Below are 53,004 nucleotides of genomic sequence, written 5' to 3' on the forward strand. Positions count from 1 at the left end.
CGGATCAGCGTCTGCACCTCAGCTTCCTGGGCCGTATCCAGCAGGCGCTGTTCGTCGGGTTTGCGGCCGCGCGGCTTGCCGACCAGCCCTTTCGCGCCCTCAGCTGCAAAGCGCTGGCAGATGTTGATCACCCCGGTCCGGCTCAGCCCGACCTGCTCGGCAATCTCCCGAAAGGTCAGGCCGCGCTGACGAAGCCCGACCACCTGCCGCCGGCGCTCTTCCTGAGCCGCCGCGGGCAGCTTGCGCATGTCCACGTGCCTCATGCCCGCGAACTTGGATCCCCAGTCAATCAGATCAAGACAATGAGGGCCGCATCAATAGCCGAATGCCGTGGCTTTATCGATCCGAGGTACTGGCCTGCGCGGCACGCACGGCGCGGCGCAGTTTGGCGATGCCGACCCGGACATGGCCATTGCCGCAGAGCCGCAAGCCTTCGGCGGCCAGGCTGCGGGAGGGTTCCTGCGCCGCGGTAGGCATCCCGGCCAGGCGGGCGGCGAGGCTGCCGCAATACTCGATGGTGTCGGTGGTCACGCGCGGACCTGGCTCCGCCGACGCGGACATCGCCAGGACCAGGAGCAGCGCGGGTGGCGTGACGAGGCTTTGCATTATGCGCCAGCATGCGGCGCGCGGCCTCATCCGGCGATGGGCTGGGGATGACGCTTCGGTCATGGCAGCCTCAGGGCTTCGGCAGGCGCAGCACGACGCGAAGGCCGGCTGGGCTGCGACCGGGCGTGGCATCCTCGAGACGCAGCTCCCCAGCATGCAGATGGACCACCGCCTGGACCAGCGATAGGCCGAGGCCGGAACCAGGGGTCGCGCGGGCCTTGTCGGCGCGGAAGAAGCGCTGGCCCGCACGGGCGCGATCCTCCTGCGAGAGCCCAGGGCCGTCGTCGCTGACCGCGACCTCGATCGTCGCCGGCAGGGCATGGGCAACCAGCCGCACCGTGCCCCCGACGGGGGTGAATTTGATGGCATTGTCGAGAAGGTTGGCGATCGCCTGCAACACCAGGTCGCGGTCGCCCACAAGATCCAGCCGCTCCGGCAGATCCGTGACCAGCTGCTGCCCGCGCGCCTCGGCCGCCACCTCGTAGATCTCGGCGGCATCGGCCAGGACGGGAACGAGGTCGAAGGGAGCGAAGGCGGCCCGGCGGGCACCGGCCTCCGCCTCGGCGATGCGCAACAGGGCCTGGAAGATGCGGCTGATGCCGTCGAGATCGGCGATGCCCTGCTCGATGGCGGCGCGGAGCGTGGCCTCGTCCGGCGGGGCGCCGGGTCGCGCCCCCTCCGGCGCCTCGGAGAGCGCATCCTCCAGCTTGGCGCGGGCCCGGGCGATCGGCGTCCGGAGGTCATGGGCGATGGCGTCCGAGACGCCGCGCACGCCCTCCATCAGGGTGACGATGCGCTCCAGCATGATGTTGAGCGTCTGGGCCAGCCGGTCGAACTCGTCGCCGCGCCCGGAGAGCGCGACGCGCGAGGCGAGGTTGCCGCCGGCGATCGCCGCGGTGGTGGCGAAGACCGGGCGCATGCGCGTCTGCAAGGCATGGCGCAGCATCCAGGCACCGAGCAGGGCGAAGAGCACGACGGCGCCGGAGGCCCAGAGAACCCCCTCGGTCAGCAGGCGGCGCAGCTGCTCGCGCTCCGATTCGTCGCGGCCGACGATGAGGCGAAGGCCAGGCAGGTCGAGGCGATGCAGCCGTGCCTCGGCGGCGATGCCATCATGCAGGACGCGGGTGCGGAACCAGGAACCCTCGTCGGGAGGGGCGTTCGGCCAACGGTCGAGATTGCCGGCGAGGCGGCGGGTGCCTTCCGCCTCCATTAATAGGTAGATCGACTCGTTCTCCACATCGACGGCGAGCCGCTCCTCGATCGCCTCGGCGAGGCCCGTCGCGCCCGCCTCGCGCCAACGCTCGGCGAGCGCGATGGCATCGGCGCGGACGGCGGCATCGGTCTGTCGGTCGAGCGCGCCCGCCGTCGCCCACCATAGCACGGCGACGAGGGCGATGGCGGCGGAGGCGAACATCGCCGCGAAGAGCAGCGCGAAGCGGAAGCCGGCGCTGCGCAGCAACCGTGGCGGCCCGAGTGCGAGGCTCGGGGCGAGTCCTGGGGACAGCGCCTGCTCGCCGCGGCGATCGGCGGCCTGCTTCAGGGCTCGGCCCGGATCATGTAGCCGGCGTTGCGCACCGTATGGATCAGCGGCTTGTCGAAGCCCTTGTCGAGCTTCTGGCGCAGCCGCGAGACATGCACGTCGATGACGTTGGTCTGCGGATCGAAATGGTAGTCCCAGACCTTCTCGAGCAGCATGGTGCGCGTCACCACCTGGCCGACATGGCGCATAAGGTGCTCCAGCAGGCGGAATTCGCGCGGCTGCACGTCGATGCGCTTGCCCGCGCGCATCACCGTGCGGGAGAGCAGGTCGAGTTCCAGGTCGGCGACGCGGAGCTTGGTGGCGGGCGCATCGACCGAGGGGCGGCGGCCGAGCGCCTCGACCCGGGCCAGAAGCTCGGCGAAGGCGAAGGGCTTGGTCAGGTAGTCGTCGCCACCGGCCTTCAGCCCCTTCACCTTCTCATCCACCGCCGAGAGGGCGGAGAGGAAGAGCACGGGGGTGCGGTTGCCCTGGCTGCGCAGTGTCTCCACCAGCCGCACGCCGTCGACGCCGCCGGGCAGCATGCGGTCGAGCACCAGCATGTCGAATTGCTCGGATGCCGCGAGGAAGAGCCCGTCCCGCCCGTTCGTCGCGTGCTCGACGGTATGGCCGGCCTCCTGCAGCCCCTTCTTCACGAAACGGGCGACCTCGGCATCGTCCTCGACCAGCAGAATGCGCATGGCAGCGGGTGTCCTTGTGGATGCGGTATGTTACCCCTGACCCGGGCGGCGGCCAACCTGGACAGGCAGCTCGCGCTCCCGCCCCTCGCGCAGCACGGTCAGGCGGACGGTCTGGCCGGGCGCGACGGCGGCGACGGTGCGGACCAGGGCGCGCGAGGTCTCAACGCGGTCACCATTGATGGCGACGACGACATCGCCCTGGCGCAGTCCAGCGCGGCCGGCCGGGCTGGTGCGCTCGACCCCAGCGATGAGCACGCCGCGGCGGGCGGGACGGCCGTCCTCCGGCACCAGGTCCTGCACCGAGACGCCGAGCCAACCGCGCTCCACCCGCCCGTCGCGCCGCAGCTGCTCGATAACCGGCCGCGCCAGGTCGGAGGGGGTCGCGAACCCGATGCCGGCCGAAGCGCCGGAGGGCGAGTAGATCGCCGTATTGATGCCGATCACCTCGCCCTGGGCGTTGAACAGCGGCCCGCCCGAGTTGCCCGGATTGATCGCGGCATCGGTCTGGATGAAGTCGTCGAAGGGGCCGGCGCCGATTTCCCGCCCGCGCGCCGAGACGATGCCCGAGGTGACAGTGCCGCCGAGGCCGAAGGGATTGCCCGCCGCCAGCACCCAGGAGCCGACCCGCGTCGTCCCGGAACTGCCCCAGGACACGGCGGCGAGGCTGGCCGGCGGCTCCACCTTCAGCAGGGCGAGGTCGGTCAGCTCGTCGGAGCCGACGATCCGGGCGGTGAGCTCCGTGCCGTCCTGCAGCGAGACGACGACGCGGCTGGCATTGCCGATGACGTGGTTGTTGGTGACGATGAAGCCGGCCGGGTCGATGACGAAGCCGGAGCCGGCCCCCGAGACCTCCTGCCGGCGGTTGCGCAGCCGGTCGCGGAAGTAGCGCTCGAGCGGCGTGCCACGCAGCTCGGGCGGGAGCTGGGCGACCGTGGTCTCGCCGGTGACGGCGATGTTGACCACGGCAGGGAGGACGCGCTCGGCCAGGTCGGCGAAATCCGGCAGCAAGCCGCGCTGGGCGCTGGCCGGGTAGGGCGTGGTCGCGCAGCCGGTGAGCAGGGCGGCGAAGGCGAGGCCGGCATGGCGGCGCGTCAAGGTGGCGGACATCAGGGGGGCGCGGTCCTCGGGGGAAAGGGCGTGGCGGTACTCGGTCGGACCCGAGTTTGGGAAGATGGATGCGATCCTTCAACCTCCGGCCAGGTGAAGGTCGGTTCATCCGCCACGTCCGGGGCGGGGCGGGTCGGCTTCGGCGCTGGCCGGGTCCTCTGGCCAATTGTGCTTGGGGTAGCGGCCGCGCATCTCCTTCCGCACCTCCAGCCAGCCGCCGCGCCAGAACCCGGCGAGGTCCCCGGTGACGGCAACCGGCCGGCCAGCCGGGGATAGCAGCGCGACCTGGAGCGGGACGCGCCCCCCGGCCAGCGGCGGCAGGCGCGTCAGGCCGTAGAGGTGCTGGGGCCGTGCCTCTAGGGTCGGCGTCTCGCCAGTATAGTCGATGGCGGCGCTGCGCCCGGCCGGCAGTGCGAGCCGAGCGGGCAGCGCGGCACCGAGCCGCTGACGGCGCTCCCAGGGAAGATTCGCAAGCAACATGTCGGGGAGGTTCAGCGCGGCAAGTTCGGCCAGGCGGGAGCGGCCATGCAGATGCGGGGCAAGCCAATCCTGCACCGTGGCGATCAGGCTGGCGTCGGCGAGGTCGGGCCAGCCCTCGCCCTCGACCTGGCGCATCCAGCGGAGCCGGGCCTGGAGCTGGCGCGCAGCCGGCGTCCAGGGCAGGTCACGCAGGCCGCGCTCGGCAACCGCCTCGGCCAGCGCCGCCGCGACCAGCCCGGGATCCGGGTTGGGCAACGGCTGCTCCTCGAGCACCAGCGGGCCGAAGCGAAGGCGGCGCCGGGCCAGCACCGCGCCGGCCCGCGCATCGAAGGCGGCGCCTTCCTCGCGGCGAAAGCGGTCGGGGAAGCGGGCCTCCAGCACCGCGCGGTCGAGCCGGGCGGCCATGCGGATGCGTGCCTCGGTTCCCTGCAGTTCGAGATCGGCGACGGCGAGCAGCGGCGACTTCGCCAGCGGGTCGGTCGAGGCCAGGCGGGCGCCCTGACCCGAAGCCAGCCGGAAGGCGCCGGCCATGACGCCGCGCATGGCGGCGATGCGGTCGGGAAAGCCCGCGGCCAGCAGCGCGCCCGGATCGCCCTCGGGCAGGGCACTGCCATGCAGCCCGAGCCGGCGGCGATGCAGGGCGGCGGCGCGGCGGATGCGCTGGACGGTCGGGCGGTCGGCATTCGGGTGGTCGCCGCCGTGCAGCAGGTCGAGGCGGAGGGTGATGTCGCTCGGCGCCTCCCTTCCCCGGATCGGGTCCCGTTCCTCGAGGAGGGCAGCGAGGTCGGCAGCCAGCGCCCCTTCCCCCTCTCCCTCCGCGGCACCCAGCATGCGGGCCAGGCGGGGATGCGTGCCGAGCCGCGCCATCCGGCGGCCCATGGCGGTGATCCGTCCCTCGGCATCGAGCGCATCGAGGTCGCGGAGCAGCGCGCGGGCGGCCGCCAGTGCCCCGGTGGGCGGCGGGTCGAGCCAGGCAAGGTCGGCCGGCGCGGCGCCCCAGGCGGCGAGGTCGAGGGCGAGACCGGACAGCTCCTCCTCCAGGATCGCCGGCCGGTCCTGCGACGCCAGGCCGCGATGCAGCGCCTCCGACCAGAGGCGGATGGCCACACCCGGCGCGGTACGGCCGGCACGCCCGGCGCGCTGCTCGGCCGCAGCCTTGCTGATGCGCACCGTGACCAGCCGGGCGAGGCCGGTCGCCGGATCGAGGCGCGGGCTGCGCCGGAAGCCGCCATCGACGACGATGCGGACGCCGGGGACGGTCAGCGAGGTCTCGGCGATGGAGGTGGCGAGCACCACCTTGCGCCGCGGCCCGGGCGTCAGCGCCCAGTCCTGCTCGGCCGGCGGCAGCTCGCCATGGAGCGGCAGCACATCCGCCGCGATGCCGGAGAGGCGCTCCGCGGTGCGGCGGATTTCACCCCAGCCGGGAAGGAAGGCGAGCACGTCGCCCTCATGCTCGCGCAACGCGGTGCGGATGGCGCCCGCCACCGCCTCTGGCAGGTCGCGCGGGTCGGCAAGGTCGCGCGGCCGGTGCTCCACGGTAACGGGCCAGGCGCGGCCGAGCGATTCGATGGTCGGCGCGTCGCGCCGCTCAGGCACGCCGGGACCAGCGCCCATCAACCCAGCGAAGCCGGCGCCGTCGAGCGTCGCCGACATGGCGAGCAGCCGCAGCTCCGGGCGGAGGCCGCGCTGCAGGTCGAGGCAGAGGGCGAGCGCCAAGTCGGTATCGAGGTTGCGCTCATGCGCTTCATCGAAGAGCACGCCGGCGACGCCTTCGAGTCCCGGATCGGATTGCAGGCGGCGGACCAGCAGCCCCTCCGTCACCACCTCGACCCGCGTCGCCCCCGAGACGGCGCGGTCGAGCCGCGTCGAAAGGCCGACGGTGCCGCCGGGGGCTGACTCGCCCAGCAATTCGGCCATCCGGCGGGCGGCGGCGCGCGCGGCGACGCGGCGGGGCTCGAGGACCAGCAGCTTGCCGCCTGCGGCCCAGGGCTCATCGTGCAGGACAAGCGGGACAAGCGTGGTCTTGCCGGCACCGGGCGGGGCAATCAGCACGGCATTCGGCCCAGCCCGGAGCGCGGTGGTCAGCGCCGGCAAGGCCTCGGCGACAGGGAGGTCGAGGGGAAACATGCGAGCGGCATAAGGCCAAAGCGCGAGGTTTGACACCGGCGCGCGACAATTGCCCCAAGGCGCGACATGCGGATGCGACAGGCGGGCGCGAGAACAGCCTCACCTCTTCGCGTTCACGGCACTGGACGCAGGAGGCGGATGTCGATCCGCCGCGGGAGACACGTCCAGGGTGCGAAAAAGACTTTGCTCGCGGCTCCGTGAAGTGTATACCGTATCCCATCGCGCAAATGTGAGGATGGCCATGCAGACCAATCTCTCCTCTGGCAAGACCCGTCGCCTGCCCGCCGCCACCGCCGATGCCGCCGATACGCGCCGCCGCTCGCTGAGCGCGATGATCGCCCATAAGCGCCGCTGCCGCGATGCCGGCACACCGGACAGCGCGACCATCTCCAGCATGATCGATGCCTTCCTCGCCGCCGGCGGCGCGATCACCGCCTGCCCCCCTGCCTATGTCCTGCCGGTGCAGAACGGCGCCGGCCGCCAGGGCTGACCCACCCGGTCGGCCCGATCCCGGGCCGGACCTGCCACCCCGCCAACGGATCACGCCCCCATGTCCGAAATCATCGTCTTCCCGCTCGCCCGCCCGCCAGCCCCCGGGACGCCTCGCAGCGGCGAGGAGGTCGCCACGCTGGCGGATCGGCTGAGCAAGATCGAGCGCAGCGAGAGCGGGGACGAGACGATCATGGAGCTGCTGGTCGATGCCGAGCTCGCGGCGCTGGATGCGCTGGCTGCGGCCCAGGCTCGCAGCCATGCGGATGTCACCCTGAAGCTCGCCACCCTGCTGCGGCGGGTGGAAGCCGAGGCGGAAAGCCTCATGCCGGATGGCGAGGTGGCGCTGCTGCGCTCCGCGCTGCGCGACATGCGGCGGCTGGCCCGCCGCCCGGTGGCCGCCCGGGCCTGAGACAGCCTCGCCGCGGATTCGGCGGCGGGGGAGTGCATTTCAGCGATGGTTTGAGACCGGCCGGAGGCCGGGGGCGCTTCCGGCGTCCCCGGCCTTCTTTTATGGGGGCTTGCGGTCGGGGCGGCCCTTCCCCCTTTATCCCGCCATGCGGTGCTTCATTGCCCTTCTGCTCCTGCTGATCCTGCTGCCCGGCACCGGACGCTCGGCGGAAAGCGCGGCGCAGCGCTCGCCCCGCGCGGTGGCGACGCTGGTGGCGGACCGGGTGGCGGTGGCGCCGGGCGAGACGCTGCGGCTCGGCCTCAGGCTGAAGCTGGCGCCGGGCTGGCACACCTATTGGCGCAATGCCGGCGATGCGGGCTCGGCACCGGAGATCGCCCTCACCTTGCCCGAGGGGGCGACGGCGGGTGGCATCGAATGGCCGGCGCCGCGGCGCATCCCGACCGGGCCGCTGATGAGCTTCGGCTACGAGGATGAGGTGCTGCTGCCGCTCCGCGTCTCAGTCCCGGCCAACGCCACGGGCGAGTTCGCGGTGGAGGCGGAGGCGAATTGGCTGGTCTGCGCCGAGCTATGCATTCCGGAGGAGGGCCGGTTCCGGCTGAGCCTGCCGGTCACCGCTCCAGGCCGGCCGGACCAGGCGCTGGCGCCACTCTTCGCCGCGGCGGAAGCCGCGGTGCCACGGCCCTCGCCCTGGGTCGCGCGGGCAGCGCTCGAGGGCAGGCGCGGCAGCCTCACTCTCGAAGATGAAAGCCTGTCGCCGACTGCCCTCCGAGAGGCGGAATTCTTCCCCGACGAGCCGGGCCTGATCGAGAATGCGGCACCGCAGGTGCTGCGAATACGCAATGGGGCGCTGACCCTCTCCCTCACCCGGCCGGATGGGGCGCGGCTCCCGCAAAGCCTGACCGGTGTGGTCGCGCTCGTGGATGCGGCCGGGGTTCGCTCCGCCTATGCCGTGGCGGCGCCGGTCGGCGGGGCTGTCGAAGGCGAGACGCTGCCGCTCTGGCAGGTGCTGGGCTTCGCCCTGCTTGGCGGTTTTCTGCTGAACCTGATGCCCTGCGTCTTCCCCATCCTCGCCATGAAGGCGATGGCCCTCGCCCGCCTCTCCGGCGCGGCGCGGCGCGAGGTGCGCGTCCATGCGGCGAGCTACACGGCTGGCGTGCTCGCCTGCCTCCTCGCCCTGGCCGGGCTGCTGATCGGGCTGCGCTCGGCCGGCGTCGCGGCGGGATGGGGCTTCCAATTCACCGCGCCGGCCTTCGTCGCCGGGCTCGCCTGGCTGATGCTGGCGGTCGGGCTCAACCTCTCCGGCGTCTACGCGATCGGCGGGGCAGCGGGAGCCGGGGCCGGGCTCGCCGCGCGCGGCGGCCATGCGGGCAGCTTCTTCACCGGAGCACTCGCGGTCCTGGTGGCGACGCCCTGCACCGCCCCCTTCATGGCAGCGGCGGTCGGGGCAGCGCTCGCCCTGCCGCCGGCCGAGACGCTGCTGGTCTTCGCCGCGCTCGGCCTCGGGTTGGCGGCGCCCTATGCGCTGCTCGGGGTCTTCCCCGGCCTGGCTGCGCGGCTGCCGCGACCGGGCGGATGGATGGAGGCGCTGCGCCAGGGCCTTGCCTTCCCGATGTACGGGGCGGCGGCCTGGCTCGCCTGGGTGCTCGCACAGCAGTCCGGGCCGGATGGGCTGCTGCTGCTGCTCGGCGGCGCGGTGCTGATCGGCTTCGCCGCCTGGGCGCTCGGCTTGGCGCAGCGCGGCGGTGGGCGCATCGGCCGGGTACTGGCGGGCGCGGCGGCGATTGGCGCCCTCGCCCTGCTGCCGGGGCTGGCTGCGGCACCGCCGGCCTCAGCCAGCACCGAGGCACGCGGGGAGGCCTGGTCGGCGACGCGCGTCGCAGCGCTGCAAGCCGAGGGGCGGCCGGTCTTCGTCAATCTCACCGCAGCCTGGTGCATCACCTGCAAGGTCAACGAGCGGCTGGTGCTGCAAAGCGGCGCGGTGCAGGCCGCCTTTGCCGGGCGGAACCTCGCCTATTTGACCGGCGACTGGACCCAGGGCGATCCGGTGATCGGCGCCCTGCTGCGCGAGCATGGGCGGGAGGGCGTGCCGCTCTACCTGCTCTACCCGACCGGCGGCGGAGCACCGCTAGTACTGCCGCAGGTGCTGACCGAGGGCATCGTGCTGCGGGCGCTGGCCGAGGCGGGCTGACCGGGTCGGGTCCCTAAAGATCGAGTTCAGTGCCGAGGGCGGAGAGCAGGAAGCCGGCGAGCCGCGCATCCGTGCCCGGAGCACCGGTCAGCAGCGCACCGACCGGCAGATGACCGTCCATCCCCGCCCGCAGCGTGGCGATGGGGCCGCCGAGCGCGGTCAGCGGAATGACGAAGGAAGGGTCGCCGGTGGATTCCGAGCCGGGCGCCACGTCCGGTGCGGCGGGAAGCAGGAGCAGCTTCTCCGGTCCGAAGGCCGACCAGAAGGCGCGGCGATACCCATCCAGCCGGCCGAGCGCGGCGAGGTAGTCGGCCTCCGCGATGGCGAGTCCGGCCTCGATATCGGCGGCGATGCAGGGCGAGACCAACTCGCGCGGCGCGCGGGCATGGGTCCGCCCCAGCTCAGCCAGCAGGACGATGCGATGAGTCTCCAATAAGGCGGCGAAGGAGACGGGCGAAGCCACTTCCCGCACCGCCAGCCCGGCCCCCGCAAGCCGGTCGGCCAGGGCGGTGACGGCGGCGGCGGTACCGGAAGCGGACTTCTCGCGGATGAGGGGATCGTCGAGCAGCACGATGCCGGGCCGCACCGGCGGCGGCGCGCGAAGCCCGAGATGGTCGGCGGCATAGCCGGCGGCGCAGAGGGCGGCATCCTGCGCCGATCCGCCGAAGGCGCCCACCGTGTCGAAGGAGGGCGCCAGCGGCAGCACCCCCGTCCCGCCGATCGACAGGGTCGAGGGCTTGAAAGCGCCGACCCCGGTATAGGCGGCCGGGCGGTTCACACTGCCAGCCGTCTGGGTGCCGAGCGCCAGCGGCACTGTCCCCGCCGCTATCGCGGCGCCCGACCCAGCCGAGGAGCCGCCGGCCGTCCGCCCCAGGTCCCACGGATTCCGCGTCGGCGGCAGCGAGCTGTAATAGGCGTATTCCGTGGTGTGCAACTTGCCGAGCACCACCGCCCCGGCCGCGCGCAGATGGGCGACGACGGTGGCATCGGCCGTCGCCGGAGCCAGCGTCGCGCGGCTCGGGCTGTTGGCGCGGGTCGGCAGTCCGGCGACGTCGATCACGTCCTTCACCCCGACGGGGATGCCATGCAGCGGGCCGCGGACCACACCGGCGCGGCGCTCGGCATCGAGGGCACGGGTGGCGGCGAGGGCTTCCTCCGCCAGCACATGCACCCAGGCCTGCACCGCGCTATCCACTGCCGCGATGCGGGCAAGGCAGCGCTCCACCAGCGCCTCGGCGGTGAGGCGGCCGGCGGACATGGCGGCGGCCAGGTCGCGGATGCGTCCGGGGTCCTCGATGGTGGCGGTCATGCGGCCCTCCCTGCTCGGCATGGCGTTTGCAACTCCCGTGCCGCAGCATCGGCAAGGCGAGACCCATGAGCGACATCTATGCGGCACGCGGCTATGGCAGCCGGCCCATCGGCTTCGGCACCAGGATCGGCGTCGTCGTGGTGGATTTCCAGCGCGGCTTCACCGACCCTGCCTTTCCCATGGCGGGAGCACCCATGGTCGATGCCGCCGTCGCGACGACGGTACCACTGATGCGGGCGGCGAAGCGCGCTGGCCTGCCGGTCATCGCCTGCGTCAACGGCTATGACAGCGCCCGCGCCGCGCCGCACTGGAAGGCGGCGCCGGTCTTCGGCCTGCTGGCCGGCACGCCTTCGGTGGAACTCGATCCCCGCATCGCGGCGGCCGAGCCCGATGTGGTGCTGATGAAATCGGCGCCCTCGATCTTCTTCGCCACCCCCGCCGCCGCCATCCTGACCAGGGAGCGGGTCGATACCGTCATCGTCACCGGCTGCATCACCTCCGGCTGCGTGCGGGCCAGCGTGATCGATGCCTTCTCGCTCGGCTTCCGGGTGATGGTGCCGCGCGATTGCGTCGGCGATCATGACCAGGTGGCGCATGACCAGAACCTGAAGGATGTCGAGCGGCGTTATGCCGATATCATCGACGCGGCGACGGCAATCGGCGGGATCGAGCGCTGGGCGCGCATCAACGACAAGGGATAAGGGACATGGCCAAGGACATCCTCTGCGCCTTCAGCATTCATTGCGATGCCGTGGCGGGCTGGCTCGGCAGCTATATGGGCGAGGACAGCCCGGGCGACATCAGCCGCGGCGTCTTCGCGGCCGAGGTCGGCATGCCGCGGATCCTGCGGCTGTTCGAGCGCTTCGGCCTGAAGCAGAGCTGGTTCATCCCGGGCCATACCATCGAGAGCTTCCCCGAGCAGACCGATATGGTGGCGAAGGCGGGGCACGAGATCGGCCTGCATGGCTACAGCCATGAGAACCCGCTGGCCCTCAGCCGCCAGCAGGAGGAAGCGATCTTCGACAAGTGCATCGGGCTGATCGAGCGGCACTGGGGCCGCAAGCCGGTCGGCTATGTCGCACCCTGGTGGGAGGTGAGCGCGACCAGCATCGAGATCCTGGTCGAGCGCGGCATCGCCTACGACCACTCACTGATGCACCACGACTGCACGCCCTACTACGTCCGCACCGGCGATGGCTGGACGCCGATCGACTACACGCAGCCCGCCGAGCGCTGGATGAAGCCCTTCACCAAGGGCCAGACCACAGGCCTCGTCGAGATCCCGGCCTCCTGGTATCTCGACGACCTGCCGCCGATGATGTTCATCAAGAAGTTCCCGAACAGCCACGGCTATGTCTCGCCCCATGCGCTGGAGCAGATCTGGCGCGACCATTTCGACTTCATCTACCGCGAATACGACTACGCCGTGGTGCCGATGACCACCCACCCGGATGTCTCGGGCCGGCCGCAGGTGCTGATGATGCTGGAGCGCCTCATCGGCCACATGCTGAAGCACCCCGGCGTGCGCTTCGTCACGCTGGAGGAGATGGTGCAGGACTTCCGCCGGCGCTCGCCTCAGCCCGCCTGAGCGAGGAGGTGACGGGCGATGGCCAGCCATTCCTCCTCGAGCGTGCCGGCCGGCTTTACCCGGCCGGCGCGGCTGTACCAGTAGCCGGCATTGGCGAGGTCGCCTTCCTTCCTGTGCAGATACGCATGCACCCAAGCGCTGTCGGCGTCCTCGCCCGCCTGCGCCGCGGCATGGGCTGCCTCCCAGTCGGCTCGCGCATCCTCGGCCAGCGCGCGCAGCGGCCCGTCGAGCGGCGGCAACGCCTCGCCAGCCTGGGCCGCGCGCAGCAACTCCTCCGCCGTCATCCGAGCACCCGCTTCGCCGCCCGCCGCTTGGCGACGGAGACGCCGAGGAAAGCCAGCGCGATCACCAATACCGAGACACCGGTGACGACCGTGCCGAGCGCATAAATCTCCGGCGTCGTCACCGTGCTGGTGAGGCCCTGCAGTTCAAGCGGCAAGGTATTGGCATCGCCGATCGCCTGGCTGGTGCGGGCGATCTCGTCCCAGGACAGGGTGAAGCCGAAGAGCGCGACGCCCACCAGGCTCGGCGCCACCAGCGGCAGCACGACATGGCGGAAGACCTGCCAGGGCGAGGCGCCGAGATCGCGCGCCGCCTCCTCGAGGTCGTTAGGAAAACGGTTGAACACGGCGAACATGATGAGCAGGCCGAAGGGCAGCGTCCAGGTCAGATGCGCCCCCAGCCCGGATGTGAAGAGGCCCATCGCCGTGGTGTATCCCTCGTTGAGCCACTCGACCCCATGCTCCTCCGCGAAGGCTTTCACCCCGTCGTCCAGAAGCCGGAATTCGAGGGCGATGCCGAGCGAGACGACGATGGAGGGCACGATCAGGCTGGCAATGGTCAGGTTGAACAGCAGCCCCTGGCCCGGGAAGCGTCGGCGGAAGGCATAGCCGGCGAGCAGCGAGATCACCGTCGTCAGCACCATGACGACGAGGCCTAGCCAGAGGGAGCGCCGGAAGGAGGCCCAGATGTCGATGACGCCGGAGCCGCGCCAGAGCAGCTCGTACCAATGGGTCGAGACGCCGCGCAGCGGGAAGGTCAGCCCCCCTTCCGGCCCCTGGAAGGAAAGGACGAGGATGGTGAGCGTCGGCCCGTAGAGGAAGACGACGAAGAGCAGGAAGAAGGCCCCGAGCAGCCAGAAGGAGAGCGGGCGGCGGTCCTCGTCCATCACAGCTCCCGCCGGATATCGATGAGCCGGGTCATCACCGCGATCACCAGCAGCACCAGGCCGAGCAGCACCACCGCCTGGGCCGCGGCCGCCGGGAATTGCAGGTAGGACATCTGCACCTGGATCACCTTGCCGATGGAGGCGATCTGCTGCCCGCCCATCACGCCGATGGTCACGAAATCCCCCATCACCAGCACGATGACGAAGATGGAGCCGATGACGAGACCGGGCTTGGTCAGCGGGATGACGACATGCCAAAGCGTCTGCCAGCCGCTCGCTCCCGCATCCTGGGCCGCCTCCAGCAGGCGGCGGTCGATCCGCATCATGCTGTTGAAGACGGGGACGGTGACGAAGAGCGTGTAGAGGTGGACGAAGGCCAGCACGACGGAGAAGTCGGAGAAGAGCAGCCAGTCCTGCGGCTGGTCGACGAGGCCGGTCCCGACGAGGAACTGGTTCACCACCCCTTCCCGCCCCAGCAAGGGCAGCCAGGAGATCATGCGGATGACGTTGGAGGTGAGGAAAGGCGCCGTGCAGACGAGGAAGAGCACCATCCGCATCGTATCCGACCGGACATGGAAGGCGAGGAAATAGGAGATTGCGAAGCCGAAGAGCGTGGTGAAGGCCCATACCATGGCGCATAGCCGGAGCGTCGAGAGATAGGTGCGAAAGGTGGTGCAGAGCCCCTCCCCCATGTTCGAACAGCCCTCGAACATCTCGACATAGTTGCGCTGGGTGACATCCGGCACCAGCGAGTACTCCGTGTAGTTCCACAGGCTGACGACCGCGGTCGCCAGCAGCGGGAACACGAAGAACAGCAGCAGCACCAGCGCCAGCGGCGCCGCCTGGAGCAGCGGCGCCACCGGACGGCGGTCAGGCGGCGATGAACTCATTCCATTTCCTGACCATGTAGTCGTTCTCGTCCATAACGGCGTTCCAGCAGGCGACGGCGCCCATGCGCGCATCGAAGCTGCCGCCGTCGCGCACCGAGCCGGCCTTCTCCATCACCGTGCCGTCGGGCGCCTTGATGTCCTGCGCCGCCGGCTTGCCCATCATCCAGAAGTCCCACTCATAGGCTTCCATGCTTTTCTGCGCGGTCGAGAGCACGGCGGAGTAGTAGCCCTGCCGGTTGAGGAAGGCGCCGGCCCAGCCGGAGAGAAACCAGTTGATGAAGTCATAGGCGGCGTCGAGCTTGCGGCCCGACAGCGTCTTCGGCAGGCCGAAGCCCGCGGCCCAGGCACGGTAGCCCTCCTTCAGCGGCTGGTAGGTGCAGGGGATGCCGCGGCTGCGCACCGCCGTCACCGCCGGCGACCACATGGACTGGATGACGGTCTCACCCGAGGCCATCAGGTTGACGCTCTCGTTGAAATCCTTCCAGAAGGCACGGAACTGGCCGGCGCGCTTCGCCTCGGTCAGCACCCGCATGGTGAGATCGATCTCGGCGCGGGTCATGTTGCCCTTGTCGGCGTATTTGTGCCGGCCCATCGCCTCCACCGCCATCGCCGCATCCATGATGCCGATGGAGGGGATATTGAGGATGCTCGCCTTGCCCTTGAATTCCGGGTTCAGCAGTTCCGCCCAGCTTTCGATCGGCCGGCCCACACGGTCCGGGCGGATGCCGAGCGTATCGGCATTGTAGGTCGTCGGGATCAGCGTCAGCCATTGGGTCTGGCCGGTGGCGAAGGTCTTGGCGTCGCGTGCGGGCAGGTAGCTGACCTTGATCGGCGCCGTGCCCTGGTCGCCGATCTTCTTCCCCGCCACCTCGCCCTTGGTGAAGACAGTGCTGATCTCGTCGACCAGCTTGATGCGGGTGGCATCCATGCCCATCAGGTTGCCCGAGGGGATGATCTTCTTCAGCATCCAGTACTCGGCATCGAGGATGTCGAGGCTGTTCGGCTGCGTCACAGCGCGCCGCACCACATCGTCCGAGGTGACAGGGATGTATTCGAGCGTGATGCCGAGATCCTGCCTGACCTTCTCCTTGATGCCGGCATGCTGGTTCACCGCCGTGCCGACATAGCGGAGCGTCACCGCGCCCTGCGCATGCACCGCGGGAGCGGCAAGGCCGGCCGCGGCGAGGCCTGCCGCGCCTTGCAGAAGCTGGCGGCGGCCAGCACGAATGGGTTTGTCCATGCCTGGATTCTCCTTGTCCGTCATGTCCCGTCCGCCAGATAGCGGAGATCCTGCTCGTCCCAGCCGAGGCCGACCGCCTCGCCGGCCTTGAGCGGCCGTTCGCGCAGCGCGGCCTCGCCGACCAGCGCCTGCCATTCCTCACCGGCGGGGCCGGCCAGCGCCACGGCGAAGCCCGTGCCCGTATACTCGACGCCGCGCACCGTGGCCTGCACCACGCCCTCGCCGGCTGGCCGCAGCAGCGTCCGGTCCGTCCGCACCGCGACCAGCCCGTTGGCGGGCAGCGCGATCACGTTGTGCCCACCCATGAAGCGCGCGGCGAAGGCGGTGCGCGGCGCGTCGAACACCTCAAAGGGCGTGCCCTGCTGCTCGATCCGCCCGTCCTTCATCAGCACGACGAGGTCGGCCAGTGCCAGCGCCTCGTCCTGGCTGTGCGTCACATGGACGAAGGTGATGCCGAGTTCGCGCTGGAAGCGCTTCAACTCGGCCCGCACCCGGCCGCGGAGGAAAGGGTCGAGCGCCGAGAGCGGCTCGTCCAGCAGCAGCGCGGCGGGGTTGGTGACGAGCGCGCGGGCCAGCGCCACGCGCTGCTGCTGCCCGCCCGAGAGCTGCGCCGGCAACCGGTCCGCCAATGCCTCCAGCTCGACCAGGCGAAGCATCTCGCGCGCCCTGGCATGGCGCTCCGACTTGGCGACGCCGCGCATGCGCAGCGAGAAGGCGACGTTGTCGAGGCAGGAGAGATGCGGGAAGAGCGCATAGGACTGGAACATCATCGCCGTGCCGCGCTTGGCCGGCGGCAGGCCGCTCACCTCGTGATTGTCGAGCAGGATGTCGCCGCTGCTCTGCCGCTCGTGCCCCGCGAGCATCCGCAGGCTGGTTGTCTTGCCGCAGCCGGAGGGGCCGAGCAGGCAGCAATAGGTGCCGGGGGCGACCCTCAGGTCGAGCGAATCGACCGCGACCGAGCCGCCGAAGCGTTTGGTCACCTTGATGAACTCGATGGCGCCGCGGCTGGTTTGGCCGGTGCGGAGAAGCGTTGCGTCGGGCAGGCGAAGATCCCCCTCGCCCCGGAGCCTGCGGCAGAACGCCCCCCCGCTTCAAGCAGCCGCGAGGAGGATTCAGGCCGCAGCCAGACCGGATTTGCCCAAAGAGAGATCATTTCGCCCCTCTTCTGGGCTCGAATCAGCGGCCATTCGCCCTGGACGGGCTTCACGGTCAGATCCGGCGTGAGATACTCCGCCGCCTGCCACACTGCGGCGACCGGGACTTCGCCTGGATAGTCGTGGAATGGGCCGAAGTGGGTGACGGCCGGCATGGATGCTCCGCTTGTTCCCGCTTGCCAGCCGCAGTGCCGGGCCGTAATCCGCCCTGGTCATGACCTTTGCCTGCCGCGGCAGGGCGAACGGCAAGACCTCGGGCTTTGCCGGACACACCTCTCCATTGCAGGTCATCGTCATGCAGACGAACAAAGCGACGCAAGCAGTCTCGCCGTGACCACGCCCAATCCCGCCCATGCTGAACCGAGGGGCAACGCCTTGCTCGCCGCCCTCGGCGAGCGGCTCCGCATGCCGCACGCCCGGCGGGGGGTGGCTTCGCGCCGGCCGCATGCTGCGGAACGCCGCATCGCCTGTACCCTCGGTATTGTCGTGGAGGGATTGTCAGGCCGTATGGTGCGGCGCGAGGTGCTCCAGGCGAGTCTTGAGGCACTGCTCGGTGGGCTGCCACGGGAGACCGTCATATGAGCCTCGCCCCGCCCGGCTATCTTCGCCTGCCGGAGCATGCGCTGCCGATCTTCAACAGCCTGGTCGGCCCCTTCTGGGTGAAGCCGGAGGGCGAGGGCATCCTGCTCGGCTTCCACGTCGAGCTGCGCCACTGCAACCCGATGGAGCTCTGCCATGGCGGCATGCTGGCCGCCTTCGCCGACATCGTGCTGACGGGCGGCTGCAACCATGTGGCGCGGCTCCGGAGGTTCCTCGTCACCGTCAGCCTGGCGACGGATTTCATCGGACCGGCGCGCATCGGCGCCTGGGTGGAGGCGCGGCCGGAGGTGCTGAAGGTGACGCGCGGCATGCTCTTCGGCCAGTGCCTGGTGACGGCGGATGGCGAGCCGGTGCTGCGCGCCAGCGGCACCTTCCGCCATTCCGGCGACCCGGATCCGCGCTTCGACCGCATCGCCCGCCTGCTGGATGCTCAGGCGAGCGCGGCCTCCGCCTCCAGCGCAGCGCGGTAGCGCTCGGGCGCCGGGATCGGCTTCATCCGCGCCGCATCGACGAATGCACAGACCAGTTCCGCCTCATAGACCAGCCGCTCGCCAACCCACCCCGTCACCGCGAAGCGCAGCGAGGAGCCGCCCAGGCGGGTCAGCCGTACCGTGCTCACCAGCGTGTCGCGCGGCGTGACGGGGCTGCGGAAATCCATCTGCACATGGACGAAGGGCGTGCCGATGCCCTCATCCACATTCATCTCGTACCAGCCGGTGCCGAGCCGGTCCTGGAACCAGCGCTCCACCGCCTCCATGGCGAAGTCGAGGAAGCGCGCGGTATAGGCGATGCGCGCCGCATCGGTCTCGCCCCAGGTGATGCGACGGGTATGGGTGAAGACCTCGGTAGGTTTCAACGTGATGACGCCCTTGCTTCCGCATCCGGCCGCGCAGCCTAGGCCAATCGATGCCATGCTCGCGCCCGATCGCCCCGGGCGCCTCCTCCACGTCGGCCTTCAGCCAGCGCAGCCCGCAGACATGGATATGGGTGGAGGGCTTGCGGAGCAATGCGGCAAGTGCCGGCACCCATAGGCTCGGGTCCGGCACGGGAGCTGGCGGTGCCGCGCCGGGCATCTAAGGGGCCGTCCTCCGTGAGCTGCGCGGGTGGGTGTTGCCGGCGCTCGGCGGGATGCCGCGCGACGAGGTGGTCGGCTCCGATCGGGACGATGCCGGGTGGCGGGCGGGGGTGGTTCCTCGCGCCGGGTCGCCCGTGCGATGGTGCTCCTCATGCCGCCCCTCCCTCGATGCGGAGGAGGCGGCGGACAAGGCTTCGCTCAATGGCCGGGCCGCCGATGCCGAGCGGCCTCAGGCAATAACGATACGGAGGTGCTGACGCCATGAATGCTCCTGTTTCGATGACCGAGGCGCCGGACTGGGCGCGCTACGCCGCCGGCGCCATGGTCGAGACCTTCGCCGATGCGGTGCTCGCCGGCGGGGCGCGGACGCCCTTCACCGACCTGAACGGGGCGCTGGCCGCCGTCTCGCCGACCGATCTCGGCATCCATGCGGCGCGGGCGGCGATCGCGCGGGCGGGCATCGACCCGAAGCGGATCGGCACCACCGTCGCCGGCAACTGCACCCAGGCGAGCTTCGACGCGCTCTTCTTCGCCCGCCATATCGGCCTCTATGCAGGGATGGCCGATGACAAGCCGGCGCATGGCGTGCAGCGGCTCTGCACCACCGGCTTCGAGGCCATCGCCCAGGCGGCGCGGGCGACCAGCACCGGGCAGGTGGATGTCGCGCTCGCCGTCGGGACGGAGAGCATGAGCCGGGCGCCGGTGGCCAGCTTCACCTCGCGCGGCGGCTTCGGCCTCGGGCAGGTGGAGTTCAAGGACTTCCTCTGGGAGGCGCTCTACGACACGGGCTGCTCGACCGCGATGGGCGGGACGGCGGAGAACCTCGCCAGGCTGCATGGCATCAGCCGCGAGGAGACGGATGCCTATGCGGCAGCGAGCTTCGCGCGGGCGCTGGAGGCGCAGAAGGCGGGGCGGTTCGGCGAGGAGATCGCGCCCGTCACCGAGGCCGTCTTCGAGGGGCCGGGGCTGAAGGCGCGGCGGCTGAAGCTGCCGAAGAAGGTCGATGTCGTCTCGGCCGACAGCCATGTCCGGCCGACGCCGATCGAGGTGCTGGCGAAGCTCCAGCCCGTCTTCGGCGGCGTGCAGACCGGTGGCAACAGCAGCGCCATCGTCGATGGGGCGGCAGCGGTCGTCGTCACCACCGGCAAGGCGGCGGGCGAAGGCGGGGCGGTGCCGCTCGGCCGCGTCGTGGCCGCCGCGGTGGCAGGGGTGCCGGCGGAGGTGATGGGCATCGGGCCGGTGCCGGCGGCGATCGCGCTCATGCGGAAGCTCGGGCTTTCGATCGCGGATATCGACCTGTTCGAGATCAACGAGGCCTTTGGTGCGCAGGCCGAGGCGGTCCGGCGCGCGCTCGGCGTGTCGCATGACCGGTTCAACGTGAATGGCGGGGCGATCGCCTTCGGCCATCCGCTGGCGGCGACCGGCGTGCGCTGCGTGCTGTCGCTGGCCATGGAGCTGAAGCGGCGCGGGCTGAAGCGCGGCATCGCCGGCGCCTGCGCGGGTGGCGGGCAGGGCATGGCGGTGCTGGTCGAAGTCGCTTGAGCGAGTTCACCAGGAGCTTCCTCGTCCATTGGAATGATTGCGATCCGGCGCGGATCGTCTTCCATGCCAATTTCATCCGCTGGATGGATGAGGGCTTCACCGACATGTCCCGGGCGCGCGGCGTGGATTTCGCCGCGATGGCCGAGGCCGATCCGCATTTCCGCGGCTCGCCGCTGGTGGATCTGCGCTGCGCCTTCCGGGCGCCGGCGCGCTTCGCCGACATGCTGGAACACAGGATCGCGCCGCCCGCCTTCACGGGTGGGCGGGCCTTCCGGCTGGCGCATCGGTTTCTCCTGGCGGATGGGACGCTGGTCGCCGAGGGCGAGCAGACGCGCATCTGGGGGCGGGACGAGGGCGAAGGTCTCAGGGCGGTGCAGATGCCGGAGGAGATCCGGGCCAAGCTGCAGGGGTAGTGTTGGGGAAGGCGCTGCCTTCCCCAAGCCTCATCCGCCCGGCCTGGACCGACGCAGGCACAGTGACGCTTGAAATCTTTAGGACTGGCCGCGGCTAAGCCTTTGGTCCGGCTCCTGTTCCGTGCAGGATTTTAGGTTTTGAGGATTTGAAGCGATACTCCTGGGGGCTGGATGCGGTTCGGGAGTAGGCGGCCATTCCTATACCGGCGACGAGCCCGGATGGCAACGAAAACTCGCCGTCGAGCGGTCATGCGTCAGGCCGGTTGCCGGCGCGACGCATGTCCGGCCTGGGCGGCGACCTGCGCTATGCTGCGCCGATGGCAACTCCCTCCGCTTCCATCCGACGCCTCGGGCCTGCGGATGTCGCCCTCCTGCAGGCGCTGAATGCCGTGTTCGCCGAGGCCTTCGGCGACCGCGACACCTACCAGGGCGCGCCGCCGACAGCGGCTTATCTCGAGGGCTTGCTCGCCAGGGAGCATGTCATTGTCCTCGTGGCCCTTGCCGAGGGGGAGGTCCTGGGTGGCCTCGTCGCCTACGAGTTCGATAAATTCGAGCGGATGCGGCGCGAGGTCTACATCTACGACCTTGCCGTCGCCGAGCGGCACCGGCGGCGGCATCTGGCGACCGCGCTGATCGAACGGCTGCGCGGCATTGCGGCGCAGCGCGGCGCCTGGGTCGTCTTCGTGCAGGCGGATCATGGCGACGACCCGGCCATCGCCCTCTACGAGACGCTCGGCGCCCGCGAGGAGGTCCTGCATTTCGACATCGAGGTTGGGCCGGGGTCTGGTTAGGCCCCGGCCGGTCAGGCGCAGGCCGTCAGCCGGCGACGACCCAGGGCATCTCCAGGGCGCCGAGGCCCAAGGGACGGTCGCCCTCGATGCGGACGCGTTGCAGGGCATCGGCCGGGGCGCCGGTGTGGAGCACCGTGCGATTGTCCCAGAGGATCAGGTCGCCGGGCTGCCAGGCATGGCGCCAGGTGACGGCGGGCGCGGTCGCGGCGGCGAAGAGGGCCGAAAGGAGCCGGGCGCTCTCGCCGGCGGGCAGGTTCAGGATGCGGCGGGTGAAGGCCGGGTTGACGAAGAGGGCCCCCTCCCCCGTCACCGGATGGCTGCGGACGACCGGGTGCTCGGCGAGGCGGCCGTGATGGGCGTGCTCGGCGCGCAGCTCCTCCGCGCGGCGGCGGAGGCCGGCGGGCAGCAGGGCCAGGGCGGCGCGTTGGTCGGCGAAGGCGATCTCGGTGGCCTCGGCCGCCGGGGCGTGGGCGAGGCAGGCGAGGCTCGGTTCGGCCTCATGAGTGTGGTCGGCATGCCAGGCGGCGCCGGGGGGCGCCTCGCCCTCCGGGATGCCGGCGACAACGCGGAGGGCGGGCGGCAGCAGCATGCTGCGGCGGTCGAGCAGCGGCGCCTCGACCGCGGCGAGGCCGGCGGCGAAGGCCGATTGCGCCTCGGGGCTCAGGCGCTGGCCGCGGAACAGCAGCACGGCATGCTCGAGGAAGGCATCGTGCAGGACTTCGAGCGTCGGCGCGTCGAGCGGGGCGGCGAGGTCGAGGCCGGTGACCTCGGCGGCGAAGGCGGGGTGAAGGGGCGTGATCTGCATGGCGGCGTGTGTCCGGGCGAGAAGGGTGAGGAATGGGTGCGCGTCAGGGTCGACAGCGCATTCGTCCGCATCCCTGGCTTCGGCCCCATTGCATTCCACGCTTCATCCTGTCGGCCATGGCGATTATCCACGATCCATGATGGATATAATGGACATTGCACGACGGGACGCAAGGATGATTCCGTCACGTTGAAGCGTTCAACCCGACAGAAGCCGGTTGAATTTACCGATCAGGGATTGTTAATCATGGGCCAGATGTCAGCCGGAGGCCGCCATGTCCGTCCGTCTTGCCCGCCGGTCCCTGCCCGGCCTCGCCCTGGGGCTCGCCGCGCCGGCGCGGGCGCAGGGCGGAGGGCCGCTGCTGAATGTCAGCTACGACCCGACGCGGGAATTCTACCGGGCCTATAATGGCGCCTTCGCGCAGTGGTGGCGGGAGAAGTCGGGCCAGGCCGTGCGGGTGAACACCTCGCATGGCGGGTCGGGGCGGCAGGCGCGGGCGGTGATCGACGGGTTGGCGGCGGATGTCGTCACGCTGGCCCTGGCCTATGACATCGACGCCATCGCCGAGCGCGGGCTGATCGCGCCGGACTGGCAGCGGCGGCTGCCGGAGAACAGCGCGCCCTATACCAGCACCATCCTGTTCCTCGTCAGGAAGGGCAACCCGAAGGGCATTCGCGAGTGGGGCGACCTGGTGAAGCCGGGGGTGGGCGTCATCACGCCCAACCCGAAGACCTCCGGCGGGGCGCGGTGGAATTACCTGGCGGCCTGGGCCTGGGCGCGGCGCAATGCCGGAGGCGATGCGGGGGCGGCGGAGTATCTGGGGCGGCTGCTGCGCAACGTGCCGGTGCTCGATGCCGGGGCGCGCGGCTCGACGACCAGCTTCGCGCAGCGGGCGCAGGGCGACGTGCTGCTGGCCTGGGAGAACGAGGCGCATCTGGCCTTCGCGGAATTCGGCGAGGGGCAGTTCGAGATCGTGGTGCCGAGCCTCTCCATCCTCGCCGAGCCGCCGGTGGCCGTGGTCGACCGCAATGTCGACAGGCGTGGGACGCGGGCGGTGGCGGAGGCCTATCTGGAGCATCTCTACTCGCCCGAGGCGCAGGCGCTGGCGGCGAAGCACCATTACCGGCCACGCGACCGGGCGGCGCTGGCGGCGGCGCGGGCCACCTTCCCCGACCTGCCGCTGGTGACGGTGGATGCCGAGTTCGGCGGCTGGGCGGAGGCACAGCGGGCGCATTTCGCCGATGGGGGCAGCTTCGACCGGCTGTACCAGCCGGGGCGATGAGGCGGCGCTCGGCGCTGCCGGGGCTCGGCCTGGCGCTCGGCATCACCTGGCTGTGGCTGGGGCTGATCGTGCTGGTGCCGCTGGCGGCGCTGATGCTGCGGCCCTGGGAGCTGGGGGTGGCCGGCGTCTGGGCGAGCGTGACGGAGCCGCGGGTGGTGGCGGCGCTCGGCCTGTCCTTCGGGGCGGCGCTGGGGGCGGCGCTGGTCGACCTGCCGCTCGGGCTGCTGATCGCCTGGGTGGTGGTGCGGTACCGCTTCCCCGGGCGGCGGGTGCTGGATGCGGCGATCGACCTGCCCTTCGCGTTGCCGACAGCCGTCGCCGGGCTGGCGTTGACCGCCCTCTATGCGCCGAACGGGTGGCTGGGGGCGCCGCTGGCGGAGATGGGGGTGAAGGTGGCTTTCACGCCGCTCGGGGTCGCCGTGGCGCTGGCTTTCGTCGGGTTGCCCTTCGTCGTGCGGATGGTGGAGCCGGTGCTGCGCGACCTGGGGCCGGAGGCGGAGGAGGCCGCCGCCGTGCTGGGGGCGACGCGGTGGCAGGCCTGGCGGCTTGTGGTGCTGCCGGCGCTGGGGCCGGCGCTGGTCTCGGGGGTGGCGCTCGCCTTCGCGCGCGCCGTCGGGGAGTATGGCAGCGTGATCTTCATCGCCGGGAACCGGCCGATGGAGAGCGAGATCGCGCCGCTGCTGATCGTCGCCCGGCTGGAGCAGTATGATTATGCCGGGGCGGCGGCGCTGGGGCTGGCGATGCTGGTGCTGTCCTTCGCCTTTCTCGTGGTGTTCGGGCTGATGCAGCGGCGGCTGCGGCGGGGTGTCGCTTGAGGCGGCCGACCGAGGAGGCGCCCTGGCTGCGCTGGGTGTTGTGCCTGGCGGCGGTGGGGGTTGCCGTGCTGTTCCTGGTGCTGCCGCTGGTGGCGGTGTTTGCCGAGGCTTTCCGGCGGGGGTGGGGGCCGGTCGCTAAGTCACTTAGCGATCCGGATGCGCTGGCGGCGGTCCGGCTCACCCTGCTGGTCGCGGCGATCGCGGTGCCGGTCAACCTGGTGGGCGGGGTGGCGGCGGCCTGGGCGATCGCCAAATTCGACTTCCCCGGCCGGCGGCTGCTGATGGTGCTGATCGAGCTGCCCTTCTCGGTGTCGCCGGTGATTTCGGGGCTCGTCTATGTGCTGGTCTTCGGGGCGCAGGGGTGGCTCGGGCCCTGGCTCGAGGAGCGGGGGGTGCAGGTTGTCTTCGCCCTGCCGGGGATCGTGCTGGCGACGATCTTCGTCACCTTCCCCTTCGTGGCGCGGACGCTGATCCCGCTGATGCAGGACCAGGGGCGGACGGAGGAGGAGGCGGCGGCGACACTTGGGGCCGGTGGGTGGCGGATGTTCCTGCATGTGACGCTGCCGAATATCCGATGGGCCTTGCTGTCGGGCGTGCTGCTCTGCAATGCGCGGGCGATGGGGGAATTCGGGGCGGTGTCGGTCGTCTCAGGGCATGTCAGGGGGGAGACCAACACGATGCCGCTGCATGTCGAGATCCTCTACAACGAGTACCAATTCGTCGCGGCCTTCGCGGTGGCGGGGCTGCTCGCGCTGCTGGCGCTGGTGACGCTGGCCGCCAAGGCGATGCTGGAGCGGGCGGGGTGATCGAGGTCCGGGGGCTTCGGCTGCGATATGGCGGGGTGGCGGCGCTGGACGGGGTGGATCTCGCCCTGCGCGCGGGGGAATTCGTCGCGCTGCTGGGGGCGTCGGGGAGCGGGAAGACGACGCTGCTGCGGAGCCTTGCGGGGCTGGAATTCCCGGAGGCGGGGCAGGTGCTGGTCGAGGGGCGGGACATGGCCGCCGTGCCGGCGCGGGAGCGGCGGGTCGGGTTCGTCTTCCAGAATTATGCGCTGTTCCGGCACATGACGGTGTTCGAGAACATCGCCTTCGGGCTCAGGATCAAGCCGCGAAGGGTACGGCCGGGGCGCGCCGAGATCGCTCGGCGGGTGGAGGAGTTGCTGGCGCTGGTGCGGCTGTCGGGGATGGGAGGGCGGTACCCCGACCAGCTCTCGGGCGGGCAGCGGCAGAGGGTGGCCCTCGCCCGGGCGCTGGCCATCGAGCCGCGGGTGCTGCTGCTGGACGAGCCCTTCGGGGCGCTGGATGCCAAGGTGCGGAAGGAGCTTCGGCACTGGCTGCGCGGGCTGCATGACCGGCTGGGGCTGACGAGCCTCTTCGTCACCCATGACCAGGACGAGGCGCTGGAGCTGGCCGACCGGGTGGCGGTGATGCGCGACGGGCGCGTCGTTCAATTCGACACGCCGGAGGCGCTGCTGGCGGCGCCGGCGGATGCGGGGGTGGCGGGGTTCCTCGGCGATGCGGTGCCGGTCGATTGCGTGGTGCGAGAGGGGCGGGCCTGGTTCGAGGGGTTGCCGCCCGTCGCCGTCGAGGGCGTCGCGGAGGGGAAGGCGGTCGCCTTCCTCCGGCCGGCCGACCTGCTGGCGGAGTCGGGCGATGGCGGGGCGCGCGTCGTGGCGGCGCGGCAGGATGGGCGGGGCGTGCGGCTGACGGTGGAGGTGGGGGCGATGCTGCTCGAGGCGACGCCCGCGCCGGGCTGGGTGCCGCGGCGGGGCGAGGCCTGTCGCATCACGGTGCTTGCGGCGCGGGTGTTTCCCGCCTGAGGCCGGGCAGGGCCACGGCGGCAAGCAACAGGGCGAGGCCGGTCAGGCCGTAGACCAGGGCGGGCGGCAGGATCGGCAGCAGCAGGCCGGCCGCCAAGGGCCCGGCACCGGCGCCGAGGTCGCGCCAAGTGGCGAGGCGGGCCAGCGCCGGGACGCGCTCGGCGCCCGGGTTCCGGGCGGCGACGACGGGGGCCGGGAGGGGCTGGAGCAGGCCGCGCAGCAGGACGACGAGCAAGGCGCCGATCCAGAGGCCGGGGCCGCCGATGCCGATGGCGGCGAGCGCCAGGGCGGAGGCGGCGGAGAGCAGGATCAGCATCCGCGCGGCGCCGAAGCGGTCGGCCAGCGCGCCGCCGGCGGGGCCGAGAGCGATCTCGGAGGCGTAGCGGAGGGCGAGCGCCAGGCCGGCGGCCAGCGCCGCCCCCTGCCCTGCCCCGCCGAGCGCGAGTGCGGCGAGGACCGAGAGGCCGAGGACGAAGACGCCGTCGAGCGCCATGCCCTGCACGAAGGACCAGACATCGATCCGCGCCGGCAGGCCGAAGCGCGGGGCGCCGCGCACCGGCTCGCCATGGCCGCCGGGGAGGCGGAGGGCGAAGGGCAAGGCGCCGAGGGCGATGGCGGCGAGCAGGAGGAAGACGAGGTGGGGGCCGTAGGCCTCGGCGATGAGGGCGCCGGCGACGAGGCCGATCATCGGGCCGGTGGCGATGATGGCGCGGGAGCGGCCGCTGCGGCGGGCGGCGCCGCGCGGCTCGGCGGTGGCGAGGGCCTGGGTCGCGATGTTCAGCGCGGCGAAGGAGAGGCCCCAGAGCAGCCGGGCCGCCAGCAGCCACCAGAGGCCGGGCAGCAGGGCGTAGCCGAGCGAGGAGAGTGCCGCGCCGAGCACGGCGAGGGTGCAGGCGATGCGCGGGCCGCGCTGCTCGTAGAGCCGGGCGATCCAGCCATAGCCGGCGATGCGGACCAGGCGGTTGGCGGCGAGCAGCAGGCCGGCCTCGGCGAAGGTGACGCCGAAGGTGGCGGCGTGGAGCGGCAGCAGCAGATAGAGGACGGTGTCGGTCGGCAGGGTCAGGCCGAGGGCGATGGAGGCGTCGCGGGAGGCGCGGTCGGCGGCAGGGGAGTCCATGCGGCGAGGCTGCGTCCGGCCGGATGATTAGACAATAGGATGACTGTTGTTCTTGTTGGTGTCTCGCGTTGAGGTCCGGGGAAGTTCCGTGCGTGGGCGCAAACATGCGGCGCTCGCCGCGTTGTCATCGGCTGCCGCGAGGTGGCGACCGGTAGGGAGGCGGCGCATGGACAACCCACTCGTCATGAAGCTGGAGCAGTTCAGGCGCCTCCCCGACGAGGACCGGCGGCTGCTCGAGGACCTCACCAGCGGCCGGCAGCAGCGGCTCGGGGCGCGGGAGGATGTCATCCGCGAGGGCGAGCATTCGCCCGACATCCATATCGTCATGAGCGGCCTCGCCTGCCGCTACAAGATCCTGGCGAATGGCGGCCGGCAGATCATGGCTTTCCTCGTGCCGGGCGATCCCTGCGATGCGGAGATCTTCATCCTCAAGGCGATGGACCACAGCATCGGCACGCTGGCGCCGAGCGTGATCGCCGCCATCCCCGGCGAGACCATGCAGGAGCTGCTGCTCAGCCGGCCCGGGATCGCGCTGGCCTTCTGGTGGAACACGCTGCAGGACGAAGGGGTGCTGCGCGAGCGCATCATCGATGTGGGGCGGCGCGACGCCTATTCGCGCATCGCCTTCCTCATCTACGAAATCCTGCTGCGGCTGCGGGCGGTGGGCGTCGTCGGCGATACGGGCTTCGACTTCCCGGTGACGCAGACGGACCTCGCCGATGCGACGGGCCTCACGCCCGTCCATGTCAACCGCATGCTGCAACGGCTGCGGGAGGAGGGGCTGATCGTCGCCGAGGGGCGGCGCTGGACGGTGACGGACCCGGCGGGGCTGCGGCGGGCGGCGGAGTACGAGGCCAGCTACCTGCATCTCGACCGGGCCAAGGACGAGCCGGAGAGCGAGGTCGGCCGGCGGCTCAAGGGCCTGATCTGACAGGACGGAAAGGACATGCACGCCCATGGCCATCCCCGGACGGCGGAAGCCGCTCAACCTGACCGCCCTCGCCGAGATGAGGAACCTGCGGGAGCTGTGCACCGCCGGCGAGGCGGGCTGCACCCTCGAGGTCTGCGGGCTGGAGGAGGCGGGCACGGTGCAGGCGGACGGCCTGCCCGGCGACACCGTCTATGTCGTCGCCTCGGGCTATGGCGTGCTGCACCATGACGGGGAGGCGCTGGAATGCACCGCCGGCGACGTGATCTTCGTGCCAGGTGGCCAGCCGCACCGGTTCGAGCGGCTGGAGGCCGGGATCAGGGTCTGGCGGATCTCGGCGATGCGGCGCGAGGCCGGCTTGGCAGGCTGAGCGCCGCCGCCGGCGTCAGTTGCAGCGGAACAGCGCGTCGCAGCGGTCGCGCACCAGCCGGTAGCAGCCGCAGGCGGCGTCCTCGAGGCCGGCCTGGTCGAGCACCGTGGTGTGGCCCTTGCCGCTGCGGACGAGGCCGGCATCCTGCAGCTCGCCCATGGCGACGGTGACGCCGGCCCGGCGGACGCCGAGCGCCGCCGCGATGGCCTCGTGCGTGAGCGGGAGGTCCGGCCCATCGGTCCGGTCGTGCATCCTGAGAAGCCAGGCGGCGCAGCGCTCGGCCACCCGATGCCGGCCGCCGCAGGCGCCGGTCTGCGAGGCCTGGGCGAAGAAGGCCTCGGCATAGGTCAGGCATTGCCCGCGGAAGGCCGGCACCGTCTCCAGGTGGCGGCGGAAGGCCTCGGCCGGCATGCGGAGCGCCGTGCCGGGCACCTGCACCCGGATCTGGTGGAAGGCGGTGACGTGCGGGCCGAGCAGGCTGGCGGTGCCGGCCATGCCGTCCGGGCCGATCATGGCGACCTCGATGCCCGCATCGTCGGCGCCGGTATCGGCCGTGACCGTGAGCACGCCGCGTTCGGGGAAGACCACATGCTCGATCGCCTCGCCGGGCGAGAGCAGGAGCTGGCCGGCGGCCAGCGGGACCGGGGTGAGAAGCGGCCGCAGCGCGGCGAATTCATGCCGCGCCAGCGTGGCGAGCAGCCGGTTCAGCGGCGGCGGGATGCCAAACGGAATCGACGTGTTCGAAAGGAAAGACCATCCAGCGGCATTCGGCATGGCGCGCTCCTTTGGAGGATGGCGCCATGGAGGGCGGCATCCGGCCGCCACCCATCCCTTCTCCGAGGGCGCCGACATGTCCGCTTCTAGGCGGGCATGTCCGGAACCGCATTATAGCAGGTTAGGGCGGGCCCCGGTCGGGTTAATCGATCCGCCCGAGGCTTGTTCCGTCCTTACCCCTTCACGTCCATCGCCTGGCGCAGCCCGTCGCTGAGCAGGTTGAAGCAGATGGAGGTGACGAAGATGCAGGCGCCAGGGAGGACCGCGACCCAGGGCTGGACGTAGATGGCGGTGCGCAGCGTGTTCAGCATCAGCCCCCATTCCGGCTCGGGCGGCTTGGTGCCGAGGCCGAGGAAGCTGAGGCCGGAGGAGAGGATCATGCAGACGCTGATGAGGCCCGTGGCATAGACGAAGATCGGGCCGAGCACATTGCCGAGGACGTGGACGCGGACGATGGTGAAGCCCGAGGCGCCGGAGGCGCGCGCCGCGTCGACGAAGTCGAGGCTGCGGACGCCCTGCGTCACGCTCTCCGCCACGCGGATGATCTGGGGCACGAAGACCAGCGTCAGCGAGATGATGGCGTTGAAGATGCCCGCCCCCAGCGCGCCGGAGATGGCCACCGCCAGCAGCACCGAGGGGAAGGCGTAGAAGACGTCGGTGACGCGCATGATCGCCATGTTCACGCGGCCGCCCATGAAGCCGGCCGTCACGCCGAGGGTGGTGCCGATGACGAAGGCGAAGGCGACGGGCACGATGCCCATGAACCAGGAAAGGCGGCCGCCATAGAGCAGGCGGGTGACGATGTCGCGGCCGAGCTCGTCGGTGCCGAGCGGGTAGTTTGGCGTGCCGATGCCGCGCAGGCGGCGGATCATGCTGCCCTGGTAGGGGTCGTGCGGCGCCAGCAGCGGGGCGAAGACGATGGCCAGCAGCATCAGCAGCAGGATGGCGGCGCAGGCGATCGTCACCGGGTCGCGGCGGACGCGCTTGAAGACGCCGGCCCAGTAGCCTTGCGAGCGGACGGGGGCCTGGCGGGCCTGGACGGCGAGTTCCGCCTCGGCGGCGGTGGGCGTCGTGGCGGTGCTCATCGCGTGGCCCTCCTCAGGCGCGCTTGATGCGGGGGTCGAGGGCGGTCTGGACGAGGTCGACCAGCAGGTTCAGGGCGACGAAGAACATCGCCAGGACCAGGATCGTCCCCTGGAGGACGGGCAGGTCGCGCTGGAAGATGGCGCTGTTCAGCAGCAGGCCCGTGCCCGGCCAGGAGAAGACGGTCTCGACCAGGATGGAGCCGCCCATCAGGTAGCCGAGCTGGAGGCCCATCACCGCCAGCGCGTTGGGCGCGGCGTTCTTGATGACGTGCAGGAAGATGCCGCCGCGCGTCATCCCCTTGCCGCGCAGCGCGGTGATGAATTCCTGGTTCATGATCTCGGCGACGATGCCGCGCACTGTGCGCGTGACGATGCCCATCGGGATGACCGAGAGGGTGATGGTCGGCAGGACGAGGTGCTTGATGTGCTCCCAGTCCCAGCCCCAGTCGGAGGAGCCGCCGGGGCCGGCGCCCATCGCCGGCAGCCAGTTGAGCTGGACGGAGAAGATCACGACCATCACCATCCCGAGCCAGTAATGCGGGACGGAGACGCCGGCGACGGCGATGCCCGTCGCGCCGCGGTCGATGGCGGAGCCGCGGAAGGTGCCGGCGAGCCCCCCCAGGATGCAGCCGAGGATGAAACCGAGGCCGGAGGCGCAGAAGGCGAGCATCAGCGTGTTGCCGATGGCGGTGCGGAGATCGGCCCAGACGGGGCGGCCGGTGGCGAGCGAGCGGCCGAGGTCGCCGACCACGACCTTCGAGAGCCAGAGGCCGAATTGCACGGGCAGCGGCTTGTCGAGGCCGTAATCCTTGCGGACCTGCTCGACCACGTCGGCCGGGGCGTCGGGCGGGACGATGGCGTTGATCGGGTCGCCGGGCGCGATCTGCACGAGCATGAAGCAGACGAAGCCGACGGCGAGCGCGATCGGGATCGCGTAGACGATGCGTCGCGCCAGGTAGAGGATCATTCGGTGGTTCCCGGGTCTTCGGCCGGGATGCGAGGCAAGGCGCGTGCCAGGGCAAGGCGGGGCTCGGCGGGGCCGCTGCGGTCGGCGGCTGCCCAGGGAGGGTGCAGAATGCCCACGGGGCGGGCTTAGGCGGAAATTAAGGGGGATGGGCGAGAGTGCCGCGATCGGAGCGGCAGGGCATGGCGGGCAAGGGCAACAAGGGCGGCGTCACCATCGTCATCCGCAAGGAGGAGAGCGGCGAGCACGGCCATCATGGCGGTGCCTGGAAGGTCGCCTATGCCGATTTCGTCACGGCGATGATGGCGTTCTTCCTGCTGATGTGGCTGATCAACGCGACCTCGGAGGAGCAGCGGCGCGGCCTCGCCGACTTCTTCTCGCCGAACAACGTGCTGGCGCGGGCCAATTCGGGCAGCGGCCAGCCCTTCGGCGGCAGGACGCCGCATGCCGAGGGGGCCTCGGTCTCCAACAACGGCGCGATCAGGGTGGAGCGGGGGCAGGCGCCCGTCACCCTCGACATCGAGGATGATGGCGAGACGCCGGCGGCGCCGTCCTCGGTGCCCCTTCCCCAGCGGCCGGACCAGGAGGAGGTGCCGCATGCCGAGCGGCCCGACCCGGCCGCCATCCCCGACGCGGCGCTGCGCGAGGAGCTGGCGCGGCGGGAGCGGGTGGCGCTGGAGCGGGCGGCGGAGGATATCCGCGCCGCGGTGCGCGACGACCCGGCGCTGGCGGAGCTGGCGCGGCAGCTCGTGGTCGAGCAGGTGCCGGAGGGGTTGCGCATCCAGCTCCTCGATGCCGAGCGGAGGCCGATGTTCGCGACCGGCAGCGCGGCGCCGAACGAGCGGGCGCGGGCGCTGATGCAGGCGGTGGTGCGGGTGGCGGCACGGCTGCCGAACGGGCTCGCCATCGCCGGGCATACGGATGCGACGCCCTTCCGCGGCGGCGAGCGAAGCAACTGGGAGCTGTCGGCCGAGCGGGCGAATGCGGTGCGGCGGCTGATGGTGGAGGGCGGCATCGCCGAGGGCAGGCTGCAGAGCGTCGCGGGCCATGCGGAGCGCGAGCTGCTGCTTCCGGGCGAGCCGACCAATGCGGCGAACCGGCGCGTCGCCATCACCCTGCTGCGGCAGCTGCCGGAGAGCGCCGCGCGATGACGACGATCGGCGGCTTCGTCTTCCTGCTGGGCATGGTGTTCGGCGGCTACATCATCGCGGGCGGCAAGTTCGGCATCATCCTGCACTCGCTGCCCTACGAGATGATGATGATCGGCGGCGCCGCCGTCGGCTCCTTCGTCATGTCGAACAGCATGCACGGCATCAAGCATGTGCTCGGCGGCTTCGGGAAGATCATCAAGGGCGCGCGCTTCCACAAGCCCGAGTACTCCGACCTCCTCGCGCTGCTCTACTTCTTCGTCCGGCTCGCCCAGCAGAAGGGCGCCATGGCGCTGGAGCCGCATATCGAGAAGCCGGAGGAGAGCGCCGCCTTCCAGAAATTCCCCAAGATCGCGGCCGACAAGGTCGCCACCACCATGATCTGCGACTACCTGCGCATGGTCGGCATGAATGCCGACGACCCGCACCAGATCGAGGACATCATGGCGCGGGAGCTCAAGAAGGTGGCGAATGAGGAGCTGCACGCGGCACATGCCATGCAGGCCATCGCCGATGCGCTGCCGGCGCTCGGCATCGTCGCCGCGGTGCTCGGCGTCATCAAGACCATGGCGAGCATCGACCAGCCGCCCGCGGTGCTGGGCGGGATGATCGGCGGCGCGCTGGTCGGCACCTTCCTTGGCATCCTGCTGGCCTATGGAATGATGGGGCCGATGGCGGCGCGGCTGAAGAGCGTGGTCGAGGAGGAGTGCAAATTCTACGAGGTGATCCGCGCCGTCATCGTGGCCCATCTGCATGGCAATGCGCCGCAGGTGGCGGTGGAAGCCGGGCGGAAGACGGCGCCGAGCCATTCCATGCCGAGCTTCCAGGAGCTGGAGGCCGCGCTGCAGGAGGTGCAGATCGCTTGACCGGGATAGGCGGCGCGGGCATCCGTGCGGGCATGGACACCACGCATTCGCCCTATCACCAGCATCTCGGCATCACGGTCGAGGAATGGCGGGAGGGCTATGCGCGGCTGGTCTGCGAGACGGCGCCCTTCCATGCCAACCGCTCGGGCATCGTGCATGGCGGGCTGCTGCTGTCGATGATCGACCAGGCGGCGGCTTTCGCCGGGCTCTACTGCGCCACACCCGGGCGGGTGCGGCGGGCGGTGACGCTCGACCTCGATTGCCGCTTCACCGGGCAGGCGGCGATCGGCGGCAGGCTGGTCGCCGAGGGGCGGGTGGTGACGGGCGGGCGCAATGTCTTCTTCGCCCGCACCGAGGTCTTCGATGCGGAGGGGCGGATGGTGGCCTTCGGCGCCTCCACCCATCGGTATCGCGCGGGGAGCGGGGACCCCGAAGGCGTGCCTATTCAACCCTGAGCGCGGCGCGGCGTTCGGCGCGGCCGGCGGGGTCGGTCAGGGCCGAGAGGCGTTCGGCGGCGAGCATGGCGAAGCGATGCAGCAGGGCGCGGCGGCGGGCAGGCGCCAGCGGATGGGCCGGGGCGGGGCGAAGTTCGGCCATCTCCAGCCCGTCGGCCACGAGGAGGCCGGCATCCTCGGGCAGCAGGTCCTGGGGGAAGTCGAGATCGACTGCGAAGTAGAGCCGGTCGCTGTATTCCCGGTAGTCGGGCCATTTCTGGTCGGACAGGAAGTCGCGGGCGCAGGACTTCACCTCGACGATGGCGAAGCCGCCATCGGGCAGCAGGGCCAGCAGGTCGGCGCGGCGGCCATTCGGCAGGGGCATCTCAGCCAAGGTCGACCAGCCTCGCAGGGCGCAGAAGCGTTGGGCGGCGCGGCAGACCAGGCCGGTGCGTTCCGCAGGCGCCAAGGTGCATCCCGCGGCAAGTTCCGGCGTTGATGGGAGAATGGTCACAAATTTACGGCTCCGGTGTCAGCGAAACGATGAAAAGGGCCCCGGCGACCCGGGCCGGCCTGCCCTACCCAATGATAAATCATGATAGCGACTCGCTTCTCCGTCGGCCTCCATATCCTCATCATCGTCGCCAGCGATCCCCCGGGCGGAGCGACCAGCCTGCGTCTGGCGGCGAGCATCGGCACCAACCCCGTCGTGGTCCGGCGCATCGCCGGGCAGCTGTCGCGGGCGGGGCTCATTACCGTGCAACGGGGGCCGGGCGGGGCGACGCTCACCCGGCCGGCGGAGGCGATCAGCCTCAAGGATGTCTGGCGGGCAATTCACCCGGCCTCGGAGGCGATGCTGCGCGTGCACCGGCGGAGTCCACAGGCCTGCCCGCTTGGCCAGCGCATCCCGCCGCTGCTGCGGCGGCGGTTCGACGAGGCGGAGGGAACGATGCTGGCCGATTTCGGCCAGACCTCGCTCGCCGACCTCGTTCGGGCGGCGCGGCAGGAGACGGCCGAGGCGGCCGATTAAGGCGAGCTCCGACCGGTTTCAGTCTGGAGCAGCGCGTCGATAGAGCGGGCGAGGCGCAGGTCGCGGTCGGAGAGGCCGCCGGCGTCATGGGTGGTCAGCAGGATCTCGACCCGGTTCCAGACATTCGACCATTCCGGGTGGTGGTCCTGCGCCTCGGCCAGCAGGGCGACACGGGCCATGAAGCCCCAGGCCTCGGAGAAGTCGCGGAAGCGGAATTCGCGGCGGATGGCGTCACGGCCTTCTACGGCCTGCCAGGCGGGCAGGGTCGTGGGCAGGGTGGCGCGGGCGGCGGCGTCGAGGGGTTCGACCATCACTGTCATCTCCTGGCGGGTTGACCTGGGGGCGGCATGGGCTTCCGCTAGGGGGATGCGCCACAGCACCCCGCCGAGCCTCGAGGATATCCTGGAACTGGCCGAGCAGGCCCTCGCCGCCATGCCCGTCGCCCTGCGCGAGCAGGTGCGCGGCACCGCGATCATCGTCGAGGACATGCCGGATGACGAGACGCTGGACGAGATGGGGATCGAGGAGCCCTGGGAGCTGACCGGCCTCTACCGCGGCGTGCCGCTGACGCAAAAAAGCGTGCTCGACACGCCAGCGGAGCCCGACACGATCCTGCTCTACCGCGAGCCGATCCTGCTGGAGTGGATCGAGACGGGGGAGGACCTGTTCGGCCTGGTGCGGAACGTGCTGATCCATGAGATCGGGCATCATTTCGGCCTGTCGGATGCGGATATCGACCGGCTGGAGAAGGAAGGTTAGGGCCTGATCGCGGCGGCCGGGACGGCGGCGCCGAGGGCTGCGGCGCCGGCGACGCGGGAGGCGATGCCGGCGATGGCCCAGGCGCTGTCGGGGCCGCGGGAGAGCAGCGGGGCGCCGCTGCTGCCGCGGGTGCCGGCGCAGTCGTGGATCAGCATCGTGCGGGGGCCGTCCGATGAGCGGCCGATGAGGCGGCATGCGGTGTCGGCGAGGATCACCTCCGGCCGGTCCTGCTGGTAGCCGCCGAGCATCAGCGGAGCGCGGGGGGCGGGCGTGGCCGGCAGCAGGGGCAGGATGCGGTCGGGGGTGCCGAGGGGCGCGTCGAGGGTGAGGATCGCCCAGTCGGATGAGGCGGGGCCGCCCCGCGCCGGGTCGAAGCCGGGGCCGGTTCGGTAGGCGATGGCGCGGGCATGGCCGCGGGCGGCGCCGCGGTCATAGCCGAGCAGGACATGGATGGTGCCGGGCTGGACGAAGGCGCGGCTGCGCGGGGCGACCAGGCAATGGGCGGCCGTCAGCATCTGGCGCGGGCCGATCAGCGCGCCGGTGCAGCGACCGCCGATCTCGAGCTGGACGCGGGCGAGGGCGCGCCAGGGGGCGTCCTCCAGGTTGACCGGGCGGCGCGGGTCGGCCTCGCCGATGCCGGGGCGGAGGACGGGGCCTTGGGCGGGTTGCGCCGCGGCCGGCCCGGCCAGGAGCAGGGCGAGGACGAGGACGAGGACGAGCGCCTGCCTCAGTGCTGGTGCGCCGGGCCGCGGGCGCCGGCGGCGCCGACATGCAGCATCACCTGCGCCTCGCCCGCCCGCTCGAAGCGGAGGGTGAGCGGGACCTCGCTGCCGGCGGCCAGCGCCTCCTTCAGCCCGATCAGCATGACGTGGAAGCCACCGGGTTGGAGGGTAACGGTGCCGCCGGGGGGGATGGGGATACCGCCCGTCGCCTCGCGCATGCGCATCACCTCGCCGTCGCGGACATGGGTGTGCAGCTCGACATTGCGGGCGACCGCCGAGGTGGCGGAGAGCAGGCGGTCGGGCTGGGTGCCGGTGTTGCGGATGGTGAGGAAGCCGGCGCCGGTGCCGTTCACCCCGGCGGCGCGGGACCAGGGCTGCGTCACCTGGATGTCGCCGATGGTGGCGTCATGCGCGAGGGCCGGGAGGGGGGCCCAGGGGGCAAGGGCAAGGGCGAGGGCCAGCAGGGTGCGGCGGAGGATGGGCATGGCGGTGTCCTTTGACGCGAGGGCGGGGCGCATCTCAGTGGGCGCCGGCACTGCGGGCGGGGAGGAGGAGGAGCGAAGGGGCCGGCAGGCGGAGGCTGTCGGCGGGGTGGGCGGCGTCCGGCACCTCGGCCCAGGCGGCGGTGGCGCCGCCGGTGCAGGATTGCGTCACGGGGAAGTAGGCCCGCCGGCCCGCCACGGCCGGGGCCTGCACCATCACCACGAACTCCTCATACTGGTCGTCGGGCAGCGGGCCGCCCTCCCAGGTGATCTCGCTGACCACCTCGCTGCGCTGGCCGCCATGGCCGTTCGGGGCCGGCTCGTCCAGTGTGCGGCGGGTGATGGTGAGGCGCCAGCCGGGCTTCGGCATGGGACGGGCGGAGAAGACATCCTCCGGCAGGCGGAGGGTGAGGCGCTCGGTCGCGGCACCGGAGCAGCCATGCGGCACGCGGAAGGCGGTGCGGACATAGCTGCCGGCCGGGGCCTGGGGCGGGTCGAGTGTGACATGGGCGAAGGCGGGGAATATTGCGGCGGCCATGAGCAGGGCGGCCATTGGGGCGAGGCGCATGCGGGGTTCTCCTGGATCGGGGACGGGCGCGGCCGGGGGCGGCCGCGGCGGCGGATCAGGAGACGGGCGGTGGGGCGCGGGCACCGCCGGGCGGGCCGCGGATGCCGGGTGGCAGGCGGCCGGCGGGGAGCGCGGGCGGGGGCGCGGCGAGGTTGGTCCAGGCCGGGGCGGGCAGCGGCGGCGGGTCGAGCGCGGCGCCGGCCGGCAGGGCATGGCAGGCGAGGCAGGCGCCGGCATGGCCCGGCTCGGCCGGGGCGCCATCGGGCTGCTGGTGGATCGTCTTCAGCCCGTCGGCGGTGCAGATCTCGAGGGCGAAGCCGTGGCGCGCCATCGCCAGCCCCTGCGCCGGGGCGAGGACCGCCTGCAGCAGCAGGGCGGCGAGCAGCAGGAAGGACAGCCGGCGGTTCACCGGGCGGAGCCTAGCGGGGGCGGGCGCGGAAGTCGATCCGGAGCCGCCGTCCCTCCCCTTCCCGGCTCAAGCCGCGAGCGCGTATTCGACCTCGGGGACGTAGAAGGCCTGCTCCTTGCCGAGCAGGCTGGAATAGAGGGTGAAGCTCTCGACCGGGACGGGCGGGGCGCGGAACAGGTTATGCGCCTGGACGAACTGGATCAGCTTGTCGGGCGCGGCGCGGTCGGTGCGGGCCAGCGTGACATGCGGGGCGAAGCGCTTGCGCTCGGGCTCGAGGCCGACGCGCTGGAGCGCGGTCTCGACCTTGGCCTGGAGGAAGGCGAGCGCCTCAGTCTTCTCGACGCCGACCCAGAGGGCGCTGATGCGGCCGGCCTTCTCGAAGGTGCCCATGCCCCGGAGCGAGAGCTCGAAGGGGCGGGCGCGGATATTGGCGAGGGCGTCGTCCACGTCCTGGGCCTGCCAGGATTCGACCTCGCCGATGAAGCGGAGCGTCAGGTGGTAGTTCTCGGGCGGCACCCAGCGGGCGCCGGGGATGCCCCCCGCGAGGTCGGCGAGCTGGTCCTTGATGGCGGGCGGCAGGGCCAGGGCGACGAAGAGGCGGATCATCGGGGACACTCCTTCAGCCAGGGGTGACTCGGTCCAGTAGGGCCTCGACCGCGGGCAGGATGCGGGCGACCAGACGTTCTACGCCGCGCGAGTTGGGGTGGATGCCGTCGGCCTGGTTCAGGCCGGCGTCGCCGGCGATGCCTTCGAGGAAGAAAGGGTCGAAGACGAGGCCGGGGCGCTCGCGGGCGAGGTCGTGGAAGACGGCCTGGAATTCCCGGCCGTACTCGGCGCCAAGATTGGGCGGGGCGAGCATGCCGGAGAGCAGCACCGGGATGCGGCGGGCGGCCAAGCGGTCGAGGATGGCGGCGAGGTTGCGGCGGGTCTCGGCGGGGGGCAGGCCGCGGAGGCCGTCATTGCCGCCGAGCTCGACGATCGCGGCCTGGGGATTGTCGGCCAGCGCCCAGTCGAGCCGGGCGAGGCCGCCGGCCGTGGTGTCGCCGGAGACGCCGCCGTCGATCACCTTCACCTGGCGGCCACGGGCTTCGAGGGCGGCTTGCAGGCGGGGGACGAAGCCCTCACCGGGGGCGAGGCCGTAGCCGGCGGTCAGGCTGTCGCCGAGGGCGAGCAGGCGGATGGGACCAGCCGCACGCGCCCGTAATACTCCGATACCCGATAGAGCTAGGCCGATGGCGCTTCTGCGCCCATATCGGCTGGCATCCCGGAACCCGCATGGCACCATGGACACCATCGCAAGCCACTCCCGCTCCCTGACCGACGACAGATCGGACGACTCGCTCATCACCGCCAGGGGCCTGACCTTCAAGGTGGCGGGGGCGGCCGGTGCGGTCAACATCCTCCGCGGGGTCGATCTCAGCATCGGGAAGGGCGAGGTGGTGGGGCTGGTCGGCCCCTCCGGCTCGGGCAAGACCTCGCTGCTGATGCTGCTGGCGGGGCTGGAGCGGCCTACATCCGGCAGCCTCGTCGTCGCCGGGCGGGAGCCGGGGCGAATGGACGAGGACGCGCTGGCGCGCTTCCGGCGGGAGACCATCGGGATCGTGTTCCAGGCCTTCCACCTGATCCCGACCATGACGGCGCTCGAGAATGTCGCGGTGCCGCTGGAATTCGCCGGGCGGCGGGATGCCTTCGCCCGCGCCACGGAAGCCCTGCAGGCTGTGGGGCTCGGGCATCGGCTCGGGCACTACCCGGGGGAGATGTCGGGCGGCGAGCAGCAGCGGGTGGCGCTGGCCAGGGCGACGGTCGCCGAGCCGCCGCTGCTGCTGGCGGACGAGCCGACGGGCAATCTCGACCGGGGGACGGGGGCGCAGGTGATGGATCTGCTTTTCGGGCTCAGGGCGCGGCTCGGGACGACGCTGCTGCTGATCACCCATGACCCGGTGCTGGCCGGGCGGTGCGACCGGGTGGTCAGGATGGAGGACGGGCTGATTCAGGCGGGCTGAACGGTGCGCAGAATGATGCGTTCGGGCGGCGAACGGAGAAGGAGGACGCCGATGCGTGTGGTGATGCTGATGCTGGCGGCGCTCTCGCTGTCCGGCTGCGGGCTGGTGGCGCTGCCCTTCCGGGTGGCGGGGGATGTGATCTCGGTCGTGCCGGTGGTGGGCAAGCCGCTCGGGGCACCGGTGCATGCCGTGGGCGACGTCATCGACTGAGCCGACGTGAGGGTTCCAAGGGCCTCTCGGCCCTTGGCGGGAGGAGCTCGAAGAGGGCGGCGCCCTCCTCGACATGCCCTCATAGCCCGGCGCCGCGCCGCCGCTCGATCTCGCGCCAGCGGGCGACGTTGCGGTTGTGCTCGTCGAGCGTGCGGGCGAAGGCGTGGCCGCCGCTGCCATCGGCGACGAAGTAGAGGTCGTCGCTCGCCGCGGGCCGGGTCACGGCGCGCAGCGCGGCGAGGCCGGGGGCGGCGATCGGGGCGGGCGGCAGGCCCTTCACCCTGTAGGTGTTGAAGGGGTGGTCGCGGTCGAGGTCGGCGCGGCTCAGCGGGCGGTCGAGCGGGGCGCCGTCGGCGGCGGCATAGGCGACGGTCGGGTCCGATTGCAGCGGCATCCCGGCGCGGAGGCGGTTGAGGAAGACGGCGGCGATGCGCGGTCGCTCCTCCGCCACCGAGGTCTCGCGCTCGACGATGCTGGCGAGGACCAGCGCCTCGCGCGGGGTCGCCAGCGGCAGGCCCTCGGCGCGGGAGGACCAGGCCTCGGAGAGCGCCTGGAGCATGGCGGCCTCGGCGCGGCGGAGCAGCGCAGCGCGGCCGTCGCCGAACTGGTAGGCGTAGGTCTCGGGGAGGACGGCGCCCTCGGCGAAGGCCGGGAGGTCGCCGGTGAGGCCCTCGGTGCGGGTGAGGATGGCGGCGATCTGGCGGGCGGTGAGGCCCTCGGGGATCGTCACGCGGCGCTGCACCGGGCGGGCATTGCGGAGGATGTCGAGCACCTGCGCCATGGAGGCGCCGGGCGGGAAGGCGAATTCGGCGGCGCGGAGCGGGCCATCATCGCGCGTGGCCAGGGTGGCGAGGGTGAAGAGGCGGGGCTCGTCGATCACCCCGGCGCGGCGGAGGGCGGCGGCGATGGCCTCCGTCCCGCCGCGGGGGATGACGAGCTGAGCCTGTTCAACCAGCGGGCCGGGGGCCCGGTAGTGATGCCAGGCCCAGCCGGCGCCACCCGCCGCGAGGAGGACCAGGGCGGCGAGCGCCGCCCCGGCGATGCGGAAGGCCCGCCTCAGCAATCCCTCCTTAGGGCGCCGCGCGGAAGACGATGCTGGCGTTGGTGCCGCCGAAGCCGAAGCTGTTCGACAGCGCCACGTCGATCTTCCGCTCCTGCGCCACCTTGGCGACCCGGTCGATCGGGCTGTCCTTCGAGGGCTTCTCGAGGTTCAGCGTCGGCGGGGCGATGCCGTCGCGGATGGCGAGGATGGAGAAGATGCCCTCCACGGCGCCGGCCGCGCCGAGCAGGTGGCCGATGGCGGACTTGGTCGAGGACATCGCCAGGCCACGAGCATCGTCGCCCCAGAGCCGCTCCACCGCGCCGAGCTCGAGGTCGTCGCCGAGCGGCGTCGAGGTGCCGTGGGCGTTGACGTATTGCACCTCGCCCGGGGTGACGCCGGCGCTCTTCAGCGCGGCGCGCATGGAGCGGAAGGCGCCGTCGCCGGTGTCGGACGGGGCGGTGATGTGGTGGGCGTCGCCCGACATGCCGTAGCCGATGACCTCGGCATAGATCTTCGCGCCGCGCTTCTTCGCGTGCTCGTACTCCTCAAGCACGACGACGCCGGCGCCCTCGCCCATGACGAAGCCATCACGGCCCTCGTCCCAGGGGCGGGAGGCCTCGGTCGGGGTGTCGTTGTAGGCGGTGGAGAGGGCGCGGGAGGCACAGAAGCCGGCCATGCCGATCTCGCTGACCGCGGCCTCGGCGCCGCCGGCGACCATGACATCGGCATCGCCGAAGGCGATCAGCCGGGCGGCGTCGCCGAGGGCGTGCACGCCGGTGGCGCAGGCCGTCACCACCGCATGGTTCGGGCCCTTGAAGCCGTAGCGGATGGAGACATGGCCGGAGGCGAGGTTGATCAGCGCGCTCGGGATGAAGAATGGCGAGACGCGCTTGCCCTTGCCCTGGGCGATGAGCTGCGAGCTCTCGTAGATGGTCGTGAGGCCACCGATGCCGGAGCCGATCATCACGCCGGTGGCGCAGCGGCCCTCCTCATCCTCCGGCATCCAGCCGGAATCCTCGACCGCCTCCACCGCCGCCACGACGGCGAGCTGGATGAAGCGGTCCATCTTCTTCTGGTCCTTGACCGGGATCCATTCGGCGAGGTCGAGCCCGCCTTCGGCCCTGGTCCCGACGGGGACCTGGCCGGCGATCTTGGCCGGCAGGTCCTTCACGTCGAAGGACTGGATGGCGGCGATGCCGCTCTGCCCCTCGATGAGGCGCTTCCAGACCCGCTCGACGCCGAGGCCGAGCGGGCTGGCGATGCCCATGCCGGTGACGACAACGCGCCGCGGCGCGGCAGCCTGTGCGAACACGCTACACCCTCTTCCCGGTCTTGGTCGTGTCGGAGAAGGGCCTCAGCCCTTCTGGCCGTCGATATAGGCGATGGCGTCCTTCACCGTGGTGATCTTCTCGGCCGCATCGTCCGGGATTTCCACGCCGAAAGCCTCCTCGAAGGCCATCACCAGCTCGACGGTGTCGAGGCTGTCGGCGCCCAGGTCGTCGATGAAGGAGGCGTCCTCGGTCACCTTGGCCTCGTCCACGCCGAGGTGCTCGACGACAATTTTCTTAACCTTCTCGGCGGTCTCGCTCATCGCGTGCCAGTCTCCAAATCAACAGCCATGCCCCTGGCGTCGACCAGCCCATGCCCGGAATCGCGGCGTGCCGCACGGGGGCGGGAGGTGGTCAACGCGGAACCCGGAGGGGGCGTAGGCGGTGTTGGCGAAGCTGGCAAGTCCCTTTGCTGTCTTCCGTGTTACCGAAAGGGATGACGCGGTGCAGCATCAGCGGGGCGGGGCAGCCAGCTGGGTCAGGCGGGCGATGCCCATCATCGCCTCAACCGCGGCCGTGGGCGAGGCGAGGCAGGCGAGGCCGGCGGCGATCGCCAGGTGCATGTCGGCGCCCTGGGCGAGGACGGCGAAGGGGGCGGCGAGCGCCGCGGCGCCGAGCAGCCACCAGGGGCCGTCCGGCCAGGGCCCGACCAGGGAATCCGGCGAAAGTCGGGGCGGAGTGAGACGCACCATCGCTGCCTCGGCTGCTGCGGCTGAAGCGGGCCAGCCAGTCTCGGGTTGCTCGGGCGGCGGCGCAACAAAAAGCGATGGGCCGGGGCCGGCTGGCGCCGGGGCGCGTTGCGCGGTTTAGTCTTCGGCACAAGCAAGAACGGCCCCTCGCGGGCCCAAGGAGGAAGCGGCATGTCGATCCCTCGCCGGGCGTTCCTGATCGGCAGCGGGGTGGCCGCGCTCGCGCCCGCCCCATCGCGGGCGCAGCCGGGCCGGCCGATCCGCTTCGTCGTCGGCTTCCCGCCGGGCGGGTCCGGCGACTTAGTGGCGCGGGTGCTCGGCGAGGCGGTCGGGCGGGAGCTGGGCCAGGCGGTGGTCGTGGACAACCGGCCCGGCGCGGGCAGCAACATCGCCACCGAATACGTGGCCCGCAGCGAGCCGGACGGCACGAACCTGCTGATCGGCGGCAATTTCAGCCATGCGGTCAACCCGGCCCTCTACCGACGCGTGCCCTTCGACCCCATCGCCGATTTCACGCCGATCACCGAGATCGCCGATTATCCGACGATCATCACCGTCTCGCCCGCGACCGGCATCACCTCCCTCCGCGGGCTGATCGAGCGGGCGCGGGCCGAGCCGGGGCGCCTGGCCTATGCCACGCCGGGCAATGGCACCCCGTCGCATCTCGCAGGCGCCATGCTGGAGAAGGTGGCGGGCATCGAGCTGACCCATGTGCCCTTCCGCGGCGGCGCGCCGGCGGTGCAGGCGGTGCTGGCCGGCGACGTGCCGCTCACCATCGGCACTCCGCCCGTGGTGCTGCCCTTCATCCGCTCCGGGCAGTTGCGGGGGCTTTCGCTCACCACCCGCCGCCCCTTCCCCATCATCCCCGAGGTGATCGGGACGGAGGAGGCCGGCCTGCCGGAACTCGATATCGGAGGCTGGTGGGGGATGTGGGGGCCGGCGCGGCTGCCGGCGCCGATGGTGACGCGGCTCTTCGAGGCGACGCGCCGGGCGCTGGGCCAGCAGGGCGTCGTGGCGAAGCTGGCCGGCGAGGGGCTGCAGGTCGTGACCTCGCCCTCGCCCGAGGAGTTCGGCGCCTTCATCCGGCGCGAGATCTCCTTCTGGGCCGGGGTCGTCAAGGCGGCGGGGGCGGTGGTCGACTAGAGCATGATCGCCGGAGGCTGGAACGGCCGGAGGCGTGAATCATGCGATCAAACAAAAGCCCCCTGCCCCGGTCAGATCATCGCCATGCCGCCGTTGACGTGCAGCGTCTGGCCGGTGACCCAGGCGGCCTCGGCGCTGGCGAGGTAGACGACGGCAGCGCCGATATCCTCGGGCGTGCCCATGCGGCCGGCGGGGATGCGCTCCAGCAGCTTGGTGCGGGCGGCCTCGGGGAGGGCGTCGGTCATCGCGGTCTTGACGAAGCCGGGGGCGACGACGTTCACCGTCACGCCGCGGGTCGCCACCTCCTGCGCGAGGGACTTGCTCATGCCGATGAGGCCGGCCTTGGCGGCGGCGTAGTTGGCCTGGCCGGCATTGCCGGTGACGCCGACGATCGAGGCGATGGAGACGATGCGGCCGTGACGGCGCTTCATCATCCCCCTGAGCGCCGCACGCGCCAGGCGGAAGGGGGCGGTCAGGTCCACCTCCAGCACCGCGGCCCAGTCGGCGTCGCCCATGCGCAGCGCCAGCATGTCGCGGGTGAAGCCGGCATTGTTCACCAGGATGTCGAGGCTGCCGAGCGTGCCTTCGACCTGCTCGACCAGCGCCGCGGGGGCAGCCGGGTCGGCGAGGTCGGCGGGGGCGACGAGAACCCCCTCCCCGCCCAGCTCGGCAGCGAGCGCCTCCAGCTCCGCGGCGCGGCGGCCGGTGAGCGCCAGCTTCGCGCCGCGGGCATGCAGCGCGCGGGCGGTGGCGGCGCCGATGCCCCCCGTCGCGCCGGTGACGAGGGCGGTGCGGCCGGTCAGGTCGAACATGCGGGGGTTCCCATCATGGGTTGAGGGCGCTCATGGGTTCAGGCCACGGGCGGCCGGGTCGAAGGAGGCGGCGGTCTTGAGGTCGAACCAGGCGGCGGCATTGGCCTCGCCGGTGCCGCCCAGGGCGAAATGGCGGCCGAGGCCGGGGATGTAGAGCTGGTCGATGAAGAGGTGCGGCGCTTCCTGGGCGACGACATAGCGCTGGCCGCCGCCTTCCGCCGTCATGCCCGGCCCGGCATGGGCGGCGATGAGGATGCCGGGCTTCGGGCGGACGCGGACGATGATGTCGCAATCGGTCCAGGCGGGCGGCAGGGCAAGCTGGCGGCGGGCGGCCTCGACCAGGGTGATGCCGGCGGTGCGGGCGCGGGAGAGGAGCAGCACCATGCGGTCCTCCTCCATCCACCAGGGCGAGTTCAGCAGCGGCAGCAGCGCTTGGCCGCCGGTGCCGAGATAACGGCGGGCGGCGAAGCGGTAGAGCATGTTGTCCTCGGCCAGCTGCACGCAGCGCTTGGCGATGAGGCCGCCACTGCGCTTGTAGGCGAAGCCGCCCGGGGCATCCTCGTCCGGGTCGCTGTCGAGGGTCTTGCGCGGTCCGTGGTTGGCATCGCGCCACTGGTGGCCCTCGGCCTCCATGCGGAGGGTGCTGTTGCGGTACCAGTCCTCGTTCACCGGGGTGGCGGGCATCGGCTTGAAATCCTCGCGGGGTTTTGCGCCCCACGGTTGAACACGACGCCCACGATTGCGCGATTGAGTTCCGCGTGATCGGGGCGGCGGGGGTTCAGATCGTCTTGAGGAAGGCCTCGACCTCGGCGGGGTTGCCGATGGCGGTGGCGGTGGCGTCGGGGGCGTTGCGCTTCATCAGGCCGGTGAGCACCTTGCCCGCGCCGAGCTCGACGAAGCGGTCGCAGCCCATCGCCGCCATGCTGGCGACGCAGTCGCGCCAGCGGACGGTGGCGGTGACCTGCTCGACCAGCAGCCGGCGGATCTCGGTCGGGTCGGTCGCCTTGGCGGCGGTGACGTTGGCAATCACCGGGACGAGGGGGGCCTGGATCATCGCCTCGGCGAGGGCCGTGGCCATGGCGTCGGCGGCGGGGGCCATCAGCGCGCAATGGAAGGGGGCGGAGACGGGGAGCGGCAGGGCGCGCTTGACACCGAGGCCGGGGGCGGCGGCGATGGCGCGCTCCACCGCCGACTTGGCGCCGGAGATGACGACCTGGCCGCCGCCATTGTCGTTGGCGATCTCGACCACCTCCTCGGCGCCGGTCTCGGGGTCGGCCTTCGCCGCGTCGCAGATGGATTGGGCCTGGGCCAGCTCGGCGCCGAGGAGTGCGGCCATGGCGCCGGTGCCGGGCGGCGTCGCCTTCTGCATCGCCTCGCCGCGGAGGCGGAGCAGGCGGGCGGCGGTGGAGAGGTCGAAGGCGCGGGCGGCGGTGAGCGCGCTGTACTCGCCGAGGGAATGGCCGGCGACGAGGGCGACCTTGGCCGGGAGCTCGAAGCCCCCCTCCCCTTCCAGCACGCGGAGCACGGCCACCGAATGGGCCATCAGCGCGGGCTGGGCATTGGCGGTGAGGGTGAGCTCCTCGGCCGGGCCCTCGAACATCAGGCGGGAGAGGTGCTGCTTCAGCGCCTCGTCCACTTCCTGGAAGACCTCGCGGGCCGCGGGGAAGGCGGCGGCGAGGTCGCGGCCCATGCCGGGGGCCTGGCTGCCCTGGCCAGGGAAGACGAAGGCCATTGCCATGGGACGGTTTCCTCGGAGCGTGCGCGACAGGCGGCGGGGCCTACCGGCCTGTCACACGGCTGTCAATCGCCAGCCGGGGCGGGGCTCAGGGGGAGGCCGCGACACCGCGGGCGACGCCCTGGGCCACGGGCGGGAGCTGGGAGGTGAGCGCGTTCTGCACCGCCTGGGTGGCGCCGGATTGCGCCGGGGCGGCGGGCGGGGGTTCGGCGGCGGCTTCGGCGGGCGGGGCGGGCGGCGGCGGGACGACGACCGGCGCAGGCGGCGCGGGCGGCAAGGCGGCGGTGTCACCGGCGGGGGTGGGTGTGCGGGCGGGCTGAGGTTGCGGGGCCGGGGCGGCGGCGGCGGCCGAGGCGGCGGCGGCGGCCGGGGTCGCGGGCGGCTCCGTCGTGTAGTCGGGGACGATGCGGGCCTGGTTGCCGGCGATGACCAGCACGCGCTGGCCGACGACGAGCGGCGTCTGGTCGCGCTGCGTCACCGAGATCAGCTCGTTCTTGCCGGTGGTGCGGACGACGTATTCGAAGGCCTTGGTGTCGCCCGCCACATGCTCGGCCGTGGTGCCGATGAGACCGCCGAGTAGCGCGCCGCCGACGCCGCCGAGCGCCGAGCCGAGGCCGCCGCCCGGCGCCTGGGCGCCGAGCACGCCGCCGGCGGCGGCGCCGGTCGCGGCGCCGGTGCTGCCCTCGGCGGTGACGCTCACCTCGCGCCGGCCGACGACCATCCCCTGCTCCACCTTGTTCGCCTGCTGGACGGCGCGCGTGGCGTAGGTGTCCGGCGAGTAGTCGGCACCGCAGGCGGCGAGCAGCAGGAGGAGGGAGAGGCTTGGAAGACGTGGCAAGGGCGGGTCACCGTTCCGGGTCGGGAGATGGGTGGCGCTGCATAATGCCGATGGGGGGTGTTTGTCATCCTGCCCTGGCATGGCCTAGCCTCTCCGCCGCAGGGGGCAAGGCCGGGCCACGCGCCACCGTTGGGGGCAGAGAGCCATGGATATCCGTATGAATCGACGCGGCCTGCTGGCCGGGACCGCGGGCCTCGCCATGCCGCGGCTTGCTGCGGCCCAAGGGTCGCGGGTGCTGAAATTCATCCCGCAGATCGACCTGGCCTTCCTCGATCCGCACTGGACCACGGCCTATGTGACGCGCGGCCATGGGCATATGGTCTTCGACACGCTCTATGGGCAGGACAGCAGCTTCAAGGCCTCGCCGCAGATGGTGGAGGGGCATGTTGTCGCGGATGACGGGAAGCTGTGGACGCTGACCTTGCGGCAGGGGCTCCTTTGGCATGACGGGGAGCGGGTGCTGGCGCGGGATTGCGTCGCCAGCATCAGGCGCTGGGCGAAGCGGGATGCGCTGGGCGGGGCGCTGATGGCGGCGACCGAGGAGCTGTCGGCGCCGGATGACCGAACGATCCGCTTCCGGCTGTCGCGGCCCTTTCCCTTGTTGCCGGAGGCGCTGGGCAAGGTCAGCTCGCCGATGCCGGCGATGATGCCGGAGCGGCTGGCGAATACCGACCCGTTCAAGCAGGTAACGGAAATGGTGGGGAGCGGGCCCTTCCGCTTCGTCCCCGACGAGCGCGTCGCGGGCTCGCGCAACGTCTATGCGAGGTTCGAGAAATATGTGCCGCGGGAGGGGCAGCGGGCGAGCTGGAATGCCGGGCCGAAGGTGGTGCATCTCGACCGCGTCGAGTGGACCACTATCCCCGATGCGGCGACCAAGGTGGCGGCGATCCAGCGGGCCGAGCAGGATTGGTGGGAGAACCCGACGCATGACCTGCTGCCGCTGCTGCGGCGGGACCGGCGCATCCGCATCGAGGTGACGAACCCGACGGGCACCGTCTGCATGATGCGGCCGAACCACCTGCAGCCGCCTTTCGACAAGCCGCAGGCGCGGCAGGCCTTGCTGCATGCCTTCGACCAGACGGCCTTCATGCAGGCGATCGTCGGCGAGGATGCGGCGATGTACCATGTGCCGCACGGCATCTTCTGCCCGAACACGCCGATGGCGAGCGAGGCGGGGCTCGATCCGCTGAAGGGGACGCGCGACTACGACAAGGCGCGCCGGTTGCTGGCGGAGGCGGGCTATGGCGGCGAGACGGTCGCGCTGCTGGTGGCGGCCGACTACACGCACCTCAAGGCGATCGGCGAGGTGATGGCGGATGCGATGGGCAAGATCGGCTTGAAGGTCGACTACATCGCCACCGACTGGGGCACCATGCTGCAGCGGCGGAACAACCGGGGGCCCGTCGCGCAGGGTGGGTGGAGCTGCCTCAACACCAGCTGGGAGGGGGCGGACCACATGGACCCGGCGAGCCATTATGCCATCCGTGGCAATGGCGCCGAGACCGGGGCCTGGCCGGGCTGGAGCGTCAGCGAGCGGCTGGAGCAGCTGCGCGATGCCTGGTTCGCGGCGCCGGACCTGGCGGGGCAGCAGGCGGCCTGCCGGGAGATGCAGGTGCAGGCGATGCGAGACGTGCCTAGCGTGCCGCTCGGGCAGTATATCCAGCCGACGGCCTACCGGACCAACATCACCGGCGTCGCAAAGGGGTTTCCGACCTTCTGGGGTGTGCAGAAGGGGTAGGCGGCCTCTCGCCTGCGATCCGCGGAGCTTCGTCGGAGGCCGGATACCGGGGCATGGGCTGAGCGCGGCAGTCCGCCCATGCTCGCGGCGCCTGCCCGAACCTGTGCACGGGCCGCGGCATGGATCGGAGTCGAAGAAATGTTATGTTATAACATTGCGGATATTCTCATCGGTTGGTAAGGAGCGGCATCACTGATCGGGTTGCAGAATGCGTCGCCCCCTCCTGCCGGCCGTTACCTTCACTCTGGCCTTGGGCCTCGGCGTGCCCGGTGCTGCGCAGGTGCAGGAGGGGGAGCAGGCGACGGGCCAGGCAGTCGCGCTGCCCGAACTGGACGTTACGGCCGCCGGCGAGCGGGGTGACGGCCCGGTCGAGGGCTATCGGGCCACACGGTCGGTCAGCGCGACCCGGACCGACACGCCGATCCGGGAGATCCCGCAGTCGATCAGCGTCGTGCCGAGGGCTGTGCTCGAGGATATCGCGGCCGTCCGCGTCGATGCGGCGCTCGACTATGCCGGCGGCATCGCGCGCGGCAACAATTTCGGCGGCCAGACCCTCTACGAGTACAATGTCCGCGGCTTCGCCACGGGGGAGTACTACCGCAACGGCTTCCCGGTGAATCGCGGCTACCAGGGCTCGCCCGACACGGCGGCGATCGAGCGGCTGGAAGTCCTGCGCGGCCCGGCTTCGCTGCTCTACGGCCGCGGCGATCCGGGCGGCACGCTGAACATCGTCACCAAGCAGCCGGTGCCGGAGCGCTTCACCGTCCTCGGCGGCCTGTTCGGGAGCTACGGCCTGGCGCGCGGCACGATCGACGCAGCGGGCGCCCTGCGCGCCGATGGCTCGATGAGCTACCGCCTGAACGGCGCCGTCGAGGGTGGCGGCAGCTTCCGCCGCCATGTCGACAGCAGCCGCCAGTATCTCGCCCCGGCCTTCACCTGGCAGGTCTCGCCCGACACTACCGTCACCCTCGAGGGCGAGTTCCTGCACAACGAGCGGACCTTCGATCGGGGTGTGGTGGCCTATGGCAACCGGCCGGGCGTGATCCCGCGCGAGCGCTTCCTGGGCGAGCCGGGGGTCGGCACCAACCGCAACACCAGCGGCCTCGGGCAGCTTCGCTTCGATCATCGCATCACCAATGACTGGAGCCTGCGCGGCGGCGTGCAGTATTTCGGCGGCACTCTGGAGGGGCGCGCGGTGGAGCCGAGCAGCCTGCTCGGCGATGGCCGCACGCTGCGCCGCGAGTTGCGGCAGCGCGACTTCGCCTGGAACGACCTCGACATCCAGCTCAACCTGGTCGGCCGGTTCCGGACAGGGCCGGTGGACCATACGCTGCTCGCGGGCATCGAGTATGAGCGCTACCACAACCGCGAGGTCCTGGACCGCTCCAATCCCGGCACCTCGCCCTTCGCCATCGACATCCTCAACCCTGTCTACGGCCAGCGGCTTCCGGCGCTGACGCGCCGCTCCAACACCGTGGAGAACAGCAGCACCTATGCGGCCTACCTCCAGGACCAGATCGCCCTCACCGGCCGCCTGAAGCTGGTGGCGGGCATCCGCGTCGAGCATTTCGACCAGGACTTCACCCAGCGCAGCACCGGCACCGCATCGCCGCAGAGGCAGACCGCCGCCACGCCACGGGTCGGCCTTATCTACGAGCTGGGCGGCAACGTCTCGGCCTATGCCAGCTATGCGCAGTCCTTCCGGCCCAATCGCGGCGGGGATATCGGCGGCCGTTCCTTCGCGCCGGAGAGGGGCGAGGCCTTCGAGCTTGGCGCCAAATTCGACCTGTTCGATGACCGCGTGAGCGCGACCGCGGCGCTGTTCCATATCACCAAGGAGAATGTGCTGACGGCCAACCCGGCCGACACCTCCTTCAGCATCGCGGCCGGCGAGGTGCGCAGCCGGGGCTTCGACCTGACGCTGTCGGGCAACCCGATGCCGGGCTGGCGCATGATCGGCGGCTACGCCTATATCGACGCCGAGGTGACGCGCGACGCGACGCTGCGGCCCGGCACCCGCTTGCTGAACGTGCCGCGGCACAGCGCAAGCCTGCTCAACGTCTATGAATTCCAGGAAGGCCGGCTGCAGGGGCTCGGCCTCGGCGGCGGCGTCAACCTCGTCGGCAGCCGTGCCGGCGACACGGTCGGCTCCGCCTTCCGCCTGCCCGCCTATGCCACGGTGGACCTGCTGGCCTATTACCGGATCGGCGACCGGGTGCGGCTGAACCTCAACGTGAACAACCTCTTCGACAGGACCTATTACGACCGCTCCTACAGCAGCGTCTGGGTTTCGCCCGGCGCGCCGCTGGCCATCCTTGGCGGCGTGACGATCCGGCTTTAGAGCCTCCTGCATGCTTCGCCGTTCCCTCGGTGCCCTGGGCGCCGCAGCCCTGCTTGCGCGCCCTGCCCTCGGCCATGCGCCCGCGGTCGCGCGCCGGTCGGGCGAGCGCGTGCTGCGGGTGGTCGCCCCTTTCGAATTCGCGGGACCCGACCCGGCGCGCTCGGGCCATGTCTTCGCCCGCATGGGAGTCGGGGAGATGCTGCTGGGCGCCGATCCGGAAGGCCGCCCGGTGCCGATGCTGGCGGCGTCCTGGAGCGGCTCGCCGGACGGGCTGCTGCATCGCTTCCTGCTACGGCCCGGGGTGCGCTTCCATGACGGCAGCCCGCTGACGGCCGAGGCGGCGGCGGCAAGCCTTCGCCACGCCCATGCCGCCGCCTCGCCGCTCTCCCGCGTGCCGGTCGCCACCATCGAGGCTGCGGGCGATGCGGTGCTGATCCGCCTCGCCCGCCCCTTCGCGCCGCTGCCGGCCGTCCTGGCCAATTATGCCAGCATGATCCTGGCGCCGGCGGCCTATGACGGGGCGGGCCGGGTCCGCGCCGTCATCGGCACCGGCCCCTTCCGCGTCGAGCGCTTCTCGCCGCCCTTGCAACTCGATGTCGGGCGCTTCGACGACTGGTGGGGGCCACGCCCGGCCGTCGGCCGCGCCTCCTATCTCGTCGTGTCTCAGGGCGAGGCGCGGGCCACGATGGCGGAAAGCGGACATGCGGACCTGACCATGGGCTTGCAGCCGGTGACCCTGGCGCGGCTCCGCCGCAGCCCGCGGCTGGAGGTTCTGACCCTGCCCGTGCCGCGCACCCGCATCCTGAAGCTCAACGCCGCCTCGCCGCTCTTCGCGGACCAGCGGGTGAGGCGGGCCCTGAGCCTGGCGATCGACCGGCACGGCATCGCCACGGCCCTGCTGCGGAACCCCGCCATGGCGGCGGAACAGCTTTTCCCGCCGGTATTGCAAGGCTGGCACCTGCCCGGCCCGCCGCCGCGGCGCGACCTGGAGACGGCGCGGGCCCTGCTCGCCGAAGCGGGCTGGCGGCCGGGCGGCGGCGGCATCCTGGTGGATGCCGGCGGCCGCCGCTTCGCCTGCCGCTGTGCCACCTACATCAACTGGCCTGAACTGCCGCCGATCGCCACGGCGCTCCAGGCCCAGTTCCGCGAACTCGGCATCGACATGGCGGTGGGCATCGGCAACTCCTCCGACATCCCGCGCGGCCATCGCGACGGCAGCCTGGAGATGGCCCTGATGGCGCGCAACTACGCGCTGGTGCCGGACCCGCTCGGTACCCTCCTGCAGGACTTCCGGCCCGGCGGCGGCGATTGGGGCGCCATGGGCTGGTCCGACCCGGCGCTCGAGGCCACGC

At 71.5% G+C, this 53,004-nt stretch carries 62 protein-coding genes (1 of these 62 only partly in view); 27 read left to right on the top strand and 35 right to left on the bottom strand.

Annotated elements, in window-relative coordinates; genetic code table 11:
- The 6 genes from EP26_RS09180 to hrpB all read right to left on the bottom strand — a co-directional run.
- Positions 1-248: helix-turn-helix domain-containing protein (locus tag EP26_RS09180; protein WP_211259411.1), on the bottom strand; the 248-nt coding region annotated here is incomplete at its 3' end.
- 88 nt (positions 249-336) lie between these two features.
- Positions 337-531 (bottom strand): hypothetical protein, encoded by a 195-nt coding sequence (locus EP26_RS09185; protein ID WP_157033458.1) that lies wholly within the window; start codon positions 529-531, stop codon positions 337-339.
- Positions 532-676: 145 nt separating this feature from the next.
- A complete protein-coding gene (locus tag EP26_RS09190) occupies positions 677-2,065 on the bottom strand; it encodes a sensor histidine kinase (RefSeq protein WP_245624344.1) in 1,389 nt (462 codons plus the stop codon).
- Positions 2,066-2,142: 77 nt separating this feature from the next.
- Complete coding sequence (locus tag EP26_RS09195; protein WP_043337984.1) at positions 2,143-2,823, bottom strand: winged helix-turn-helix domain-containing protein; 681 nt, start codon at positions 2,821-2,823, stop codon at positions 2,143-2,145.
- Between the two features lie 30 nt (positions 2,824-2,853).
- Positions 2,854-3,930, bottom strand: a complete 1,077-nt coding sequence (locus EP26_RS09200) for a trypsin-like peptidase domain-containing protein (RefSeq protein WP_043337986.1) — start codon at positions 3,928-3,930, stop codon at positions 2,854-2,856.
- A gap of 105 nt (positions 3,931-4,035) precedes the next feature.
- A complete protein-coding gene (hrpB, locus tag EP26_RS09205; RefSeq protein WP_043337988.1) occupies positions 4,036-6,537 on the bottom strand; it encodes an ATP-dependent helicase HrpB in 2,502 nt (833 codons plus the stop codon).
- Between the two features lie 241 nt (positions 6,538-6,778).
- On the opposite strand from hrpB, the gene EP26_RS09210 reads away from it, so the two are divergent.
- From EP26_RS09210 to EP26_RS09220, 3 genes are all read left to right on the top strand, one after another.
- A complete protein-coding gene (locus EP26_RS09210; RefSeq protein ID WP_043337989.1) occupies positions 6,779-7,027 on the top strand; it encodes a hypothetical protein in 249 nt (82 codons plus the stop codon).
- A 60-nt stretch (positions 7,028-7,087) separates the two neighbouring features.
- Positions 7,088-7,438 carry a hypothetical protein gene (locus EP26_RS09215; RefSeq protein ID WP_043337990.1) on the top strand — a complete coding sequence of 117 codons (351 nt, stop codon included), beginning with the start codon at positions 7,088-7,090 and terminating at the stop codon, positions 7,436-7,438.
- Positions 7,439-7,583: 145 nt separating this feature from the next.
- Entirely contained in the window at positions 7,584-9,626 is a 2,043-nt protein-coding gene (locus EP26_RS09220; protein ID WP_043337991.1) for a protein-disulfide reductase DsbD family protein, read from the top strand.
- A 13-nt stretch (positions 9,627-9,639) separates the two neighbouring features.
- Here EP26_RS09220 and EP26_RS09225 read toward each other — a convergent pair whose 3' ends face one another.
- The gene (locus EP26_RS09225) at positions 9,640-10,935 is read right to left on the bottom strand and encodes an amidase (RefSeq protein ID WP_043337992.1); all 1,296 of its coding nucleotides are present in this window, start codon (positions 10,933-10,935) and stop codon (positions 9,640-9,642) included.
- 65 nt (positions 10,936-11,000) lie between these two features.
- Here EP26_RS09225 and EP26_RS09230 point away from each other — a divergent pair, with 65 nt between their 5' ends.
- Positions 11,001-11,636, top strand: a complete 636-nt coding sequence (locus tag EP26_RS09230; protein ID WP_043337993.1) for an isochorismatase family protein — start codon at positions 11,001-11,003, stop codon at positions 11,634-11,636.
- A 5-nt stretch (positions 11,637-11,641) separates the two neighbouring features.
- Positions 11,642-12,523 (top strand): polysaccharide deacetylase family protein, encoded by an 882-nt coding sequence (locus EP26_RS09235; protein ID WP_043337994.1) that lies wholly within the window; start codon positions 11,642-11,644, stop codon positions 12,521-12,523.
- Here the strand turns inward: EP26_RS09235 and EP26_RS09240 are convergent.
- The 6 genes from EP26_RS09240 to EP26_RS34715 are packed head-to-tail and all read right to left on the bottom strand — an operon-like array spanning position 12,511 to position 17,130.
- On the bottom strand, positions 12,511-12,807 hold the full coding sequence (locus EP26_RS09240) for a hypothetical protein (protein ID WP_043337996.1): 297 nt from the start codon (positions 12,805-12,807) through the stop codon (positions 12,511-12,513). The genes EP26_RS09235 and EP26_RS09240 overlap by 13 nt on opposite strands.
- Positions 12,804-13,691, bottom strand: a complete 888-nt coding sequence (locus EP26_RS09245; RefSeq protein ID WP_157033459.1) for an ABC transporter permease — start codon at positions 13,689-13,691, stop codon at positions 12,804-12,806. Before EP26_RS09245 ends, EP26_RS09240 begins: the two co-directional genes overlap by 4 nt.
- On the bottom strand, positions 13,691-14,581 hold the full coding sequence (locus tag EP26_RS09250; protein ID WP_043338000.1) for an ABC transporter permease: 891 nt from the start codon (positions 14,579-14,581) through the stop codon (positions 13,691-13,693). The genes EP26_RS09245 and EP26_RS09250 overlap by 1 nt, the downstream gene beginning before the upstream one ends.
- Positions 14,562-15,821, bottom strand: coding sequence for an ABC transporter substrate-binding protein (locus EP26_RS09255; protein WP_157033460.1), 1,260 nt, complete (start codon positions 15,819-15,821; stop codon positions 14,562-14,564). Before EP26_RS09255 ends, EP26_RS09250 begins: the two co-directional genes overlap by 20 nt.
- A 20-nt stretch (positions 15,822-15,841) precedes the next feature.
- Positions 15,842-16,801, bottom strand: coding sequence for an ABC transporter ATP-binding protein (locus EP26_RS09260; protein ID WP_245624345.1), 960 nt, complete (start codon positions 16,799-16,801; stop codon positions 15,842-15,844).
- Entirely contained in the window at positions 16,798-17,130 is a 333-nt protein-coding gene (locus tag EP26_RS34715; protein ID WP_157033461.1) for a hypothetical protein, read from the bottom strand. The genes EP26_RS09260 and EP26_RS34715 overlap by 4 nt, the downstream gene beginning before the upstream one ends.
- A 175-nt stretch (positions 17,131-17,305) precedes the next feature.
- On the opposite strand from EP26_RS34715, the gene EP26_RS34720 reads away from it, so the two are divergent.
- Complete coding sequence (locus tag EP26_RS34720; protein ID WP_157033462.1) at positions 17,306-17,557, top strand: hypothetical protein; 252 nt, start codon at positions 17,306-17,308, stop codon at positions 17,555-17,557.
- Complete coding sequence (locus EP26_RS31805; protein ID WP_052388984.1) at positions 17,554-18,045, top strand: PaaI family thioesterase; 492 nt, start codon at positions 17,554-17,556, stop codon at positions 18,043-18,045. The genes EP26_RS34720 and EP26_RS31805 overlap by 4 nt, the downstream gene beginning before the upstream one ends.
- On the opposite strand, the gene EP26_RS09270 is transcribed toward EP26_RS31805, so the two are convergent.
- Positions 18,006-18,431, bottom strand: coding sequence for an acyl-CoA thioesterase (locus EP26_RS09270; protein ID WP_169747377.1), 426 nt, complete (start codon positions 18,429-18,431; stop codon positions 18,006-18,008). The two genes, EP26_RS31805 and EP26_RS09270, sit on opposite strands and share 40 nt — an antisense overlap.
- Positions 18,432-18,911: 480 nt before the next feature.
- Here EP26_RS09270 and EP26_RS09275 point away from each other — a divergent pair, with 480 nt between their 5' ends.
- The 3 genes from EP26_RS09275 to EP26_RS09285 all read left to right on the top strand — a co-directional run bounded on the left by EP26_RS09275 (position 18,912) and on the right by EP26_RS09285 (position 21,396).
- Positions 18,912-20,192, top strand: coding sequence for a thiolase family protein (locus EP26_RS09275; RefSeq protein ID WP_245624346.1), 1,281 nt, complete (start codon positions 18,912-18,914; stop codon positions 20,190-20,192).
- Positions 20,189-20,605: an acyl-CoA thioesterase gene (locus tag EP26_RS09280; RefSeq protein ID WP_052388986.1), complete on the top strand. Its 417-nt coding sequence runs from the start codon at positions 20,189-20,191 to the stop codon at positions 20,603-20,605. The genes EP26_RS09275 and EP26_RS09280 overlap by 4 nt, the downstream gene beginning before the upstream one ends.
- 278 nt (positions 20,606-20,883) lie before the next feature.
- Positions 20,884-21,396 (top strand): AAC(3)-I family aminoglycoside N-acetyltransferase, encoded by a 513-nt coding sequence (locus EP26_RS09285; RefSeq protein WP_281177074.1) that lies wholly within the window; start codon positions 20,884-20,886, stop codon positions 21,394-21,396.
- Between the two features lie 25 nt (positions 21,397-21,421).
- On the opposite strand, the gene EP26_RS09290 is transcribed toward EP26_RS09285, so the two are convergent.
- Positions 21,422-22,201 (bottom strand): TauD/TfdA dioxygenase family protein, encoded by a 780-nt coding sequence (locus EP26_RS09290; RefSeq protein WP_157033463.1) that lies wholly within the window; start codon positions 22,199-22,201, stop codon positions 21,422-21,424.
- 274 nt (positions 22,202-22,475) lie between these two features.
- Between EP26_RS09290 and EP26_RS09295 the strand changes: the two genes are divergently transcribed.
- Genes EP26_RS09295 through EP26_RS09310 form a run of 4 tightly spaced genes read left to right on the top strand, consistent with a single transcriptional unit; the run spans position 22,476 to position 26,117 of the window.
- Positions 22,476-23,483 carry a sulfate ABC transporter substrate-binding protein gene (locus EP26_RS09295; protein WP_043338005.1) on the top strand — a complete coding sequence of 336 codons (1,008 nt, stop codon included), beginning with the start codon at positions 22,476-22,478 and terminating at the stop codon, positions 23,481-23,483.
- Entirely contained in the window at positions 23,480-24,298 is an 819-nt protein-coding gene (cysT, locus tag EP26_RS09300; RefSeq protein WP_043338006.1) for a sulfate ABC transporter permease subunit CysT, read from the top strand. The genes EP26_RS09295 and cysT overlap by 4 nt, the downstream gene beginning before the upstream one ends.
- Positions 24,295-25,104 carry a sulfate ABC transporter permease subunit CysW gene (cysW, locus tag EP26_RS09305; protein WP_052388988.1) on the top strand — a complete coding sequence of 270 codons (810 nt, stop codon included), beginning with the start codon at positions 24,295-24,297 and terminating at the stop codon, positions 25,102-25,104. Before cysT ends, cysW begins: the two co-directional genes overlap by 4 nt.
- Complete coding sequence (locus tag EP26_RS09310) at positions 25,101-26,117, top strand: sulfate/molybdate ABC transporter ATP-binding protein (RefSeq protein WP_043338008.1); 1,017 nt, start codon at positions 25,101-25,103, stop codon at positions 26,115-26,117. Before cysW ends, EP26_RS09310 begins: the two co-directional genes overlap by 4 nt.
- Here EP26_RS09310 and EP26_RS09315 read toward each other — a convergent pair.
- Positions 26,083-27,234, bottom strand: coding sequence for an MFS transporter (locus tag EP26_RS09315; RefSeq protein ID WP_043338009.1), 1,152 nt, complete (start codon positions 27,232-27,234; stop codon positions 26,083-26,085). The genes EP26_RS09310 and EP26_RS09315 overlap by 35 nt on opposite strands.
- A gap of 166 nt (positions 27,235-27,400) precedes the next feature.
- On the opposite strand from EP26_RS09315, the gene EP26_RS09320 reads away from it, so the two are divergent.
- A complete protein-coding gene (locus EP26_RS09320) occupies positions 27,401-28,165 on the top strand; it encodes a Crp/Fnr family transcriptional regulator (protein ID WP_043338011.1) in 765 nt (254 codons plus the stop codon).
- 25 nt (positions 28,166-28,190) lie between these two features.
- Positions 28,191-28,532 carry a cupin domain-containing protein gene (locus EP26_RS09325; protein ID WP_043338012.1) on the top strand — a complete coding sequence of 114 codons (342 nt, stop codon included), beginning with the start codon at positions 28,191-28,193 and terminating at the stop codon, positions 28,530-28,532.
- Positions 28,533-28,547: 15 nt separating this feature from the next.
- On the opposite strand, the gene EP26_RS09330 is transcribed toward EP26_RS09325, so the two are convergent.
- The 3 genes from EP26_RS09330 to EP26_RS09340 form a co-directional block, all read right to left on the bottom strand.
- Positions 28,548-29,306 (bottom strand): Crp/Fnr family transcriptional regulator, encoded by a 759-nt coding sequence (locus EP26_RS09330; protein ID WP_052388989.1) that lies wholly within the window; start codon positions 29,304-29,306, stop codon positions 28,548-28,550.
- Between the two features lie 173 nt (positions 29,307-29,479).
- Entirely contained in the window at positions 29,480-30,391 is a 912-nt protein-coding gene (locus EP26_RS09335) for an ABC transporter permease (protein WP_043338013.1), read from the bottom strand.
- 13 nt (positions 30,392-30,404) lie between these two features.
- Positions 30,405-31,358: an ABC transporter permease gene (locus EP26_RS09340; RefSeq protein WP_043338014.1), complete on the bottom strand. Its 954-nt coding sequence runs from the start codon at positions 31,356-31,358 to the stop codon at positions 30,405-30,407.
- Positions 31,359-31,513: 155 nt separating this feature from the next.
- Between EP26_RS09340 and EP26_RS38085 the strand changes: the two genes are divergently transcribed.
- The 3 genes from EP26_RS38085 to EP26_RS09355 are packed head-to-tail and all read left to right on the top strand — an operon-like array spanning position 31,514 to position 33,824.
- Positions 31,514-32,506, top strand: coding sequence for a flagellar motor protein MotB (locus EP26_RS38085; protein ID WP_211259412.1), 993 nt, complete (start codon positions 31,514-31,516; stop codon positions 32,504-32,506).
- Positions 32,503-33,369 carry a flagellar motor stator protein MotA gene (motA, locus tag EP26_RS09350; protein ID WP_043338017.1) on the top strand — a complete coding sequence of 289 codons (867 nt, stop codon included), beginning with the start codon at positions 32,503-32,505 and terminating at the stop codon, positions 33,367-33,369. The genes EP26_RS38085 and motA overlap by 4 nt, the downstream gene beginning before the upstream one ends.
- Positions 33,366-33,824, top strand: coding sequence for a PaaI family thioesterase (locus tag EP26_RS09355; RefSeq protein WP_245624347.1), 459 nt, complete (start codon positions 33,366-33,368; stop codon positions 33,822-33,824). The genes motA and EP26_RS09355 overlap by 4 nt, the downstream gene beginning before the upstream one ends.
- On the opposite strand, the gene EP26_RS09360 is transcribed toward EP26_RS09355, so the two are convergent.
- Positions 33,811-34,272: an MmcB family DNA repair protein gene (locus EP26_RS09360; protein WP_043338020.1), complete on the bottom strand. Its 462-nt coding sequence runs from the start codon at positions 34,270-34,272 to the stop codon at positions 33,811-33,813. The two genes, EP26_RS09355 and EP26_RS09360, sit on opposite strands and share 14 nt — an antisense overlap.
- Before the next feature lie 126 nt (positions 34,273-34,398).
- Here EP26_RS09360 and EP26_RS09365 point away from each other — a divergent pair, with 126 nt between their 5' ends.
- The gene (locus EP26_RS09365; protein ID WP_043338021.1) at positions 34,399-34,833 is read left to right on the top strand and encodes an Rrf2 family transcriptional regulator; all 435 of its coding nucleotides are present in this window, start codon (positions 34,399-34,401) and stop codon (positions 34,831-34,833) included.
- On the opposite strand, the gene EP26_RS09370 is transcribed toward EP26_RS09365, so the two are convergent.
- The gene (locus EP26_RS09370) at positions 34,830-35,144 is read right to left on the bottom strand and encodes a 4a-hydroxytetrahydrobiopterin dehydratase (protein WP_043338023.1); all 315 of its coding nucleotides are present in this window, start codon (positions 35,142-35,144) and stop codon (positions 34,830-34,832) included. The genes EP26_RS09365 and EP26_RS09370 overlap by 4 nt on opposite strands.
- 55 nt (positions 35,145-35,199) lie before the next feature.
- Here EP26_RS09370 and EP26_RS09375 point away from each other — a divergent pair, with 55 nt between their 5' ends.
- On the top strand, positions 35,200-35,592 hold the full coding sequence (locus EP26_RS09375; protein WP_043338024.1) for a metallopeptidase family protein: 393 nt from the start codon (positions 35,200-35,202) through the stop codon (positions 35,590-35,592).
- Here the strand turns inward: EP26_RS09375 and EP26_RS09380 are convergent.
- From EP26_RS09380 to EP26_RS09405, 6 genes are all read right to left on the bottom strand, one after another.
- Positions 35,589-36,323 carry a trypsin-like serine protease gene (locus EP26_RS09380; RefSeq protein WP_084112417.1) on the bottom strand — a complete coding sequence of 245 codons (735 nt, stop codon included), beginning with the start codon at positions 36,321-36,323 and terminating at the stop codon, positions 35,589-35,591. The two genes, EP26_RS09375 and EP26_RS09380, sit on opposite strands and share 4 nt — an antisense overlap.
- Positions 36,320-36,799 carry a copper chaperone PCu(A)C gene (locus tag EP26_RS36760; protein WP_043338027.1) on the bottom strand — a complete coding sequence of 160 codons (480 nt, stop codon included), beginning with the start codon at positions 36,797-36,799 and terminating at the stop codon, positions 36,320-36,322. Before EP26_RS36760 ends, EP26_RS09380 begins: the two co-directional genes overlap by 4 nt.
- 34 nt (positions 36,800-36,833) lie before the next feature.
- Positions 36,834-37,364, bottom strand: coding sequence for a YcnI family protein (locus EP26_RS09390; protein ID WP_043338028.1), 531 nt, complete (start codon positions 37,362-37,364; stop codon positions 36,834-36,836).
- Positions 37,365-37,419: 55 nt separating this feature from the next.
- Complete coding sequence (locus EP26_RS09395; protein WP_043338029.1) at positions 37,420-37,773, bottom strand: DUF2946 family protein; 354 nt, start codon at positions 37,771-37,773, stop codon at positions 37,420-37,422.
- Between the two features lie 66 nt (positions 37,774-37,839).
- Entirely contained in the window at positions 37,840-38,379 is a 540-nt protein-coding gene (thpR, locus tag EP26_RS09400) for an RNA 2',3'-cyclic phosphodiesterase (RefSeq protein ID WP_157033466.1), read from the bottom strand.
- Between the two features lie 13 nt (positions 38,380-38,392).
- Positions 38,393-39,067 (bottom strand): arylesterase, encoded by a 675-nt coding sequence (locus tag EP26_RS09405; protein ID WP_245624348.1) that lies wholly within the window; start codon positions 39,065-39,067, stop codon positions 38,393-38,395.
- Between EP26_RS09405 and EP26_RS09410 the strand changes: the two genes are divergently transcribed.
- Positions 39,057-39,776 (top strand): ABC transporter ATP-binding protein, encoded by a 720-nt coding sequence (locus EP26_RS09410; RefSeq protein WP_052388991.1) that lies wholly within the window; start codon positions 39,057-39,059, stop codon positions 39,774-39,776. The two genes, EP26_RS09405 and EP26_RS09410, sit on opposite strands and share 11 nt — an antisense overlap.
- A gap of 51 nt (positions 39,777-39,827) precedes the next feature.
- The gene (locus EP26_RS34725) at positions 39,828-39,986 is read left to right on the top strand and encodes a DUF6726 family protein (RefSeq protein ID WP_211259413.1); all 159 of its coding nucleotides are present in this window, start codon (positions 39,828-39,830) and stop codon (positions 39,984-39,986) included.
- 79 nt (positions 39,987-40,065) lie between these two features.
- Here EP26_RS34725 and mltG read toward each other — a convergent pair whose 3' ends face one another.
- The 4 genes from mltG to EP26_RS09430 form a co-directional block, all read right to left on the bottom strand.
- Entirely contained in the window at positions 40,066-41,049 is a 984-nt protein-coding gene (gene mltG / locus EP26_RS09415) for an endolytic transglycosylase MltG (RefSeq protein ID WP_245624349.1), read from the bottom strand.
- A gap of 7 nt (positions 41,050-41,056) precedes the next feature.
- Positions 41,057-42,340, bottom strand: a complete 1,284-nt coding sequence (gene fabF, locus EP26_RS09420; protein ID WP_043338031.1) for a beta-ketoacyl-ACP synthase II — start codon at positions 42,338-42,340, stop codon at positions 41,057-41,059.
- A gap of 42 nt (positions 42,341-42,382) precedes the next feature.
- Complete coding sequence (locus tag EP26_RS09425; RefSeq protein WP_043338033.1) at positions 42,383-42,619, bottom strand: acyl carrier protein; 237 nt, start codon at positions 42,617-42,619, stop codon at positions 42,383-42,385.
- 189 nt (positions 42,620-42,808) lie between these two features.
- On the bottom strand, positions 42,809-43,048 hold the full coding sequence (locus EP26_RS09430; protein WP_043338035.1) for a hypothetical protein: 240 nt from the start codon (positions 43,046-43,048) through the stop codon (positions 42,809-42,811).
- Positions 43,049-43,216: 168 nt separating this feature from the next.
- On the opposite strand from EP26_RS09430, the gene EP26_RS09435 reads away from it, so the two are divergent.
- Entirely contained in the window at positions 43,217-44,188 is a 972-nt protein-coding gene (locus EP26_RS09435) for a Bug family tripartite tricarboxylate transporter substrate binding protein (RefSeq protein WP_043338036.1), read from the top strand.
- A 71-nt stretch (positions 44,189-44,259) separates the two neighbouring features.
- Here EP26_RS09435 and fabG read toward each other — a convergent pair whose 3' ends face one another.
- From fabG to EP26_RS34730, 4 genes are all read right to left on the bottom strand, one after another.
- Positions 44,260-45,000: a 3-oxoacyl-[acyl-carrier-protein] reductase gene (gene fabG, locus EP26_RS09440; protein ID WP_043338038.1), complete on the bottom strand. Its 741-nt coding sequence runs from the start codon at positions 44,998-45,000 to the stop codon at positions 44,260-44,262.
- A 30-nt stretch (positions 45,001-45,030) separates the two neighbouring features.
- Positions 45,031-45,684, bottom strand: coding sequence for a hypothetical protein (locus tag EP26_RS09445; RefSeq protein WP_043338040.1), 654 nt, complete (start codon positions 45,682-45,684; stop codon positions 45,031-45,033).
- Positions 45,685-45,778: 94 nt separating this feature from the next.
- Positions 45,779-46,738, bottom strand: a complete 960-nt coding sequence (fabD, locus tag EP26_RS09450) for an ACP S-malonyltransferase (RefSeq protein WP_043338041.1) — start codon at positions 46,736-46,738, stop codon at positions 45,779-45,781.
- A gap of 85 nt (positions 46,739-46,823) precedes the next feature.
- The gene (locus EP26_RS34730; protein ID WP_052388992.1) at positions 46,824-47,573 is read right to left on the bottom strand and encodes a hypothetical protein; all 750 of its coding nucleotides are present in this window, start codon (positions 47,571-47,573) and stop codon (positions 46,824-46,826) included.
- Positions 47,574-47,730: 157 nt separating this feature from the next.
- Between EP26_RS34730 and EP26_RS09460 the strand changes: the two genes are divergently transcribed.
- The 3 genes from EP26_RS09460 to EP26_RS09470 all read left to right on the top strand — a co-directional run.
- Complete coding sequence (locus EP26_RS09460; RefSeq protein WP_043338042.1) at positions 47,731-49,311, top strand: ABC transporter substrate-binding protein; 1,581 nt, start codon at positions 47,731-47,733, stop codon at positions 49,309-49,311.
- Between the two features lie 208 nt (positions 49,312-49,519).
- Positions 49,520-51,652, top strand: coding sequence for a TonB-dependent siderophore receptor (locus EP26_RS09465; protein ID WP_043338043.1), 2,133 nt, complete (start codon positions 49,520-49,522; stop codon positions 51,650-51,652).
- A 10-nt stretch (positions 51,653-51,662) separates the two neighbouring features.
- Positions 51,663-53,004, top strand: partial view of an ABC transporter substrate-binding protein gene (locus EP26_RS09470; RefSeq protein WP_043338045.1) — the 5' portion only. 197 nt of this gene lie beyond the right edge of the window; 1,342 of the gene's 1,539 nt are visible here — the first part of the coding sequence; its start codon is at positions 51,663-51,665; its stop codon lies off the right edge, out of view.

This window comes from Belnapia moabensis DSM 16746, assembly GCF_000745835.1.
In the GTDB taxonomy this organism is placed as follows: Bacteria; Pseudomonadota; Alphaproteobacteria; order Acetobacterales; family Acetobacteraceae; genus Belnapia; species Belnapia moabensis.

Excerpts from the sequence above, each read along its gene's own strand:
- EP26_RS09235 (WP_043337994.1), top strand. The coding sequence starts at position 11,642 with ATGGCCAAGGACATCCTCTGCGCCTTCAGCATTCATTGCGATGCCGTG.
- EP26_RS09195 (WP_043337984.1), bottom strand. The coding sequence starts at position 2,823 with ATGCGCATTCTGCTGGTCGAGGACGATGCCGAGGTCGCCCGTTTCGTG.
- EP26_RS09240 (WP_043337996.1), bottom strand. The coding sequence starts at position 12,807 with ATGACGGCGGAGGAGTTGCTGCGCGCGGCCCAGGCTGGCGAGGCGTTG.
- EP26_RS09295 (WP_043338005.1), top strand. The coding sequence starts at position 22,476 with ATGTCCGTCCGTCTTGCCCGCCGGTCCCTGCCCGGCCTCGCCCTGGGG.
- cysT (WP_043338006.1), top strand. The coding sequence starts at position 23,480 with ATGAGGCGGCGCTCGGCGCTGCCGGGGCTCGGCCTGGCGCTCGGCATC.
- EP26_RS36760 (WP_043338027.1), bottom strand. The coding sequence starts at position 36,799 with ATGCCCATCCTCCGCCGCACCCTGCTGGCCCTCGCCCTTGCCCTTGCC.
- fabG (WP_043338038.1), bottom strand. The coding sequence starts at position 45,000 with ATGTTCGACCTGACCGGCCGCACCGCCCTCGTCACCGGCGCGACGGGG.
- EP26_RS09410 (WP_052388991.1), top strand. The coding sequence starts at position 39,057 with ATGGACACCATCGCAAGCCACTCCCGCTCCCTGACCGACGACAGATCG.
- EP26_RS09290 (WP_157033463.1), bottom strand. The coding sequence starts at position 22,201 with ATGCAGATCACGCCCCTTCACCCCGCCTTCGCCGCCGAGGTCACCGGC.
- EP26_RS09245 (WP_157033459.1), bottom strand. The coding sequence starts at position 13,691 with ATGGACGAGGACCGCCGCCCGCTCTCCTTCTGGCTGCTCGGGGCCTTC.
- EP26_RS09390 (WP_043338028.1), bottom strand. The coding sequence starts at position 37,364 with ATGCGCCTCGCCCCAATGGCCGCCCTGCTCATGGCCGCCGCAATATTC.
- EP26_RS09275 (WP_245624346.1), top strand. The coding sequence starts at position 18,912 with ATGAATGCTCCTGTTTCGATGACCGAGGCGCCGGACTGGGCGCGCTAC.
- EP26_RS09285 (WP_281177074.1), top strand. The coding sequence starts at position 20,884 with ATGTCCGGCCTGGGCGGCGACCTGCGCTATGCTGCGCCGATGGCAACT.
- EP26_RS09445 (WP_043338040.1), bottom strand. The coding sequence starts at position 45,684 with ATGCCCGCCACCCCGGTGAACGAGGACTGGTACCGCAACAGCACCCTC.
- EP26_RS09250 (WP_043338000.1), bottom strand. The coding sequence starts at position 14,581 with ATGAGTTCATCGCCGCCTGACCGCCGTCCGGTGGCGCCGCTGCTCCAG.
- EP26_RS09225 (WP_043337992.1), bottom strand. The coding sequence starts at position 10,935 with ATGACCGCCACCATCGAGGACCCCGGACGCATCCGCGACCTGGCCGCC.
- EP26_RS09220 (WP_043337991.1), top strand. The coding sequence starts at position 7,584 with ATGCGGTGCTTCATTGCCCTTCTGCTCCTGCTGATCCTGCTGCCCGGC.
- EP26_RS09430 (WP_043338035.1), bottom strand. The coding sequence starts at position 43,048 with ATGGTGCGTCTCACTCCGCCCCGACTTTCGCCGGATTCCCTGGTCGGG.
- EP26_RS09375 (WP_043338024.1), top strand. The coding sequence starts at position 35,200 with ATGCGCCACAGCACCCCGCCGAGCCTCGAGGATATCCTGGAACTGGCC.
- EP26_RS31805 (WP_052388984.1), top strand. The coding sequence starts at position 17,554 with ATGAGCCTCGCCCCGCCCGGCTATCTTCGCCTGCCGGAGCATGCGCTG.
- EP26_RS09340 (WP_043338014.1), bottom strand. The coding sequence starts at position 31,358 with ATGATCCTCTACCTGGCGCGACGCATCGTCTACGCGATCCCGATCGCG.
- hrpB (WP_043337988.1), bottom strand. The coding sequence starts at position 6,537 with ATGTTTCCCCTCGACCTCCCTGTCGCCGAGGCCTTGCCGGCGCTGACC.
- EP26_RS09200 (WP_043337986.1), bottom strand. The coding sequence starts at position 3,930 with ATGTCCGCCACCTTGACGCGCCGCCATGCCGGCCTCGCCTTCGCCGCC.
- motA (WP_043338017.1), top strand. The coding sequence starts at position 32,503 with ATGACGACGATCGGCGGCTTCGTCTTCCTGCTGGGCATGGTGTTCGGC.
- EP26_RS09365 (WP_043338021.1), top strand. The coding sequence starts at position 34,399 with ATGATAGCGACTCGCTTCTCCGTCGGCCTCCATATCCTCATCATCGTC.
- EP26_RS09215 (WP_043337990.1), top strand. The coding sequence starts at position 7,088 with ATGTCCGAAATCATCGTCTTCCCGCTCGCCCGCCCGCCAGCCCCCGGG.
- EP26_RS09210 (WP_043337989.1), top strand. The coding sequence starts at position 6,779 with ATGCAGACCAATCTCTCCTCTGGCAAGACCCGTCGCCTGCCCGCCGCC.
- EP26_RS09255 (WP_157033460.1), bottom strand. The coding sequence starts at position 15,821 with ATGGACAAACCCATTCGTGCTGGCCGCCGCCAGCTTCTGCAAGGCGCG.
- EP26_RS09315 (WP_043338009.1), bottom strand. The coding sequence starts at position 27,234 with ATGGACTCCCCTGCCGCCGACCGCGCCTCCCGCGACGCCTCCATCGCC.
- EP26_RS09325 (WP_043338012.1), top strand. The coding sequence starts at position 28,191 with ATGGCCATCCCCGGACGGCGGAAGCCGCTCAACCTGACCGCCCTCGCC.
- EP26_RS09330 (WP_052388989.1), bottom strand. The coding sequence starts at position 29,306 with ATGCCGAATGCCGCTGGATGGTCTTTCCTTTCGAACACGTCGATTCCG.
- EP26_RS09370 (WP_043338023.1), bottom strand. The coding sequence starts at position 35,144 with ATGGTCGAACCCCTCGACGCCGCCGCCCGCGCCACCCTGCCCACGACC.
- EP26_RS09435 (WP_043338036.1), top strand. The coding sequence starts at position 43,217 with ATGTCGATCCCTCGCCGGGCGTTCCTGATCGGCAGCGGGGTGGCCGCG.
- EP26_RS09460 (WP_043338042.1), top strand. The coding sequence starts at position 47,731 with ATGAATCGACGCGGCCTGCTGGCCGGGACCGCGGGCCTCGCCATGCCG.
- thpR (WP_157033466.1), bottom strand. The coding sequence starts at position 38,379 with ATGATCCGCCTCTTCGTCGCCCTGGCCCTGCCGCCCGCCATCAAGGAC.
- EP26_RS09425 (WP_043338033.1), bottom strand. The coding sequence starts at position 42,619 with ATGAGCGAGACCGCCGAGAAGGTTAAGAAAATTGTCGTCGAGCACCTC.
- EP26_RS09230 (WP_043337993.1), top strand. The coding sequence starts at position 11,001 with ATGAGCGACATCTATGCGGCACGCGGCTATGGCAGCCGGCCCATCGGC.
- EP26_RS34715 (WP_157033461.1), bottom strand. The coding sequence starts at position 17,130 with ATGCCGGCCGTCACCCACTTCGGCCCATTCCACGACTATCCAGGCGAA.
- EP26_RS09405 (WP_245624348.1), bottom strand. The coding sequence starts at position 39,067 with ATGGTGTCCATGGTGCCATGCGGGTTCCGGGATGCCAGCCGATATGGG.
- EP26_RS09320 (WP_043338011.1), top strand. The coding sequence starts at position 27,401 with ATGGACAACCCACTCGTCATGAAGCTGGAGCAGTTCAGGCGCCTCCCC.
- EP26_RS34725 (WP_211259413.1), top strand. The coding sequence starts at position 39,828 with ATGCGTGTGGTGATGCTGATGCTGGCGGCGCTCTCGCTGTCCGGCTGC.
- EP26_RS09335 (WP_043338013.1), bottom strand. The coding sequence starts at position 30,391 with ATGAGCACCGCCACGACGCCCACCGCCGCCGAGGCGGAACTCGCCGTC.
- fabD (WP_043338041.1), bottom strand. The coding sequence starts at position 46,738 with ATGGCAATGGCCTTCGTCTTCCCTGGCCAGGGCAGCCAGGCCCCCGGC.
- EP26_RS09465 (WP_043338043.1), top strand. The coding sequence starts at position 49,520 with ATGCGTCGCCCCCTCCTGCCGGCCGTTACCTTCACTCTGGCCTTGGGC.